We start from the raw sequence: 55,558 nt of genomic DNA, 5'->3' as shown, positions 1-55,558 counted from the left end.
GTGGAGGACGCGGCGACCATGACCACCGCGGTATCGGCAGTCATCGACTGGACCCCAGCAGCATTCACGGTCGCCTTCGTGGTCACCTTGGCATCCTGCGAGACCTTGACGAAGTCTTCGGCCGCGCCCTGGAACTCCTGACGGAACGGATCGACCGAGTTGTCGACGATGCGCTGCACGCTCTCCTGCGGGTTCTTGAAGTCGATCGACATCAGGGTCACCACCACCTGCCGAGCGGCCGCTGCGAACTCGGCTCGGGCACGGTCTTGGGCCCGCACATGCTGCTCGTGCTTGATCATGAACCCGCCCGCAGTCAGCAGGGCGATGGTGGCGATCAGTGCGAAGACGGCGGCCAACCGCGTCCAGCGTGGCTTGCGGCCCGGCGTAGCGTCCGGCGCGGCATCCCGTTCGGCGCTGAGGCGATCGGCCAGTGCCCTGGCTTCAACCGCCTTCTGCTCGGCCGCGGCCGCATTGGCCTCGGCCTCGTCGAACAGCTCCGCCAACGCTTCTGGTGAGAGCTCGGCGCCGCGGTCTGCCTCGGCACAATCCGCCTCGATATCAGGCGGCGCGTCAGTTCTCGACATACCGGCACGTTAGAACCAACACGATCCGCCGCGACCGCAACATCCCATCCAGTGGGCCCCGTCACACGAAGCGGCTGCTCACCAGTGCCGCAGCGAGCACAGCGCGCCCTTGGGACCGTTGCCGGTGGCGACCACGACACCGTCGACCGCCAGTTCACATCTGAATGCGGGTTCGCCGGGGATGCGGCCGCTGGTGGCCGACACCATCGCCCAGCGGTCCGGGTCGACCAGCGTGGTGTGCAGCACCCACTGCCGGTCCGGGCCCACCTCGACCTCGACCTTGGGGCTGAAGACATACGGATTGTGGCTGTAGGCGGCCCACGTCGGCGGATCCACGTCACGGAAGTAGATTTCGGCAGTCACCGGGGAAGTGGCGGTCACCGTGTAGGTGACCTGATGCACCGGCGGCTCGGCGTGCGCCGGGCCCGCCGTCATCATCGTGACAACTCCGCTGAGAATCGAGCACGCAAGGACCGGCAACACGTTTCTAGACACTGTCACCACGACCCCACAACGCAGCACCATCCCTGGACTGGCAGCTCATGAACAGCCCATCGGGGGCTTGCGCCACCCAGTTCTCATAACCTGTGCAGCTTGTACCGAACTCCTTGACACCGGCCATCGACGGCGACCGGAAGAATCTGGGTTCATAGCGGCGCGGCGAACCACAGAAAACCATGCGCCCCCACGACGTGGTACCGAAAACGTAGTAGGCGGTGTCCGAGCATGGCGCGCCCAGCACGACACCCGGCTTGATGCCCGGCGTGCAGTCCGGGCCGTCACAGAACGCCGGTTCGGCCTGCGCGGGAGCCGCCGTCAACAGCGCGGCGGCCAGCGAAGCCGCCGCCGTCATCGCACTCATCTTCATGCCGGGCACTCTGTCAGGCCGCCGCCGCGGCCGGTTGTTCTAGGTCCACTCAGTGGGCACGTTGCTGGAGACCGACAGACATGAGGTATTTACTGCACTCGCCGCTGATTTCCGTGCAGTCGGCCAGTCCGAGGAGCAGGCAATGCTGCGTGTACCCGCCGTCATCACCTTTACCGCCGTCAGCTGCGCTGCATTGTCGGCGCCGTTCGCGCACGCCGACAATGCCGATTGGGGTATCAACGGCACCTATATCGCCACCTCAAACGGCGAGTGGGCACGCAAGAACGAGGTGTTCCACGACCAGGCAAGTCTGCGAAGCACCTGGACGGTCAGCACCGAGTGCAGTTTTCCGGGCGAGTGCACGGGCACGGTGCACAGCGACTTCGGCTGGTCTGCGCCCATCTATCAGCGCAGCGGCGTCTGGTACGTGAAACACACCGTCGAGAACTGGATTCCGTGCCCGGACGGCAGCACGGCACCGGGGCTGCAGACCTTCCGGTTCAAGCCGATGACCCCTGAAGGCGCCAACGTCGATCCGTCCTCCAACACGCTTGTCGGCGAGGATGTCACAGTCGGCCCCAGTGGCGCGTGCGGGGTGAGCAAACCCGTGTACATCAACATGCCGTTCAAGCTCGTCAAGGTCGGCTGAGTTCTACTGTCCTCGGATTTCCTCGAAGGCTGCTCGCCATCTCCTGCCGCCCCCTGTGAGGCTGATCCGTGATAGGCCACGGGGCGCCACCGACACGGTCGGTAGCGCCCCGCGAGTTCACATCACTTCGGCAGAAGGTCTTCCCACGTCTGCGCCGGCGCGACCAGGTCCGTCTGGCTGTAGACATTTCCGTCGGGCGCCGCGTACTGACCGGTCTCCGGGTTGTAGGTGGCGAACGCCACCGACGGCGCTCCGGATGCGGACGCGTGCGCGCTCGGCGCGGCGGGTACGGCACCGCCACCACCGGGCGTCGGCGCTGCAGGTGCGGGTGCACCCGGCGATGGGGGCGCCGGAGCTGCCGGGGGCCCTGCCGGCGGCATCGGCGTACCCGCGAGCGGTCCGAAGATCTGATCCTGGAACGTGATCCGATCGTCCACCGGCACACCTTGAGCGATCAGGTTCGGGTCGATGGGGTACGGCCCGGTGACGTGCTGGCGCATCGCGAGCGGCTCGAACGGACGGTCGCTCTCACAGATCTCCACCGTGGGGGCCCGCTTGCCGGGCTGACCCATGCACGGGAAGTTACGCGCGCCGCGCACCCCAATCGGCGAATCCTGCGGCAGTTTGCAATACAACCCTTCCGGGGTATCAGTATCGCTCTCATCGGCCGGCGACCGCCACGATGACGGGGGCAGGAAGCCCACCGAGCAAGCAGGCGGATCGCCGAGGGTCAGACTGAACTCCGACAATGCCATACCCGTCGGGTTGTTCAACGACGAGCCATAGGACTGAGTGGCCGCCAGGTACGGCGGCAACAGGACCAATAGCTGTTCAAGCGATGCGTTGTAGGTGATGCCGATCTGCCCGACCGTCGAGAGGTTGGCCAGAAGAACCGGCAGGGTCGGCTTGACCGCAGTGAGCAGCCGCGACGCCTCGTCGGCCGTGCCCGAGCCGGTGCGCAGGATGGTGCGTACCTCCTGATCCCGCGTGGCGATGGTGTCGGTGATGCCGGCCAGGCTGGCGGCCCAGGACCGGATGGATTCGGCCTTTTCCGCCTGACCGTCCAACAGCGGGCGCCCGTCCTCGATCAGCGCCCGGGTGTTGTCGGCCGATTCGTCGAAGCCGGCGGCCAACCGAGCCGACGCGTCGAACAAGGCGCCCAGATCATCACCGGTTCCGTTGAGCGCCTTGAACGATTCGTCGAGTAGGCCGCTGAGCTTGCCGGTGGGGATGCTGTCGACCAGCGCACTCATCTGGTCGAGCATCGGGCCCACCGGTTGCGGCAGCGTCGCGTTGTCGGCGGTGATGATCGAGCCGTCCTCCAGGTAGGGCCCGTCGGCACTGCGCGGAACGAGATCGACGTACTGCTCACCGACCGCCGACACACTGCGCACATTGGCCTGCAGGTCGGCGGGGATCTGCGGCGATCGTTGCAGCGACATCGTCACCTCGGCGCCATCACGGGTCGGCCGGATCTCGGTGACCTTGCCGACCTCGATGCCGCGGTAGGTGACATTCGAGAATTGATAGAGACCGCCGGTGGACGGGACCTGCAGCGTGACCCCGATGCGTCCGATACCGAGCAGGACGGGCGCCTGCAGATAGACGAAGATCATCGAGCCGACGCCCACGATCGAGGCGATGGTGAAGATGATCAGCTGGGTGCGGACGAAGCGCGTCAACATCAGTTGCCCCCTGTGGCAGGCGCAGCAACGGGATCGGGTTGGCCGGTCGGCGTCACATCCGCGCCGGGAACCGGGCCCGCGTTGTCGACGAGGGGCGGAATGGGCGCGATCTCGGCGGGAACAGGTGTCACCGGTGCCAGCAACGGATCCCGGGTGTAGGTGTTGTACCAGGGGTCGCCCGGTGCGGGCACCATGGTGGCGTTCGGCTCACCCCAGCGGGTGCCCAGCAGGATTCCGCTCTTCAGACGCGGGATGGTGAAGTCGAAGACGATGAACTGGTTCATGTAGTCACCGCGGATACCGCGGTCGATGAACTCCTGCGTGTAGGGATACGTGGGCAGGAACGCCAACGCGGTGGCCAGGTCCGGGCCGACATCGGCCAGTGCCCGCACCGTGGGTTCCAGGTTCTGCAGGTCTCGCCCGATGTCGTCATGTGATTCGTTGATCAGTTGTGTTGCGGTGTCACTGAATCCGCCGAGCTTGGTCAGCGCGGTGGTGATGCGGGGCCGCTGCGCGTTGAGCACATCCAGGGCGGGTGGGATGCGCTCCAGCGCCCGACTGAGCACGGCACGTTGACCGGCGAACGTCCCGGCCAACCTATTCAACGCCTCGATGGACCCGATGATGTTGTCCTGCTGGGTGTCCAGCATCCCAATGACTTTGTTCATCCGGGTCAGCAGGTCGCGGATCTGGCCCTGGCGACCGTCGAGGGCCGCATTGAAGTTGTGCACGATATCGCCGATGTGGGTCAGACCGCCGCCGTTGACCACCACCGACAGCGAGGAGAGCGTCTGTTCGGTGGAGGGGTAGGTCGAGGACTTGGCCAGCGGGATGGTCGCACCCGGTGTGAGTCGGCCCGCTGGGGTCTCCCCCAGCGGCGGGTCGAGAGCCAGGTGCATCGATCCGAGCAGACTGGTCTGACCGACGGTGGCCACCGCGTTCGCGGGCACCACCGCGTCGGGGATCACGGACACCTCGACCTTGGCGGTCCAGTCGTCCACCGTCATGCGACGTACGGCCCCGACCACCACATCACCGATCATGACGGGCGAATTCGATTCCAGGGTTCCCACATTGGCGAGCTGGACGGTGTAGGTGGTGGCGTCCCGGTCGGTCCCGACGGTGCCGGGCAGCGGTAGGGAGTTGATGCCGTCAAACGAACATCCGGCGGTCACCAGCACGGTGCAGCAGGCCGCCGCAGCCCAGCCACGGACAGACAGCGGTTTCATCACGGGGTACCTCCCTGAACGGGCACAGCGGGTGCGGCCGGAGGTGAGACCTCGGCAGGCAGCAACAGATCGTGCAGATTCGTCGCCGCCGGAGCCGGGGCGGGCAGGCCCGGCGGGATCGGGGCACCCGGGTACAGCGCCGGGGTGCGGGCGGCCGGCAATCCCGTCGGCGCGTAGGCACCCGGCCGATGCGGCGGATTGGTCCACCCTGGCGGAGGTGGCACATCGCCCGCCCCGGTGTACGCCGATACGGCGGGTGGGATCTCGGCGGGGTCGGGCGTACCGCCGCCGCCGGGCGCCAACGCCGGATCGGAGTAGATGACGTTCTTCGGCGCGGGCCCGAGATAGGCGTTGAACGGGATGGGCAGGTGGTTGAAGTTCATCAACCGCAGCGCCGGCCCGAGGTACTGGGCGCAGGCTCGGCCGGACTCCTCGGCGGTGACGTTTTCCACCGCCGAGATCGCCGAGCAGATGGTCGCGACGGGGTTGGAGAAGTTGTTCATCGCGAACGATCCGCGTGGACCACCGGTGTCGGGGTTGTAGATGTTGTAGCCGTTGACCAACGCGTTCGGTGCAGCGTGCAGCACGTTTTTGACCACCATGCTGTTGTCGGCGAGTACCTGGGTGACGTTGGCCAGCCGCTCGACCTGCTCGGCGGTCTGGTCCCGCGACCCGGCGATGAAGCTCTGCACCTTGCCGACTGCGGCTGACAGCTCGGTGATGGCCGAGTCGAGGTCGTTGCGGCTGCCGTCGACGACGCCGGTCACATCGGCGAGGCGGTCCTGGAACTGCACGATCTGGGTGTTGCTGTCCCGCAGCGCGGCCACGAACACCTGGAGGTTCTTGATCACCTCGACGATGTCGCCGCTGCCTTCGCCCAGGACCCTGCCGACGTCGGAAAGCTGGGTGATGGTCTCGCGCAGGCGATCTCCGTTGCCCGCCATGGCGTCGGCGGTGCTGTTGATGAAGCGGCCCAGCGATGTCTCGGAGATGCCGCTGTCCGGGCCCAATTCGGTGGCCAGGCGGGTGAGCTGTTCTTTGATCTCGTCCCATTCGACAGGGATCGCGGTGCGATCCTCGCCGATCTCCGCGCCGTCGGCCATGGTGGCGCCACCGGCTTCCGGGGTCGCGCCGTAAGCGGGCGTCAGCTGCACATAACGCGCCGACACGAGGTTGGGCGCGACGATGATCGCCTTGGCATCCACCGGTACGGGCACATCACGGTTGATCCGTAGCGTCACCTTGGTGCGGGTGCCCTGCGGCTCGATCGCCCCGATGGTGCCGACCTGGACGCCGACCACCCGAACCTCGTCGCCCGGGTAGATGGCGGTGGCCGATGTGAAGTAGGCGACGATGGTCTTCGGACTCAAGAAGTACTGGTACACCAGGAACCCGGCGCCCGCCAGTACCGCCACCACCGCGGCGACGACGGTGAGCTTCCTGGCCCGGGGTCCGAACGCGGTCATCGGGAACCTCCGGGAATACCGTTGTATGGGAACGGGAATTCGGCGCGCGGGCCGGCGGTGTCCGGCGGCTGTCCGGCGTTCACACCGCGACGGAATCCGAGCGCGTAGTCGAGGAACGGCTGAATGGCAGGCCCCGGCAGGAGGTTCGACGCGAAACCGTAGTAATAGAACCCGTTGTTGACCGCTTCGCCCTGGGTGAGCTGGTACTTGGCCAACCCGGTCAGCGACTTCGTCAGGTTGTCGCGGTTGCGTTCCAGCATTTCCGAGACCCGGTTGAGCTGCTCGAGCGTCGGGGCGAGTTCGGCTTCGTTCTCGTCGACCAGGGTCGAGAGTTGTTGCGCCACGGCCGTGGTGTTGGCCAGCAGGGTGACGATCGCGTAGCGGCGATCCTGCAGGACAACGAGCAGGTCATTGGCGTTGAGCAGCAGGCTGTTCACCTGTTGGCTGCGCTCCGAGAGGATGCCGGTGACATCGGACGCGGCGGTTAGCAGGTGGCTCAGCGATTCGTTGCGACTGTTCAGCGATCTCGACAGGCGGCTGACGCCGTCGAAGGTGGGGCCCAGCTGCGGCGCCAGTCTTTCGATGGTTTCGGACAGCACGTCGAGGGAGTGGTTGATGGCCGCCGTGTCGGTTTCTGCTGTGTTGGATGTGAATTCGTTGAGCGCATCGGTCAACGAGTATGGCGAGGACGTCCGGGTCAACGGGATGACGTCGAGGGCGCGCATGCGGTCGCGGCCGCGCGGCTCGACCACCAGGACACGTTCCCCGAGCAGGGTGCCGATCCCGATCTGGGCGGTGGTGTCCGCGCCCAATCGCACCTTGCTGTTGACCGCGAAGGTCACCAATGCCTTGCCCTGGTCGAGTTCCACATCCGAGACGGTGCCGACGGTGACGCCGGAGACCTTGACGTTGTTGCCGGCGGACAGTCCGCCGGCCTCGGCGAAGATCGCCTGGTAGCGCACCGAGGTGGCCCATGCCACCAGCTGCTGGGGCTGCAACCCAACGGCGATGATCAGTGCCATCAGCACCAAGCCCATGAAACCCGAACGGACCAACTTTGATTGGCGGTATTTCTGCATCAGGGTTCACCGCACCTTCCGGTGTTCTGGATGACCCAGGGGAAATGAGCGGTACGCCCCTGCAGGTCGGATACGCGGATCGACACTCCGCAGATGTACAGATTGAGCCAGCTGCCGTAGGAACCCAAGCGCACCAGTTTTCGGTAGTTTTGCGGCGTCTTCTGCAACAGCAGGTCCAGTCGGGCCAGATCGGTCTCGTTCGACAGCAGCGGCGCCATCCGCGTCAGCTGATCCACGGTGCCCGACAGCGCCGGGCGGGCGTCGGTGAGCAGATCGGCCAGCGACGCGGTGCCGTTGTCCAGCGCGGTGATGGCGTCACCGATCGGGTCGCGCTCGGCGGCCAGCCCGGTCACCAGGCGTTCCAGGCCGTCGACCGCACCGGAGAACTTCTCCCCGTCGTTGGACAGCACGGCCAGTGTGTCGTTGAGATTGTCGATGAGGCTCTCGACGGTCTGCCCGTTGTCAGCGATTGCGGTGGTGAACGACGACGTTCGGGCGAACAGCGACTCCAGATCGCCGCCTTGGCCTTGCAGGATCTGGATCAGCGAGTTGGTCAGCGCGTTGACGTCATCGGAGTTCAGTCCCCTAATCACCGGCTTGAGCCCGCCCAGGAGCAGGTCGAGGTTGAGTGCGGGCTCGGTCTGCTCGATCCCGAAACGCGTTCCAGGCGGGCGGATCCTGGTCGATCCGGGCTGATCGATGAGCTCGAGATAGCGGTCGCCGACGAGGTTGAGGTAGCGCACGGCCACCGTGGTGTTCTCGGTCATCCGGATGTTGTCGTTGGCGTCGAATTCGACCAGCACGGTGTTGTCCGGCTGTAGTTCGACATCGCGGACTGTGCCCACCCGGATGCCGGAAACCCGCACCGAGTCCCCGGATTTGATGCTCGACGAGTCTTTGAAGACCGCCGAGTAACCGGCGGTGGAGCCGGATCGGTACTGGCTGAAGATCGCGAAGAGACCGGCGGTGAGGACGACCATCGTCAGTCCGAATGCGCCGAACTTCAACGCCGTCTTGCTGAAACTGCTCATCCGGGCTGGCCGATCTGTGCGGTATTCCGTGGCGGCCCGTCGATCGGACCGAACAACGCCTGCTTGAGGCCGTCGGAGTTCAAAAGGATTCCATCGTTGCCGTACTGAGCGGGATTGGCGTTGACATCGGTGATGACGAAGGGCGGGTGCTTCTGGAAGGGCACCTTGGGAAGGTCGGTGCACTGCGGGCCACCGGTGGCCGCCACCTTGGGGAGGTTCGCCGGGTAGCGGTACCGCTCCTGCCCGAGCACGATCGTCTGCAGCAGCAGGCCGCCGGGCAGCGGGGTGCCGGGTGCCTTGGCCAACTCCACCGCACCGCCGAGACCACAGGTCAAGGCCGCGTTGTACTCGTTGGTCAGGTCGGTGGTCGGGACCAGCAGTCGCATCGTGTCGGTGATGGCCTGTCGGTTGCTGCCGATGACCTCGGTACCGGTGTCGGCCAGTCCGATGACACTGATCAGCAACGAGTCCAGGTTGTGCTGCTCATCGACGAGGGTGTCACTCATGATCGTCGCCGAGTCGACGGTGGCCATCAGGTCCGGGGCGGTATCGGCGTAGGCGTTGAACACCTGTGGGGCGACGGTGATCTCGTGTTCCAGGGTCGGCAGGCTCGGATCGATCTCGGCCAGGAAGCTGTCGAAATCGGACAGCATCTGCCCGATCTGGTCGCCCCGGCCGTCCATGGCGGTGGACAGCGCCCCGAGCGTCTCGTTCAGTTTGGTGGGTTCGATCTTCTGCAGCACCGTCGACAGCTGTTCGAAGACGGTGTTGATCTCGACGGTGACGTGTCCGGCGTCGAGCTGCTGCCCGGCGGCCAGCGCCTGCGGCGACGGATCCTGCGGTGGGATCAGCTCGACGAACTTGGAGCCGAACACCGTGGACGACGCGATGTCGACGTTCACATTGGCGGGGATGATGTCCATATAGGTCGGGTCCATGGCGAGATGCAGTTTGGCCGAACCGTCGGGCAAGGACTCGATCGACTCGACCGAACCGACCAGGGCTCCGTGCAGTTTCACTTTGGCATCGGCGTTCATGACCAGACCCGCCCGCTGCGAGACCACGGTGACCGGAACGGTTTTGGTGAAACTCCCGCGGAACAACCCGATGGACACCGCGACGATTGCCAGCAACACCCCGACTGTCGCCAGCCCGATCAGGGGCCGCTTGAGGCTCGGACTCATCGCCATCTGCGCTCGCCTATCCCGACAGGTTGAAGTTGCCGTTGGAGCCGTAGATCGACAGGGACACCAGCAGCGTCACCGAGATCACGACGATGAGCGAGGTGCGCACGGCATTGCCGACCGCGACGCCGACGCCCGACGGTCCGCCGCTGGCGAAGTAGCCGAAGTAGGTGTGCACCAGCAGCACCGCGATGGCCATCAGGATGGCCTGCAGGAATGACCACAGCAGATCCACCGGGTTGAGGAACGTGGAGAAGTAATGGTTGTACAGCCCTGCAGACTGGCCGAAGAGTCCGACTGTGGTGAGCTTGCTCGCGGCGAACGACAGGATCACCGCAATCGAGTACAGCGGCGTGATGGCGATCATGCCCGCCACGATGCGGGTGCTCACCAGATACTCGACGGGCCGGATGGCCATGGCGTCCAGCGCGTCGATCTCCTCGTTGATGCGCATGGCCCCCAGTTGCGCGGTGACACCCGCACCAAAGGTGGCGGCCAACCCGATGCCGGCCACGACGGGAGCCGAGATCCGGACGTTGATGAAGGCGGCCAGGAAGCCGGTCAGTGCCTCGATGCCGATGTCACCGAGCGAGCTGTAGCCCTGCACGGCCAGTGTGCCGCCGGCGGCGAGGGTGAGGAAACCGACGATGACGACCGTCCCGCCGATCATCGCCAGAGTGCCTGCGCCCATGCTGATCTCGGCGATCAGCCGGATGATCTCGCGACGATAATGCACTACCGCATGCGGCACGCCGGCCAGCGCGCGGCCGTAGAACATGGTGTGATCGCCGATGCGGCCGAGCGACCTGACCGGCCTGTTGAGTTCGCGGGTCAGGTTTGGGCGAAGTGAACGTGTGGCAGTCATCTTCTAGTCCGCCGTCATCTGGATGCCGATGGCGGTGACCAGAACGTTCACCACGAACAACGCCATGAAGGCATAGACCACCGTTTCGTTGACCGCGTTACCCACGGCTTTCGCTCCGCCGCTGTTGATCATCAGGCCGCGGTAGCAGGCCACCAGTCCGGCAATCAGGCCGAACAAGCCGGCCTTGACGCAGGAGATGATCACCTCGGGTACGCCGGTGAGCAAGGTGATGCCGGCGGCGAAGGCGCCGGGATTGACGCCCTGGATGAAGATCGAGAAGACGTAGCCGCCGAGAATGCCGATGATGACCACCAGGCTGTTGAGTAAGAGCGCCACCAGCCCCGACGCCAACATGCGCGGCGTGACGAGGCGCTGCACCGGGTTGATCCCTAGTACCTCCATGGCGTCGATCTCTTCGCGCACGGTGCGGGAACCGAGGTCGGCGCACATTGCCGTCGCGCCGGCACCGGCCACGATCAACACAGTCACCATCGGGCCCACCTGGGTGACCGCGCCGAATGCGGCGCCCGCACCGGAGAGGTCCGCGGCACCCAGCTCGCGCAACAAGATATTCAACGTGAAGCTGACCAACACGGTGAAGGGCACCGCCACCAGGATCGTGGGCATCAGCGACACCCGCGCAACGAACCAGGACTGCTCGATGAATTCGCGTCCTTGGAAGGGCCGTTGGAAGATGAACTTGACCGCGTCGGCGGACATGGCCAGCAAACCGCCGATGGCACGCATTGGTCCCGGTCCACCGGCCCGGAAGATCGGAATCCCGGACGACCAGCGGTCCTGGGCCTTGTTCACCATGTACCGAAGAACCTCCATGACTGGTTCTGCCGAACCTCACAACCGGCCTACCGGCACGCTGACTACGAAACGGTGACAGCCCGGCATGACGTGCGACACACCACGTCCCATCCACCGGGAGCCATCACACGGAGGAGGCGGTCGGCGCGGGAACGTAACGTCTGTCGATAGGCCTGAGCGTTCACCACCATGACAGGAGCCGAGCTGTGTCCGTTCCCACCCCGTCGCCGTCGCCCCACCTCGAGCGCTACGTCGGACGTCGCGTACTGATCACCGGCGGGGGTTCGGGTATCGGCCAGGCGTGCGTGCTTCGGATCCTCTCCGAGGGCGGGCACGTCGTTGCCGCGGACATCAGTGCCGATGGTCTGCAGGACACCGTCGCCAAGTCCGGCGATGTGAACGGTCGACTCGCAACGTTGGTGATGAACATCGCCGACGAGGAGTCCGTCGAGGCCGGCATCGGCGAGGCCCTCGGAGTGCTCGGTGGATTGGACACGTTGGTCAACGCGGCGGGCATCCTGCGTTCGTCGCATCTGGCACAGACCACCCTGGCCGACTTCGAGCAGGTACTGCGGATCAATCTGGTCGGCACCTTCCTGGTCACCCGTGGCGCGATCGAGGCGCTGCACAAGGGCAACGGACCGTCGGTGGTGAACTTCAGTTCGACCTCGGCGCACTTCGCACACCCCTACATGGCTGCGTATGCCGCGTCCAAGGGCGGCGTGCTGTCCATGACGCATGCCTGGGCGTCGGAGTTCGCGAAGGCCGGCATCCGCTTCAATTCTGTTCAGCCGGGCTCGATCTCGTCCGGTATGACGGATGGGACCGGCAGCGCTCGACAGAGTGTCGGGCCCGGGTTGCCCGATGACGCCGATTACAGTCTGTTCGGCAAGGTGGCACCGATGCTGCCGCTGGCCGACGGGGCGATCTTTGCCCAACCCGATTCAGTCGCCGGCGTCGTGGCGATGTTGGGCAGCAACGATGCGTACTTCATCACCGGCACCGAGGTGCGGGTCGACGGCGGATCCCACATGTAGCGGGCCGCCCCCAACTCATGGTTGTCGACACCGAAGGGATCATTCATGAGGGTTCCGAACCTGGTACGCACCGTCGCGGCGCTGGCAGCGACGGGATTGGTCGGTGCGCCGGTGGCGCAGGCCGATCCGTTCTTCGCCAATTACCAGTTGGTGATTCCGGCCCGGTACGACTTTCACACGTGGGCGTGGTCGGTGTCGCACTGCATACCGGCCGCCGATGATTGCCGCAGCATCAGCGGGATCCCGATGCCCGTGGCCAAGGCCTTCGACTACGTCGGGAAAGCCCATCTGGCCGACGGTCGGTACACCATGACCGTCGACGTGCCCGACGGATTGCGCTGCGGCAACGTTTATTACGGGCCGATCGTGGCTACGCACGATGTCTACTCCTGGGACGCGGTGACGATGCAGGGCACCCTGACATCATCGTTCGCCGCTGGCTGTGACGGTGCCCCGGGGACCCTGACCTACCCGTTCTCATTGGTGCGCCTGTGAGCTGAACGTCATCGGGACAATGGATTTCGATTCATCCCTGCCGAATACGAATGCCGACGCAGATCCCCAGATCTGCGCCGGCATCGTCGTTCAGCGGTGTTACACCGCGACAGGGCTGGCCACATTGAGATTAATGGTGGTCACTGGGTCGCCGTTGTACTCCTTGAACAAGTTCCACACGTTGAACTTGCCGTCGGTGGCGACGACCTGGAAGGAATCGGCCCCGCCCAGTTCAGCGAACGCCGGGTCCGGTGTGTAGGTGAACTGGCCGGTGACCGCGTCGATCGAGACCATGCCGTGCTTGGGCTGCTTGACGACCTTGTAACGCACGTCCGGACGAACCACCTCGCCGGTGAGGACGCCGGTCGCGGCGCCGGTCGCGTCGAGTGTGCTCTCGCTGATCACGGTGCCCCGCACGCCCTTCAGGTCGCCGGTGCCCAGGTGCGGTTGCAGCTGCGCCACCGAACGTTCCTGCGTCGGCGAGAGCAGCACACCCTCGAAGACCAACGTCACGTCGCCAGTGCCGAGACCGTCGATACTGACCTCGCCAATCTCCTTTCCGGTGTATGTCACTCCATTCGAACCGATGTAGACGCATGTGATGTCAACAGCATCGGGCGCGTGCCAGTTGCTGCCAGGTTCGGTGCCCAGGTACGCATCGTTCATGAAAGGAAGACCCGCCACTCCGTCGATCACCGCGCATCCACAATCGGGCTCCGGGGTCCTCGGCTGTGCGGGGAAGGCGAACACGTTCGCGCGGATTTGGACCTTCTTGCCCATCTCATCGGGGTCGACAGCGTCGATGACCCCGGTGATGACACCACTCGGCAGCTGCTCACCGATCTTCACCGAGACGACCTCGGGCGCCTGATTGAAGAAGGTCCGACGTACGAAGGCCAGCAGCGCCCATGCGAGCGGATTCTGACCGGCCGGCGCCGTGGAGGCAAGCGCCTTGAACGGGCTGAGCATGGCAGAAACGAAACGGTTGACCGCACCGGCGATCATCGCGATCGGGCCCGGTGCCGCCGCCGGTACCGCCGACTCAATCCCGATCGTCTGCGGGGTCGCGGCGGGTACTGGCGCGGATCCCGTCGCCGAGGCCGCGGACCGCGCCGAGATCGCCGTGATCGACACGGACGGCCGAACGTTCTTGGTGACGGCCGGTTCGACAGGCGCAGAAATCGCCGGAACATCTTCCTTTGTTGTCGTTTTCGTACCGGCGGCAGAACCGCCCGACGATGAGTACCGCTCAGATTCGATGACGGGCTGCGCAGGCACCGGGTCGATATCGGTGTCAACGGTCACGGCAAGCTCAGGGTCGGCGGGGGCCGCTGGGACGGTCGGAAGCTCGGTCTCCGAGGGGGTCTCGGAAACCACAGGCGCCGGGGACTCGGCTTCGAGCTCAGACCCCGACGTTCCGGCAACCGGGTTGGGATCGACGTCGTCAGATTCTTCGGTATCGTTGGTCGATGCCGATCCGCTGTCGCCACTCTGCGAATCTGCCTGCTTCTTATCGGATTTCGACGACCGCAAACTGTCGTTGGCGTCACGGTCGTCATCGGTGGCAGAATCGCGCATCGACCGTGGCCCCACGTCGGCGCCACCCTGCCGCGAAGTAGACGAGCCCTCTGAGGTACCAGAGGAGGATTCACTCGACGATGAGGACGACGTGCCGGTGCCAGTTGACGAACTCGACGATTCATCGGCCGCAGCGACACCATGACCGGTCGCCACGGCCGTGATCAGCCACGCCGAAACTGCGAGGCTGCCATACCCCACGGTCCGAGTTGCAGCCCGTGCACTGCGATGTGGCGAACACTCCCGGCGTTCCGCTGCGCGATGCGCACCCCGCGATTCGCGCGCAGCAGGCGGGTCTGATGGGGAGACTTGGAACATGGTGAGGGTCCTCCAAACAGGAAAATGTGACCCTCCACACTTTGATGTGCTGTCGTGATCTGGAGCGGTTGCTATCCCAATCAGCGGGCAGGTTGCCGCGCACTCAGATATCACAGATCAAACTGACTCCTCCACCGCCATAGTTTCCGGCTGAGACTGGAAGCTACCTAACGTTCTGGTGATCAAAACGCAATTTTCGACGCAGGACGGAACACCACGAGTACCTAAAGCCGTTTGACTGGCTACGTTCTGAATCGAGCTGGTCTGACCACTTGACCTCTTACCTTCTGCAGTGCCATGCTCGACCCATGGCCCTGCAACCGGTGAACCGCCGCTCGGTCCCCGAAGACGTCTTCGAGCAGATCGTCGGCGAGGTCCTCAGTGGCGCGATGCAGCCCGGCGATCCGCTACCGAGTGAGCGCCGCCTCGCCGAGGTGCTCGGCGTGTCCCGGCCCGCCGTCCGCGAGGCGCTCAAACGGCTGAACTCGATCGGTCTGGTCGAGATCCGCCAGGGTGACACCACCACGGTGCGCGACTTCCGCCGCCACGCCGGACTCGACCTGCTCCCCCGCCTGCTGTTTCACGCAGGCGAGCTGGACACCGCCGTGGTGCGCTCGATCCTGGAGACCCGGCTGCACAACGGGCCGAAGGTCGCCGAACTCGCCGCGCAACGGCACGGTGCAGAACTCCCCGGGCTGCTGGATGCCACCATCGAGGCGTTGGCGACCGAGGCCGACCCGGTCCAGCAGCAGCGCCATGCGCTGACTTTCTGGGATCACCTTGTCGACCATGCCGATTCGATCGCCTTCCGGCTGATGTACAACACACTGCGCGCCACCTACGAACCCGCGCTGCCGGCGCTGGCGGTCATGATGGCCGCCGAGGTCGGCCGCCCGGACGCCTACCGCGCCATCGCCGATGCCGTCATCGCCGGCGATGCCATCGCCGCGCGCCAGAGCGCCCACGCCCTGCTTGAACCCGCCACCACCGCGCTGCTCACGGCGCTGGCCGAACTGGAGAAGAACGAGTGAACACCCGACGCGGTATGACCCTCGCCGACGCCGCACGAGAATTCCTGCGACACCCGACCCCGTGGATGCTGGTGGCCACCTTGGCGATAGCGGCGACCGCACGTGGCTACACCGGGGACTGGCAGCCCACCGACGCGCTGGTACCGATCATCATGCTGGCGGTGTTCCCATTCGCCGAATGGGTGATTCACGTCGTGATCCTGCATTGGCGGCCGCGCCGCGTCGTGGGCATCCGAGTCGACCCGCTGCTGTCGCGCAAACACCGCGAACACCACATCCAGCCGCGCGATCTGCCGCTGGTGTTCATCCCGTGGCAGTCACTGCTGTGGCTACTGCCGCTGGCGGTCGCAATCGCCCTCGTGGCGTTCCCGAGCCTGGGACGCGGCCTGACGTTTCTGACCTTCCTGGCCGCACTCGGCCTGGGCTATGAGTGGTGCCACTACCTGATCCACACCGACTACAAGCCGAAAAGCGCTGTGTACCGGGCAATCTGGCGCAACCACCGGCAACACCACTTCAAGAACGAGCACTACTGGTTCACGGTGACCAGCAGCGGCACCGCCGACCGGGTGCTGGGCACTTATCCGGACCCGACGACCGTCGAATCCTCACCGACGGCCCGCAACCTGCACGCCGACGCCTGAAACCGTCAGGCCTGCACCACGATCGGGTCGCCGATGCTGACGTTGTTGTAATACCAGTCGGCGTTGTCCGGGCTCAGGTTTATGCAACCGTGGCTGACATTGGCATAGCCCTGCGAACCCACCGACCACGGCGCACCATGCACGTACACCCCACCCCAGGTGACCCGGACCGCGTCGTACACGGTGAGCTTGTAGCCCTCGGGGTCGTCCAACGGGATACCGATGGTGCGCGAGTCCATGACCACCACACTCTGCTTCTCCAGCGCGGTGAACTCACCGACCGGCGTGGCGAACCCGGACTTACCCATCGACGCCGGCATCTCCCGGGCGACCACACCGTCGATGCTGACGGTGAAGGTGTGCGCGTCGATATCGGCGACACCGAGGACCACGGCACCGGTCTGGAAACTCGACTTCAGGCCCAGCGCCTGCACCTCGATGGTGGAGTGGGCCGGCCAGTAATCGGCCGGGGTGAAGCGCACCGTGGCGGCATCCAGCCACTCGAAGTCGCCGTCGGGCACCGTCGGCGCCGAGAAGGTGATGCCCTGCTCGGCGGCCGCCCGGTCGACGACCGGTTCGGCGAAAGACACGGTGACCGGGTAGGCGACGCCGACGACTTCGCCGGGTGCGGGCGAGACGACGGTTGCGGCCACCGGCCTGCTCACCGCGGCGACTCCCGCGGTGGTCGAGGCCGCCAGCGACACGGCGGCGACACCCATGATGACCAGCACATACCGAATTGCGTTGCGCACAGCGCCGAACCTCCCCTGAACTCCGGACATCCGGACCCGACGTGACCGATTACCTACTTCATCGTGCCGAGTGCGACAAATGTTAGCCAGCGCGTGGCGCCGGCGCGCAGCGAAACTCAGCCCTGCGGCGGCGACACGACGATCTGCCCCGGCGGCCCCTGCTCGGGCCCCCCGATCCGCAGCCGATCCCTGATCCGCTGCAACAGCGGCTTCTTGGGCGGCTCGAAAACCTGGGGCGGCGTCGCGACCGGCGGAACCGGGGGCGACACCACGGCCGGCGGCGCAACGGCCAGCGGGGGTGCCGGTGCCAGCGCGGGCTCGGGCAGCGGCGCCTGGGCCGGGGCAGGCTCGTACACCGTGTTGACCTCTTGGATCGGGGCCTGCGGCGCCGCCGGCTCGACGGGCGCCTGCGGCAGGGCGGGTTCGACCGGCGCCTGCGGCAGCGGTGCGAACTCGACCGGCGGTGCCAGCGCCTCGGCCAGCGGCGAACGCTCCGGAGCCGGGGCGGGGGCGGCCGGCCGCGGGGCCGGACGGACGGGCACGTCGGCGACGACCGCCGCCGGCTCGGGGGCCGCGGTCTCCTGGCGGGGGGACGTCTGCACGGCCACGGCCGCCGACACCGAAGCCACGAAGGTCACCACACCGGCGACCAGCAGCCCGGTCAGCACCCGTGGGGTGTCGAACCGGCGTTCCGCGGCGGCGTGGCGACCCGAACCGCCGGTCGGAGCGTCGAACGCGAAGGGCAGGCCCGCGCTCGGGAACGAAGCCAAGGCCGCCCCGCGCGCCAGCGCCAGCGGCGCCTCCGCGGGAGCGAACACGGGAACCGAGAGAGCCTCCTCGAGCTGCGGCAGCACGGCGTCGAATCCGCCGGCGGAGCCGACGACCACGAGCGCCTCGGGCTGCCAGTCCGCGCGGGTGAACACCGTGCTGAGCCAGCCGATCAGACTCTCGTCGCTGTCGATGCCGTGGTTGATGGCGGTCTGCACCGCACCGTCGGAGGTGTTGACGATCAGGGCAATGGCGGTGTCCGGCTCGATGACGCACACCGCGCTGGTCTGATATCCGATGACCTCGGCCATACCGCGCGCCAGCGCCTCGGTGGCCTCGGGCAGCCGGATCGGCACCACATTGTCGAATCCCGACCGGTTCAGCGAGGAGATCAACTCCGACGCCTCGGCGTCGGCATCCTCGCTCCAGGTCACGCCGATCGAGGTGAGCCGCTGGCCGCGGGCGGCGGCGATGGCCCCGACGGCGGCCGTGGCCCGCTCGGTTGCCGCGCGGGAGTCGGCTCCGTCGACGCGGACCTCGAAGGACTCTTGCCCGTTCGCACCGCCGGGCGCGCCGTCACCGTCGACGACGACCACACCCAGCGACGTCGGCGTCATCGACAAGCCGAGCACCGTGTCCACATGAACCCCTTCGGACCACCCGATGGCGGGCACGCAACCGGGTCGAGACGATTTGGACACCGCCTCGTTATCGCCGCTGACCTTACCTGGGCAGGGCCCGATCGACCCAGCCAGAACCCGCCCACGACACCGCCGCGATTTGCTGTCATGGACAAAACTCACGTCCTGCACGTCACTGCCGTTCGCTACCCACGCAAGCCCGTTCGATACGACTCGCGACTTTCCGACAATCGGCCGAGCCGGGCCGCCCGCGTGGCAGGGTGACGTCCATGACTGGGGCGGAAGAATCTCGGACCGGAACCGACGATGCGCGGGCGGCACGCACGCTGTTCGGGCATCCGATCGGACTGACGAACCTGTTCGGTGTCGAACTGTGGGAACGGTTCTCGTTCTACGGAATGCTGACCATCCTCGGCTACTACCTCTACTACTCGGTGACCGACGGCGGTCTGGAGATGGAGCAGGCCACCGCGACCGGAATCGTGGGCGCCTACGGCGGGCTGGTCTATCTGTCGACGGTTCTCGGCGGCTGGCTGGCCGACCGGGTGCTGGGCATGGAGCGCACCGTCTTCTACGGCGGTGTGGTGGTCATGTTGGGCCATATCGCGCTGGCCGTGCTGCCCGGGCTCACCGGCGTCGGTGTCGGTCTGGTCCTGGTGGCGCTGGGATCCGGCGCGCTGAAGGCCAACGCCTCGTCGCTGCTGGGCACGCTGTACGACAAGGGCGACCCGCGCGCCGACGGCGGGTTCACGCTGTTCTATCTGGGCATCAACCTTGGCGCCTTCATCGGACCGCTGCTGACCGGACTGCTGCAGACCCGCGTCGGGTTCCACTACGGCTTCGGAGCCGCCGCCATCGGTATGGCCATCGGACTGGCGCAGTACGTGATCTTCCGCCGCAATCTGGGTGACCACGGCCGTGCGGTTCCGAATCCCCTGCCGCGCAACGGGATCCTGCCCGCCGTCGGGGTGGGCGTCGGCGTCGTCGTGGTGGCCGTGGCGGCCTTCGCCACCGGACTGGTGACGCTGGCCAACCTGTCGCAGGTCACCACCGGCGTGATCGTGGTCGCCTCCATCGGCTATTTCGCGGTCCTGCTGCGCAGCCCGAAGGTCGACGGCCTGGAACGCACCCGGGTGCGGGCCTTCATCCCGTTGTTCATCGCCAACGCGGTGTTCTGGTCGCTGTTCCAGCAGATCTTCACGGTGCTCGCCGTGTACTCCGACGAACGGATGAACTGGTCGATCTTCGGTTGGACGGCGCCGTCGAGCTGGATCGGATCGATCGAACCGGTGTGGATCATCCTGCTCTCACCGCTTTTCGCGGTGATGTGGACCCGGCTGGGCACCCGCGCCCCGACGACGCCGCGTAAGTTCGCCTACGGCGTGATCGGCATGGGTCTGGCCTTCCTGCTGTTCCTGCCCACGGCCGGCACCACCGGCAAGGTGGTGCCCGCACTGCTGGTGGTCGGGATCATGGCGGTGTTCGCGATCTCGGAGCTGTTGCTGTCCCCGATCGGGCTGGCCGTCACGACCCAGCTGGCACCGGAGGCTTTCCGGGCGCAGATGATGGCGCTGTACTTCTTCTCGGTCGGTCTCGGCACGGCCATGTCCGGCGTGCTGTCCGGGTACTACGATCCCGCCCGCGAGTTCGCCTACTTCGGCATCCTCGGTCTGGTGGCCATTGCGGCGGGCCTGGTGGTGCTCGCGATCTCGGGCCGGATCAGCCGTCTCATGGAGGGCGTGCACTAGCGACGGGGTACCGCACCTGAAATTGACGCGCCAGCAAGACATTCAATCGCGTCGACGTGCGGCGATACGGTGTTTGGCAATCGTGGAGCACGGGTAACTACGTCTCGTCCGTTACAACGGCTTGTCGGGATCAGCGCCGACTCGTGACCCGCTGCTCCCGGCGAACGGCGCCGGGGGCGCGCAGACTTTGTCTACGCGGCACCGTACGTCTGCATGACACCGGGGTCAGGTCGACGAAGGAGACGCAGCAGATGAAAGTCCTACACCTGGAAGACCTTCTCGCCGAGTCGACCGGGCTGGGGGTGACCTGCGTCTACCACCGCGGTTTCGGCGACTCCACCGCCGGCTGCTCGTGCGGGTGGACCGGCCGGCGGCGACGCCTGAAGGCCGCCGCCGAACAGGACGCCTGGTCGCACTGCGCCCGTCGGGGCTGCGAGGTCTCAGTGCCGCTGGTGTTCCCCGACCGCGGTTGAGTCGGCCAGGATCTCGGTGAGCAGCCTCGGCTCGATGTTGCCGCCGGAGACCACGACCACCGTCGGGCCCGCCGGGGTCCGGTGCCGCCGGTAAGCGGCCAGACCCACCGCGCCGCTGGGTTCGGCGACCAGCCGTCCCTTGACCGCCAATTCGGCGACGGCGGAGCGGATCTCATCCTCGGATACGGTGAGGATATCGGTCAGCACATGCTGCAGGTGGGCGAAGGTCAGTTCGGACGGCTGCGAGCGCAGACCGTCGGCGATGGTGCGGTTGCGGTCCTCGATGGACATCTCGACACGGCCGCCGCGATGCAGTCCGGCGGCGGCATCGGCGGCCAGTTCCGGCTCCACTCCGAAGATCTGCGCATCGGGACACAGCGCACGGATCGCGGTGCCGATGCCCGATGCCAGGCCGCCGCCGCTGACCGGGATCAGCACGGTGGCGATCTCGGGGAGATCCTCGGCGATCTCCAGCCCGGCGGTGCCCTGGCCGGCGATCACATCGGGGTGGTCGAACGGCGGGATCAGCGCGGCACCGGTCTGTTCGACGAGTTCGGCCGCGACCGCTTCGCGCCGGCCGATACCGCACAGCACCACATTCGCGCCGTGCCCCCTGGTGCGTTCGATCTTGATCTGTGGGGTTTCTTCCGGCATCACGATGTGCGCGTCGATGCCGAACTGCGCCGCCGCATAAGCGACCGCCTGCGCGTGGTTGCCGCTGGAGTAGGCGACCACTCCGCGCCGGCGTACGGCGGCGTCGAGTCGGGAGATGGCGTTGAGCGCGCCGCGCACCTTGAACGCGCCGATCACCTGCAGGCTTTCGGGCTTCAGCCACAGCGGCCGGGCCGGATCGCCCCACCCGGCCGGCAGCAGCGGTGTGCGCAGCACCGAACCGTGCAACCGTTGAGCCGCGGACCGGATATCGGCGAGGGTCACGAGGGTGGGTGCCACCCGACGATCGTAACGATTCGTCGATGGGGCAGGGTGTCCGTGTGAGCCCCCGCGACGATGCGCCGTTCGCGCTCTCGGTGGTCCCCCGCTACGCCGAGGTCGACCAGCAGGCGGTCGTCTTCCACGGCCACTACCTGACATGGTTCGACGAGGCCTGGACCGCTTACCTGGACCACCGGTCGCTCAGCTATCCCGAATTGATCGCCGCCGGTATCGATTTCCAGGTGGTGCGCAGTGAGATCGATTACCGCGCCTCGGTGCGCTGGCGCGACACCGTCCGTGTCACCGCGGTGTGCGAGGCCGTCGGCACCACGAGCTTCACCGTCGCGTTCGCCGTGCTGCGCACCGGGGACGACGGTGTCGAGCAGGTCGCGGTGACCGGGCGCAACGTCTACGTGGTGGTGTCCACCGACGACTGGACCAAGCGCCCGGTGCCCGACGCCCTGCGTCGCATCTTCGCCACGGCGAACCGGTCCTGATTCCTCTTGTGCGCGCCGGAACAGGCGCGCACAGTGGATAAATGACCGAACAATGGATCCAGGGGCGCACCCTTCAGCGGATCATGTTCCGCGACGGTCTGGTGCTCAACCTCGACGACTACAACGAACTGGTGATCTCCGCCCCGATGGACCTCACCCTGCCCGCGTTGGCCGGTGAGCCGTCGGAGGTGGTCACGATCGATCCGACCGCGATCCGGGCCGAGTACCGGCCGCTGTTCGATTTCGCCGGCGCGACGTGCACCCATGCCGACTGGGACGCCGACGGCAGCCTGCACCTGCAGTTCTCCGGGGGCCAGCACATCGACGTGCCCAGCGACGCCACGCACACGTCCTGGGAGCTGTACGGCAAACACCACGGGTACGCCGCCTGCCTGCCGCGCGGTCACGTGCGAGTCGTACGCCACGATCGACCCGAATCCGAAGTCGGCTGAGTCGCGACGATTTCGGGTTCCGCCGGGGGCCGGCGACCTTAGGCTGAGATCATGCCGATCGCGACCCGCATCAACGGAACACCACCGCCGCCGGTGGACCGCGCAGACATCGATCTCGGGTCGTGGCGATTCTGGCGCGGAGACGACGAGTTCCGCGACGGCGCCTTCGCCACCTTGCGTCGCGAAGAACCCGTGTCGTTCCACCCCCCGGTCACCGCCGAGGGGGTGGATGCCGGTGCCGGACACTGGGCGCTGACCCGCTACGACGACATCCACCACGTGAGCCGGCACCCGGAGGTGTTCAGTTCCAGCCCCAACATCACCATGGGTGATCAGACCCCGGAACTCGCCGAGTACTTCGGGTCGATGATCGCCATGGACGATCCACGCCACGGCAGGCTGCGCAACATCGTGCGCAGCGCGTTCACGCCGCGGGTGCTGGCGCGGGTCGAGGAATCGGTGCGTGAACGCGCCCGCAACCTGGTCGAGACGATGATCGCCGACCATCCCGACGGACGCGCGGACCTGGTCACCGCGGTGGCGGGACCGCTTCCCCTGCAGGTGATCTGCGACATGATGGGAATCGAACAGGCCGACCACGACAAGATCTTCCACTGGACCAATGTCATCCTGGGCTTCGGTGATCCCGACCTCACCGCCGATTTCGACGAGTTCGCCCAGGTGGCGATCGATATCGGTTCGTATGCAACGGCATTGGCCGACGATCGGCGGGCGCAACCGCGCGATGACCTGACCACCGCGCTGGTGTCCGCCGAGCTCGACGGTGAGCGCCTGACCTCTGCGGAGGTGGCGTCGTTCTTCATCCTGTTGGTCGTGGCGGGCAACGAGACCACCCGCAACGCCATCAGCCACGGTGTCGTCGCGCTCAGCAGGCACCCCGAGGAACGCGACCTGTGGTGGGCGGATTTCGACGCGCTGGCGCCGACGGCGGTCGAGGAGATCGTCCGGTGGGCATCGCCGGTGGCCTATATGCGGCGCACGCTGACCCGCGACGCCGAACTCGGCGGCGTCGCGATGGCGGCGGGTGACAAGGTCACCATGTGGTACGGATCGGCCAACCGTGACGAGACCCGGTTTGCGGACCCGTGGCGCTTCGATCTGCGCCGCTCCCCCAACCCGCATCTCGGATACGGCGGTGGCGGTGCGCATTTCTGCCTGGGCGCCAATCTCGCCCGCCGCGAGATCACGGTGGCGTTCGAGGAGTTGCACCGCCAGGTGCCCGACCTGTGCGCCGATGCCGAGCCGGACCGGCTGCTGTCACCGTTCATCCACGGCATCAAACACCTGCCGGTGCGTTGGACGTCGCGCTCCGGTTAGGCGGCCGACGCGGCGCACAACGAACCCAGCTCGGCCCGCGTGGGTCCCGGGGCGAAGGGTGCGCGCCAGCCGCTCGCGTACACCGACCGGGCCAGCGGTTCGGCAGCGGCCAACGACTGCGGCAGGGCATCCATTCGCTCATACGGGGCCACCAGCCGAGCGAGTTCCGGATGTTGCCCGGCCGCGGCCGTGATCAGATCGGCCGGCAGGACGGCGTCGAAATCGATGCCGGCGCCGGCCCACCGACGCAGGCGGTGGGTATCGGCGTACACCTGATCGTCGAACCACGGTTTGATGAACGTGTCGCACCATGAACCGAATTGCGTAGCGATGTCGACGATCTCAGGACGCGACCGCGCGGCGGTACCGATGAGATCGACGAGCTCGCACGCCTGGCGCAGGGCCAGCGCCACCCCGCGACCGGCCAGCGGTGTCGTCGAGCACACCACATCGCCCACCGCGATCACGCCCGGCAGCGCCGGCTGACCGCGATAACTGTTGTAGAGCCGGCCGCCGGCCAGTACCGGGCTGATCGGTGCCGAGGTCGCCGCCGCGGTCCAGTCGCGCAACTGCGGGATGGATGCGACGGCGCACTCGAAGATGTGTTCGTCGCGCAGTCGGCGCAGCCGCCGGTCGGATCCGTCGTGGATGATCGTCACGGAGAAGGTTCGGTCCTCGTGCAGGAACGCGATGCCGACGTAACCGTCGAGATGTAGCGCCAGCCCGATCGGGCCGTTCACCGGTGGGTGCGCGCCTGCCCGCAGCCGGTACTGCCGCGTGACATAGACCGCACCGCAATCATGAAGGACGCCGGCGCCGCGCGGATCTTCGGCGATCCGGCCGCTGCGCCCGGACGCATCGAGCACCAGATCGGCATCGATCGGCGTGCCGCCGGCGCACACGGTGCCGTCGCGGCCGGTCAGCACGCCGACGTTGCCGGTGTGCAGGACGATCCCGCGAGTGCGTGCGGCCCGCTGCCGCAGGACGGCGTCGAAGGTCGCCCGCCGACACAGCAATGCGGCGACTCGCCCGTCACCCGCGTGCGCGATGCCCGCTCCCCGTGCGGCCAGATCATCGAGCACCTGCGGCATCTCGGCGTCCAGCGCGTCGACCACCGGCGCCCGGAAGGTGTGCGCATGGTGCAGTTGCATGACCCCGCGTCGCTGCCAGTGACCGCTCGCCGGCGGTCCGGCATCACGGTCCACGATCCGGATCTGATGGCCCCGGCGGGCCAGCGCGATGGCGCTGAACAGCCCCGTCGGGCCCGCGCCGATGATGAGGATTCGCATCGTCTTTCCCCAATTTAGGTTACTTATGGTGTAATGAATACTCACAGAGTGAGGTAAACGATGGATTCCGTCAAGCGTGGGTACCGCTCCGGGTTGCGGGCCGACCAGGCGGCCCGGACGCGCAGCACCGTCGTGTCCGCGGCGGCCGAGTTGTTCGTCGATCGCGGATACGCCGGGACGACGATCGATGCGGTGGCCTACCGCGCAGGTGTGAGCCGAAAGACCGTCTTCAGCGCGGTGGGCGGTAAGCCCGAACTACTCAAGCTGGCAGTGGACTGGGCGGTGGCCGGCGATGATCAGGCGGTCGCACTCGCCGACCGCGAGGAGTTCGTCGCGGCACTGGGCCACGATGATCCCGTCCGCCTGATCACCGACTGGGTGGACGCCCTGGTCGCCGTGGACGCGCGGGTGAGCGGGCTGTTCCGGGCACTGGAGGTGGCGGCCGAGTCCGACGAATCCGCCCGCACACTGCGCGCGCAGTACCACCGGCAGCGCCTGGCCGGCGCCCGGGTGGTCGTGGACCGACTGACCGATCTCGGCGCGCTGACCGGCGGCCTGACCCGCTCCGAGGCCGTCGACATCGCTTGGTTGGCCACCGATCCCGTGCTCTTCGACCGGATGGTCGGCAACCGCGGCTGGTCACAGCGCCGGTTCCGGACGTGGTTGGCCGCCCTGCTGTGCACCCAGCTGCTCACGGCGTGATCGCCGCGGGGCCTCTCAGAGCGTGACGGTGGACGGTCCGGCACTGTTACAGAACGTCACCGGTGGACTGCCGATATTGGCGCACACCCGGCCGGTCACCACATAGCCCGCGCCTGGCGTGTAGGGCGTCAGGCGCACCTCGGCGGTTCCCGGCCCCTCGGCCTGCACGCACAGCGGTGCGGTCTGACTGCCCACCTGTTGCAGGCAAGCGACCTGCAACTGCGGAACGGCACGGTTGCACGCCCCCGGCCGCACCGACGCGACGACCATCGGCATACCCGACATCTCGACCACCGCGGGCGCCGACAGGTTCACCGCGCAACCCTGATCCTCGGGAGCCGCACCCGCCGCAGGGGTGCCGACCAGTGTCGCCACACCGAGCATGGGCAGCACCATCATCGCGAGCCGTGTCATGCCCAGATGGTAGGACAGCCGCGATACGACTGCGCCGTTTCGGTGCGCGGCCCGGTCAGCGACGGCTGAGCACGTCCAGCATGCCCGCCGCCGCGCGCGGCCAGGTGAACTGCTCGGCACGCCGGCGCGCGCCACTGCGGCGGTGCGGTTCCGGCCGGCTGATCACCGAGGTCACCGCGTGGGCGATCGCACCCGCGTCATTGTCGGCGGTGGCCCCGCTGTCGGCGGTCAGGATCTCGGCCAGCGCCGAGGTCCGCGAAACCACGGCGGGGGTGCCGCAGGCCAGCGCCTCCAGCGCGGCCAGCCCGAAGGTTTCGTGCGGTCCCGGCGCCAGGGCCACATCGGCGGACGCGAGGATGGCGGCGACGGTGTCCCGGCTGCCGATATACCCCGTGAAGTCCACCGGCAGACCGGCGGCCTGGCGTTCCAGCCTGGTGCGCAGCGGTCCCTCGCCGACCACCACCAGGCGCGCGTCGACACCCGAATCACGCAGCGCCCCAACGGTATCGATACTGCGGTGCGCATGCTTCTCCACGCTCAGCCTGCCGCAGTGCACCAACAGGGTCTGTTCCGGATGCGCCCACCGGCTGCGCACCTGTGCGCTGCGATGGCGGGGATGGAACTGATCGAGGTCCACCCCCAGCGGAACGGTCACGACATTGCCGGCACCGATGCGCTCGAACTCCTCGCGCGCGAACGCCGTCGTGCAGACCACCGCGTCATAGTTGCGTGCGGTGCGGCGGTTGGCCATATCGGCGACGGTCCGCGCGGCACGTCGCGGCAGCACCTGGCCGACCAGCCGGTCCAGCCGTTCGTGCGAGATCATCACCGTCGCCACACCGTGGCGTCGCCCCCACGGCCCCAGCGACCGCAGCGTCAGCCGATCGGAGACCTCCAGGGCGTCGGGCTGCAGTTCCTCCAGTAGCGCGGTGACCGGGCCTGGCAGCACCGCGCGGTAGCCACCGGTGAACGGGATGAGCCGCGCGGGCAGCGACAACCGGGTGACGCCGGAGGCCAGCTGCTGACTTTCGACACTTGATCCCGGGACCACCAGCACGACGTCGTGGCCGGCCGCGGTGTACTCCGCGCCGAGCCGGTCGATCGCGGTGCGCAGCCCGCCCGACCGGGGACCATAGAAATTGGCGACCTGCACTACCCGCATGGACTATCAGTAACCGCAACCCGTGTGCGGGTGAACACCACCGGCCGACGGGTTCGTGAACTGACGGTGAATGCGCACCGATCGCCGCGACCCGATCAGCTGTCGGGCGCCGGCTCAACCGACGTGGGTGGACAGCCAGCCCAGCATCCGCTGCCAGGCGTCCGCGGCGGCGCGCGGGTCGTAGCGATCACGGGTGTCGTTGAAGAACGCGTGGTTCGCGCCCGGTTCGATGACCAGTTCGTGCACCATCCCGGCACGCTCGAGCGCCGCTCTGGCGTCGGGTTCGGTGGCGTTGACCCGCTGATCGAGTTCACCGTAGAAACCGAGCACCGCGACATCTCGGGAACCGGCGAAATCCGGGTTCTCGGGTGTCGGCCCGTAGAACGGGAAGGCTGCGGCCAATTCGGGTGTGCCGGCGTCCAGCAGGCGCCACACCAACCCGCCGCCCATGCAGAACCCGACGGCCGCCACCCGCTGACCGGGGGTGCGGGCGGCCACCTCGGCAATCCCCGATCGCAGGTCGGCAATCATGGCCTCGGGTGGACGCTTACCCAGGGCGGCGGTGGCCTCTTCCGGATCGCCGAATGTCGCGGTGCCACCGTCGGCCGACAGCAGATCGATGGCCAGGCTGGAGTAACCGGCCCCGGCGAGCCTGCCGGCCACCGACCGGACCCAGTCGGTGAGCCCCTTGTTCTCGTGGATGACCAGGATGGCCCCGCGCGGCCGGTCCGCCTGTGCCCAGGCGCCCTGCAACTCGCCCGCCGGGCCCGCCCAGGTGATCGGCGTGGTCGGCAGGGCCGCCGCCATGCCCGGCGGCGGCGTCGCGTCGGGCTGCGCCGCCTCGGTGCCGGTCCCGTCCTGCTGTCCGGTGGACTGTTTGGCCTGCCCGCAGGCGGCGATCAGCGCGGTGGCCGCAGCGGCGCCGACGCCGAGCAGCGCGAGGCGGCGCAGCGCCTCGCGACGGGACATCAGCCCGTCGACGTGGTCGGTGGCGATTTCTTCGGCGATGTAGCGCTGCAGCGGCGTCACGAGTCGAGTATGCGCTCCTCGGGTAGACAACTTTGTGAATCTGTACACGATTTTCGTTGACACCCGTCTGCGCCACTGTTCTCATGATCGGGTGACCTACGACACAATCATCCGCGGCGGCCGCTGGTTCGACGGCACCGGCGCACCTTCGGCGGTGCGCAACATCGGCATCCGGGGAGGTCATGTCGTCGCGGTGAGCGCCGATGAACTCGATGCGACGGGTTGCCCGCAGGTACTCGACGCCACCGGGAAATGGGTGCTGCCCGGCATGCTCGACATCCACACCCACTATGACGTCGAGGTGCTGGGCCGGCCGTCACTGTCGGAATCGCTGCGCCACGGTGTCACCACGGTCATGCTCGGGTCCTGCTCGCTGTCCACCGTGCACGTCGGCGGTACCGATGCCGGCGACCTCTTCGGCCGGGTCGAGGCGATACCGCGCAAATACGTCATCGACACCGTCGACCGGCACAAGACGTGGACGAGCGCCGAAGAGTATGTACAGGCACTGGAGTCGCTGCCACTCGGTCCGAATGTGGCCGCCTTCATCGGGCATTCGGACATGCGCACCGCGGTGATGGGTCTGGACCGTGCCACCCGCTCCGATCAGCGCCCCACCCGCGCCGAGCAGGCCACGATGGAACGCATGCTCGCCGAGGCCCTGGACGCCGGCTTCGTCGGGATGTCGTCCCAGCAACTGCTTTTCGACAAGATCGACGGTGACACCTGCCGCTCACGCACCTTGCCGTCCACCTACGCCAAGCCACGGGAGTTGCGCCGCCTGAAATCCCTGCTGCGCCGCACCGGCCGGGTGCTGCAGTCCGGCCCGGACATCCAGAACCCGCTGAATCTGGTGTCCCAGCTGGCCCAGTCGCTGGGATTGCTGCGCAATCCACTAAAGACCAGCCTGTTGTCGGCCGCCGATATCAAGGCCAACCCCTCCGCGATCAAGCTGATGGGCCCGTCCTCGAAGCTGATCAACGGACTCGGCGGCAACTTCCGCTGGCAGCACCTACCGGTGCCGTTCGAGGTCTACGCCGACGGTATCGATCTGGTGGTGTTCGAGGAGTTCGGATCCGGTGCGGCGGCGCTGCACCTGCGCGACGAGGTGGAACGCAACGGGCTGCTCGCCGACGAGATCTACCGGCGCCAGTTCCGTAAGGACTACGAGAGCAAGTACGGGCTGCGGGTGTGGCACCGCGACTTCTTCGACGCCGAGATCGTCGCCTGCCCCGACGCAACGGTCCTCGGGCGGTCCTTCGGACAGGTCGGACGCGACCGCGGGGTGCACCCGGTGGACGCCTTCCTTGATCTGGTGATCGAGTACGGTCGCGAACTGCGTTGGCGCACAACTATTTCCAATCACCGACCAGAGGTCCTGAAGAAGCTGGCCCGCGAACCCGGCATCCAACTCGGCTTCTCCGACGCCGGTGCACATTTGCGCAACATGGCGTTCTACAACATGGGACTGCGACTGTTGCGCCACGTACGCGATGCCGAGGCCGACGGAACGCCGTTCATGACCGTCGAGCATGCCGTGCACCGGCTGACCGGTGAGCTCGCCGACTGGTATCGGCTGGACGCCGGGCATCTGCGCATCGGCAACCGGGCCGACGTAGTCATCGTCGATCCTGCCCGGCTGGACGCAAGCCTGGACGCCTACGCCGAAGATCCGGTGGACTGCTACGGCGGACTGTCGCGCATGGTCAACCGCAACGACGACACCGTCGCCGCGGTCCTGATCGCAGGGCGCGCCGTGTACCTCGACGGGCAGCCGACCGCACTGCTCGGCGCGCACCGCACCGGACGCTTCCTGCGGGCGGCGCACCGGGCCCCCGCGCTGAGCGCCGAGCAGGGTGAACTGGCACATGTCGTCTGAAGAAACCGTCCTGGGCATGTGGCGTGCGCTGTCCCGGCGGGACTGGGACGCGGTGCAGACCTTCCTAGCCCCGGACTGCATCTATGCGGACATGCCGGTCGGCCCGGCGGCCGCGGCGCGCGGACCCGAGGACATCGTCAAACGCCTCAAGATCGGACTGGAACCGTTGGCGGACTACGAGAATCACGACGGCCTGCTGGTCGCAGACGGCTCACACGTGATGTACGAACACTCCGAGACCTGGACGTGGCCCACCGGTGAGCGCGCCGTGCTGCCCTTCGTCACCGTGCACGAGGTGGTCGGCGACCGAATAACCCTGTGGAAGGACTACTGGGACATGGGTGGGCTGACCAACCATGCGCCGCCCACCTGGCTGGACGATTTCGCCACCGCCGACATGTCGTGGGTGTATGACGCGACAGATCAGCTCTGAGCAGCCCCCGGCGGTCCTATTCTCGAAGACATGACGAATGCCGCGCTGCCGCCGGGCCCCTCGCTACCGCCCGGACTTCAGGCCGCGTTGCTGATGAAGTTCTGGCCGCGCCTGCTCAAGGGCTGCCGGCGCCGATACGGGGACATCTTCACGCTGCGGATCGCCTCCATGGGCACCGTGGTCTACCTGGCCGATCCCGCCGATATCAAAACGGTGTTCGCCGGGGACCCGTCGGTGTATCACGCCGGTGAGGCCAACGCGATGCTTGCCGGTCTGCTCGGTGCCAGTTCGGTGCTGGTGGTCGACGATGACGTGCACCGCGAACGCCGGCGGGTCATGCTGGCACCGTTTCGCCGCGAGGCGGTGGCGCGCCAGACCGAACTGATCGCGCAGATCGCCGCGGACAACGTGAATCGGTGGCCGGTGGGCCGCCGGTTCGCCGTCGCACCCCGGATGTCGGAGATCACGTTGGAGGTGATCCTGCGTACCGTCATCGGTGCCGGCGATCCCGATCGGCTCGCGGCGCTGCGGGCCGTCATGCCCGAACTGCTGAGGGTGGGCGCCTGGGAAACTCTGGCCATCAACGCGCCAGGGCTGCAGCGGTTCCTGCCGTGGCGTCCGTTCGCCGATCGGCTCCGCGATGCCGACCGGTTGCTGTACGCCGAGATCGCCGACCGCCGGGCCGATCCCGAAATCGTCTCGCGCACCGACGCATTGGCGATGCTCATCCGCGCCGGCGGGATGTCCGACGAGCAATTGCGCGACCAGCTGATGACCCTGCTGGTGGCCGGTCACGACACCAGCGCGACCGCGCTGTCCTGGGCGCTGGAACGGCTGACCCGCCATCCGGAGTTGCTGGACAGGGCCGTACACGCGGCGCGCACCGGTGATGACGACTATCTGGACGCGGTCTGCAAGGAGGTTCTGCGGATCCGACCCGTGGTCTTCGATGTCGGGCGCATCCTCACCGAGCCCGTGGACGTCGCCGGTTACCGGCTGCCCGCCGGGGTGATGGTCGCTCCCGGGATCGGACTGGTGCACGCCGACGGCGGGCAGTACACCGACCCGGACCGGTTCGATCCGGACCGGATGGTGGGCGCCGCGCTGAGCCCGACCACCTGGCTACCGTTCGGTGGCGGCAACCGTCGGTGCCTCGGGGCGAATTTCGCGCTCGTGGAGATGGCGGTCGTGCTGCGGGAGGTGCTGCGCCGCGTCGACCTGGACACGACATCGGCACCCGGCGAACGTCAACGCGTCAAGGGTGTCATCCTGGTCCCCCACCGTGGTGCCCGGATCCGGGCGCGGGCCCGCCGTGCCGTCGCGGCGCCGACATGCCCGCACGCCGGGTCCTCAGCCCAGTAGCACGATGCCGGCCACCAGCAGCGCGGCCACCTTCACCAGCTCGAGCCCGACATAGGCGTAGTGCACCCGCGACCGCGGCTGCTCGGCGGCCTCCGGACCCGCGGCCAGCACCGCATCGGACCGCTCGGTCAACCGCGGCCGGATGACCAGCAGTTGCACGGCCAGCATCATCGCCGCGACGCCGAAAGCGACCAGCGCCACCGACATTCCGTGAAGAGCCAGCGCCGCACCCACCAGCACCGCCAACACCACCTCGACGGTGTTGAGCGCGCGGAACACCAACCGGCCGATGCCGAGCCCGATCTGCAACGTCACCCCGGGTGCCCGGAACTTCAGCGGCGCCTCCAGAAACGAGATGGCCGCCACCATGCCCAGCCAGGTGAAGATCGCAGCCACCGCGACTGCGGCCGATGATGTCATGGGTTCACTCCAACCCGTACACGCGCCGGGCGTTCCCGTACGCCATCAGGTCGACCACCCGGATCGCGTCCCTGGCCGACCACTCTCCCCTGGCGACAAACTCTTTCAGCACCGCATGAATTCCCCTGCGCCACAGTACCGCCCCCAGGTAGTGCAACTCGGGCGGACCGTATCCGTCCGAGGAGTACAGAATCTTGCGAAATGGTGCCAGCTCCAGCAAGCGGGCGATCAGGTCGCGGGAGCGTGCGCCGAGATAATTGACGGCCAGCCCGCCGTCGAGGTACACGTGATTGAACGCCTGAGCCAGATAACCGGCCTCACGCTCGAACGGGTAGCAGTGCAGCAGCATGATCGGTGTCGCGCCGGAGATCCGCAGGAAGTCCAGCAGGTGCAGCGGATTGGCCGCATCGAGATCACAGTCGCGGTCCCCTAATCCGATGTGGAACTGCAGCGGTTTACCGATCCGCAATGCCCGGTGCAGCCCGAACCGCAACAGCACCCGGTCGGTCAACCGTCGCCCGCCCTCAGCGCGCCATCGCTCGGCCGCGTCCCGCACCTGCTGCGGCGCGGGATCGGACAGGTCACCGCGCAGACCGCCGCGGTAGGCCAGGATCGATTTGGTGGCCACCGCGCCGGAACAACGTTCGGCGAGCGTCGCCTCGAAGGCCTCCGCATAGTCCCCCGGTTGCGCCGCGGCGTCCTCAGCCACGGTTTCCAGCCGTACCACCTCACGCACCCGGCCGTCGACGGTGTGCGACATGGTGGCCAGATCACTTATCCCCGCACCCAAGCCCGTGTCCACCAGCCACTCGGTGACACCGGCCGCCGTCAGAAAACGCTGTGCCAGCTCGTCGTCGGGTATCTGTTGGCGCGCCGCCCAGTATGTGTCGTCATCGGCGTGCGCGGGCAGACCGAGCAGCGGCGCGCAGTGCGCGCGCACGGCGAACCCGAGCTGGCTGTCGAACCCGGAGTCAAACGGCGCCAATGGTTCGGTGTTGGCCTCGTTGAGCGCGTTCTCGAAGTCCCGCCGAGAACCGCTGCGCAGCCAGTAGCCGTGCACATGGTGGTCGACCAGTGGCACGGCACCGACGTGTTCGGCCAGCCCGTCGGCCATCACAGGCTCCAGGCCAGCCGGAACCTGTCGGTGAGTTCGGCTTCGGCGCATTGACCGTAGTGTTGCTGTTCGTATCGGCGGACCGCGACGGTGGCGGTGACGGGCGCATCCCCGAGGATCCGGCGCATCAAGGCCGAGCCGTCCAGCGCATCCAGCACGTCGGTCTGCGCGGTCGGCAGGGTCGTGACGCCGGCCTCGGCGCGCTGGGCATCGCCGAGCGTCGCCGGATCGACCGTGATCTCGGCGGGCAGCGTGAGCGTGCGGGTGATCCCGTCGAACGCGAGGCCGAGGATAGCCGCCGATGCCAGATAGGGATTCGCCGACGGGTCGATCACCTTGACCTCCACGTTGGCGCCCTGCGGGTTGCCCGGCCCGCCGACCACGAAGCGCACTGCGGCCTCGCGATTTTCGGTGCCCCAACACACATGCGCCCCCGACCAGTGGCCAGGTTGGGTACGCAGCCCTGACAGGATGGAACCGCACAGCAACGCCTGTGCCTCGGCAAGACCGGCCAGCAGACCGGCGACCGCGGATTCGCCCTCGCGGGTCATGCCGTGCGCACCCGTCCCGCCGGAGAACAACGGCATACCGTCGCGGCTGAGCGAAAAATGTTGGTGTGCGCCATTGCCGACGCTCTGCGCGAACGGAACCGGGGACAGGCTGACGCGTAGTCCGTACCGCCGGGCCACCCGGGACACGACGATGCGGGTCAGGATCAGTTGATCGGCAGCCGTCACCGGATCGGTGGGTGCCAGCGAGATCTCGAACTGGTTGCGCCCGTATTCGGGATGAAACTGCTCGACGGCAAGGCCCGATCGCGCCGCGGCGTCGATGACATCGCGGATGAAACCTTCGAATTCGAGCACGCCCGCCAGTCCGTACTGCGCCCACAGCGCCGAGGGCAGCGCGGCGCCGTCGGGACCGACCAGGACGAATTCAACCTCGTGCCCCACCGCGGCCTCGATACCCGCGGCGGACAGATCGTCGCAGACCCGGCGCAGGGTCCCGCGACTACAGTACGGATCCGGAGCACCGTCCTGCGCGAAGAAGACACCTGGAGCCCAGGCCAGCCCGTCGCCGATCACCCGCAGCGCGGCCAGGTCGATGCGGACTCGCTGGTCGCCGATCACGCCGGTGCGTTCACTGAAGACGATGCCGGTCTGGTCGATGGCGAAGACATGCCAGACCGGGCTGGCGCCCAGGCCCGGATCGGCGAAGATCGCCATCCGGCGCAACGGCACGGTCTTGGCCAGCGTCAGACCGGCCGGATTGACCACCGTCCCGATGAGCGTGGCGACCCCGTCGCTCTCCAGGGCGGCGATCGCCGCCGCGGCAAGAGGTTTGCCTGCCTGCTGACCGGTCACAGCGGTCATTGTCCTACGGGCCGAGCGCCTACAGGGTGATCTTGCAGGACTGGCCGATATCGAGGGTTCGCAGCATGCGGCCCATGCCCAGCCACATGGCACACGACAACGCCAGGTCGGTCAGCAGTTCCTCGCTGAACTGCGCACGGCAGCGCGCCCAGAACTCCTCGTCGTCGCGAAGTCCGGTGTGGTCGTTGGCGAAACGCTCGGCGAACTCGGCGGCGACCCGCTCCTGCTCGCTGTAGCCGGGCCAGGTCTGCCAGACCGCAGCGTGGTCGTACAGGTCCTCGTCCACGCCTGCTTCGACACCCGCCGAATCCCGGGTGTTCTGGCAGACCACGCACTCGTTGTTCAGGGCGATCACCATCCGCGCCAGCTCGCGGACCCGCATGGGCAACCGGTTCTTGTTGTAGACGGCGTGGGTGAATCCCGCCATCGCGACCCCGATATCGGGTGACTTGGTGATCCACGCGGCGGCGTCGTCGTCTGCGAAATCTCCGATACGACTCATGCTTGGCACAGTACGCCCGCGCGCCCGCGATTGGAACGTGTTCTAGTTTTTTGCCGGGCCCGCCGCGGTGAGTTCCGCGCGGTCCTCGACCCAGCGCGGTTGCAGCACCATCCGATGCGCGATGCGCTCCAGGGCGGCCTCGACCTGGATGCGATCCGGTCGCCCGTCATAGCCGGGCGAGGTGGCCAGGCGGTCGACCAGCTTGCTGACCAGTGCGTCGATCGCGACGCGCACCTGCTCGGCACCGGCCTGCGTCAGCCACAGCTGATCACCGGTGCGCAGCGCGTACCCGGTGTCGACCACGCGGTCGAAGGCGGGTTCGAGCACCTCGGGCGGCACCCGCCGCAGATCGGCGATCTGCCCGAGCGTCGCCGAACCATAGACCTGGTTGTGCCGGTAGATCTGCACCACCGCCCACAGGCCGGCGACGTCGAGAGCGCACCCGGGGTGATCGGTCAGCCTGCGTAGCCGGATGTCCGGGGAGTCGCGGAAGATGCGGGCGACCGCCAACTCCAGGATGTCGTCGGAGTTCTCCGGTGCGGGCATGCCGAAGCCCTCGCCGAGGTCGGTCGCCGAGACGGTCTCCATCTCGCGGAGCGGAATCTCCTTGAGAAACAACGACACCACGAAACCGAGCGCGGCGACCGGCGCCGCGCACAGGAAGACCAGGCCGAGCGAGTCGGCATAGGCGTCGATGATCGGGGCCGCCGTCTCGGCGGGCAGGGTGCGCAGGGCCTGCGGTGATTCGGCGGCCACCGCCGGTGCGCCGCTCGCCGCCAGCGCCTCGATGACGCGACCGTGCAGGAAGTTGGCGAACAGTGACCCGAAGATGGCGGCGCCGAAGGAACTTCCGATTGTGCGGAAGAACGTCACCCCCGAGGTCGCCACACCCAGATCGGCGAAATCCGAGGTGTTCTGCACCACCAGCACCAGCACCTGCATGCACAAACCGATGCCCGCGCCGAGGACGAACAGGTACAGCGACTGCATCGGCAGGCTGGTGTGGGCGTCCATCGTCGACAACAGCACGAACCCGACGAACATGATGGCCGTGCCCGTGACGGGGAAGATCTTGTAGCGCCCGGTGCGACCGACGATCGACCCGCTACCGATCGAGGTAATCAGCATGCCCGCCACCATGGGCAGCGTGCGCAGACCCGACATGGTGGCCGACACCCCATCGACGAACTGCATGAACGTCGGCAGGAACGTCATGGCACCCAACATCGCGAAGCCGACGATGAAGCCGAGCACGCAACAGACGGTGAACACCCGGCCGGCGAACAACCGGATCGGCAGAATCGGCTCGGGCGCACGCAATTCCACCCGGACGAAGAACGCCAGCGCGATCACCGATCCGACGAACAACCCGATGATCACCGGCGAGGTCCACGCGTACTCCGCGCCGCCCCAGCTCGTGGCGAGGGTGAGCCCGGACGCGCCGAGGCCCACCAGCGCGATGCCGGCGTAGTCGATGACGGGCCGGGACTTGCGCGCCAGCGTCGGGATGGCCACCGCGGCGACGATGAACACCACGATCGCGACCGGCACGTTGATCCAGAACGCCCAACGCCAGGACAGATGGTCGGTGAAGAACCCGCCGAGCAGTGGACCGATGACGGTGGTGACGCCGAAGACCGCACCGAGCGCACCCTGGTAACGGCCGCGATCGCGCAGCGGGATGACCTCGCCGATCACCGCCGTCGCGGTCACCATCAGCGCGCCGCCACCGATTCCCTGCAGCGCGCGGGCGCCGACGAGCATCGACATCGACCCGGCCAGCCCACACAACACCGACCCTATGAGGAAGAAGACGACGGCGATCTGGAAGACAGTCTTGCGTCCGAACAGATCGCCGAGCTTGCCGACGATGGCGGTCGCGATGGTGGAGGCCAATAGATAACTGGTGACCACCCACGACTGATGGCCGGCTCCCCCGAGGTCGGATACCACGGTGGGAAGAGCGGTCGCCACGATGGTCTGGTCGAGCGCAGCCAACAGCATGCCGAGCAGAACCGCAACGAAGATGATGTTGCGGCGCTGCCGGCTGATCGGTGCACCCGCCGCGCTCGTGTCAGCAGCGGTCACGATTCTCCCGGTCCTCCCCGACCCAGCAGAATATTAGCTTTGCTATCTAATATACGCGGGCGGCAGGCCGGACGACCGCGTGCCCCTAGGCGGTACCCACGCCCGGTGGGCGCGACACACATTGCGCCGAGTACAGCTCCTCGCCGAGCTTGTCCATCAGTTGCAGCTGGGTCTCCAGGTAGTCGATATGGCTTTCCTCGTCGGCCAGGATCGTCTCAAGGATGCTCGCCGAGGTGGCGTCACCCTTCTGGCGGCACATGATGACGCCGGGACGCAGGCGCTCGACGACCTCGTACTCGATCGCCAGGTCGGCCTCGAACTGCTCACGCAGGGTCTGACCGACCCGCAGGGAGAACAGTCGCTGATAGTTGGGCAGCCCGTCGAGCAGCAGAATGCGATCGGTGATGGTCTCGGCGTGACGCATCTCTTCGAAGGATTCTTCCCGCGTGTGACGGGCCAATTCGGTGAATCCCCAATTGTCCTGCATTTTCGAATGCAGGAAATACTGGTTGATCGCCGTGAGTTCACTTGTCAACTGCTCATTGAGCAGTTTCAGAACGTCCGGATCGCCTTGCATGTCGCTCCTATTGCACCTTGAGGGCTGGTCAGGTGTCGCTAAAGTCGTGCACCTTCGAATCTAGACCAGTCGGTGGTGCCCAGCGAGGGCGCAACGGGCGGTTCGGACGATATTTTTGCCCCGGCACGGCGTGCCGTAGGTGAGGCTAACCCTTGTCAGAGGCATAGTTATGGACTGGCTACCCTTAGTTAGGTTACACTGACCTAACCTGATGACGACGGCATCGCGCCGGCCTCCGGAGACCCCCGGACGTGGTTGAAGCAAAGGCGGGAATGGTGAGCGAAGACCGCAGCATTTCGCTTTTCGCGCCCGTTCCATCCATTTCTCGGGTGCCCGCATCCGAATTCGAATTCGGCGCGTTCGGCGCGAATTCCGTGACCGCATTATCGTCGCGCGCCACGACGCGGTCACGGCAATGCGAGAACACCGAATTCCGCAATTTTGTGCGCGCGACGAGAGTGGCGGTCTGACACGCATGTTCGTCTGCCTGTGCACCGGTGCCACCACCCAGGCGGTCCATGACGCCGTGGCCGCGGGTGCCACCACCTCCAGGCAGGTCGCCGACGCCTGCGGCGCGGGTTCGGACTGCGGTCGGTGCCGCCGGACGGTACGGGCCATCCTCGCGGCCGCCCGCACAACCGAGTGCCCGGTGCACGCGGCTAGTTAGCCGCGCCCCTCGTTGAACGACGCCAGCGCGTCGACGTTGGCAGCCTGGCCCAGCAGTTCGGCGAACAGGGCGTTCTCGCGTTCGGAGGCGGCGACGATGCCCGGGCGGAGCGCCTCCATCATCGTCTGCTTGACCGCCATCAAACTGTTGAGCGGACGTGACGCCAGCACCTCGGCATGTTGGCGAGCCTCGGCCAGCAGCGCATCGGGCTCACACACCTTGAACACCAATCCCATTCGCTGAGCCTCATCGGCGTCGACCCACTCCGAGGACAACAGCAACCAGGCGGCGTTCTGCCGGCCGATGAGTCGGGGCATCAGATAGGAAGACGCCGCCTCCGGCGGGACACCCAGGCTGGTGAACGGACATTTCAGCCGTGCGGTGCTGGCCATGAACGCCAGATCCGCGTAACCGAGGATGGTGGCGCCGATCCCGAGTCCGACACCGTTGACCGCGCAGATCAACGGTTTCGGGAACGCGGTGAGGGCCTCGATCAGCCCGCGGAAGCCGTATTTGCCGGGCGTGTAGTCCGGATCGGTGACCAGCTTCTGCATTTCGACGAGATCGTTGCCCGCACTGAAGGCGCGACCGGCGCCGGTCAGCAACACCACCGACACCTCGGGGTCCTCCGCGGCGGCCAGCAGGGCCTCGGTCGTGGCGTCGTACAGCGCTTCGCTGAAGGCGTTGAGCGCCTCGGGCCGGTTCAGGGTCAGGGTGCGGATCCGATTGTCATCGGAGATCAGAAGTGTCACGTCTGCACTGTATGTGTAGGGGTCCACAGCACGTACCGGCTGGTGGGCACCGTGTCGATGTTGTGGTCCGCACCGAAGCGCGCGACGCTGGCCGCCATCCGTCCCATCCGGTCCGCCAGGTCGGCATCGTCGGCGGCGCCGAAGAACGCATGCAGGTCCGATACCGCCGCGAGGGGAAACAGCTCCTCGACGATCGCGTCGATCACCGGGGCATCCGGGGTGAGCGCCCGCACCACGGTGTTCTGGGTATAGCCGAAGGTCGCCTGGGTCTCGATGGCGACCGGTGTGTGGTCGATATGCCAGCGCGCCAGCCAAGTGGCGATATCCAGATCATCGGGCCGTCTCAGCAGCGCGATGTTGGCCAGCCCCGGAGTCCGCGCGCTCGGTGCCACATCGGGGCCCGGCAGCGGTACCGACTCTGTCACCAGATAGGCCGCCAGCAGGTCGCATTCGGCGGCGAGCCGGCTCAGCGCGGCCATGACTGCCGGACCGTAGTACTGCTGGGTCCAGATGCTGACGACCGCCACCACGGGCGGGTCCAGCGTGGTCAGCGTCATCATCGACGCCCGCACCGCGTCATCACGCACGTTCACCGACAGACCCGCCAGGTCCAGCTCGGACAGCGCCGAGGCGACCCGCGTCCGCAGCCGTTGGCACCACTGTTCGTCGGCATCCGCCGAGCGCAACGTGACCATCACCTTTTCCATCAGCAGAACGTAGCAACCGCGACCCGGTGCACACCCCGGACACCGGCATGCCGTTCGCGTCGATCACCGGTGATACCAGTGCGACTGGGGTGACAATGGCGTGATGACCTCGAGCCGCCGGCTGCGTTTGACGCTGTACGACTCGAATGCGGTGCTCCGCAGCCTGATCGGTGTGTTGGCCATCGTGCTGCCGGCCATCCTTCTCGGCGCGCCCGCTCAGGTGTCCGCGGCGGTCAGTGCCGGGATGGCCGGCATCGTCGCGGGTGCCAGCGCTCTGCAGGACAGTCCGCGCGGCCGGTTTCCCATCGTGGTGGTCGTCTCGCTGGAGTTGGCCCTGGCGGTACTGCTCGGCGCGCTGACCGGTGGGCACGATATGGCCCTGCTGATCGCGCTGACCGCGTGGTGTGCGATCGCCGGCCTGCACTGGGCGCTCAGCGCCAACGCCGGCCTGGTGGCCGCGGCCGGTGCCGCCCTGGTGCTGACCGCCGAGCCACCCGCAACCACCGCGGCGGCGCTGAGCGCGGCCGGTCTCGCCTTGGCGGCCGGGCTGATCCAGGCCGGGCTGATCGTCGTCTGGCCGCAGCGTCGCTGGCGCACCCAGCGCAGTGCGCTCACCCGGGCCTATCTGTCACTGGCGGCCGACGCCGACCGGATGACCGACGCCCAGACCACGATCGCGACCGAACCGTTGATCCAGTTGCGCGAGGCGTTCACGGTCAGCGAGGCACTGGCCAAACGGCGCCCCCCGATCTACCGGGGTTGGTACGGACTGCCCGAGCGGATCGCCGAAACGCTGACCGCGCTGCAGGCCCATCGTGAGGACGAGGCCGTGACGCGCCTGTTGCACACCACCTCCGAACTCCTCGTCGTCATCGCCCACGCGCGCCGGCGGTCCCGCAGCGATATCGGCTATGCCACCGGTCAGCTCGACGGCGCGGTCGAGACCGTCACCGGCAGCGCCCGCGATATCGCCGTGCGGCTGGCCGGGCAACTGCGTGAGGCGGTCGAACTGCGGTTCGGGCAGTTCGAACCCGAACAGATCGCACACCTGCGCCGTCCCGGCGTCCCGCACGCCCTCACCGCGGTCGCGGGACTGATGCGCGAACAGACCAACCGCCACTCCCCCATCCTCCGGCACACCGTGCGATTGACCGCGGCCACCGTCATCGGTGTCGCAGTGTGGCGGTTCGCCGGTGTGCCGCACGGGGTCTGGATCGCGCTGACCGTGCTGATCGTGCTGCGCCCGGAGACCGCGCACACCTATACCCGGTGCGTCTGGCGCATCGCGGGCACCAGCGTCGGCGTAGCGGTCGGCGCCATCGTGATCGCCATCTTCGATCCGACGGCGGTGACCTCGGCGGTGCTGGCCGTGGTGCTGGTGGCCGTGGGATACGGCTGCGCGGAGTTCAGCTATCTGGCGGTCAACGCGGCGATCGCCGGAGCACTGGTGCTGCTGATCAACACCGGGGGCACCGCCGACGCCGAGGCCATCGGGGATCGGCTGCTCGCCGTGCTGATCGGGGGTGCGCTGGCGGTGACGGTGCATGTCGCCTTGCCCGACAACGCACTCGTGCGGCTGCGCCAGCGCGCCGGGGAACTGCTCAAGACCGAGATCGACTATGCCGCACTGGTCATCCGGGCGTTCGTACACGATCTCGACCATCCCAGGGAAGCCATGGAGTCGGCGTGGGCCCGGGCGGTCAGCGCCCGCACCGCATTCGAGGCCACCGCCGGTGCCACCGGAACGGACTGGCATCAGCTGCGCCGCTGGATGCGCGCCTACCGCGCCGCGCTCAACGCCGTGACGACGTCATGCGCCAGCCTGGAGGCGCACCTGCCGGCCCATCCGCCGTCGAACCTGAACCGTGAATTCGTGGCCGCGGTCGACGATTACGTCAAGGCGCTGTCCGGTGATCCCGCGACGCCGGCCGCGCCGTGGCGCGTGGACACCGATGCGCTGCTGGCCGCCAGCGCCGGCGTGCGCGAGGCGGCGACGCTGCTGACCGATGCCGACGCCGCCGAGCGGGTGCTCGTCGGCGAGATCGCCACCATCACCGCGGTGGTGACCGAGGTGGCCTCCAGCGATATCCAGATCGCAAGCTGACCGGTGGTCAGTCCCGGGCCCACTTGGGCCGGATGAACACGCCTTCGGCCTGCGCGGTCGGGCCCTCGGCATCGGAGATCGTGCCGACGGCAAAGGTTTTCACGCCTTCGGTGCGGACGATCTCGGCGTGGGTGCGCAGCGCGCCCAGCGGGGTGGGACGCAGGTAGCGGATGCTGATGGTCCCGGTGAGCCGCGGACTGGTGGCCGGGCTGGCCGCCTCACCGAGCACATGGTCGAGGATCATCGCCGCCACACCGCCGTGTACGTGACCGGGCGGGCCCTCATAGGCCGCGCCCAGGGTGAACTCCGCGGCGACCGACCCGTCGGGGTGGCGCTGGACCAGCAGCGGCGGGGCGATCGGATTGCGCAGTCCGATCACGGCGTTGCCCCACGGCATCCGGTCGCCCTGCGCGGTGAATCGCACACCGAACGGGCCGTCGAGTTGATCGCTGCGCAACGCCGCCGTCGCCGCGTCGATCTGCGCCTTGGCCGCGGCCACCGTCTCGGCATCGGTGGCGGTGCGGATGGTGGCGTCGATCAGTTCGCGCACCGATTCGGTCAGCGGCCGATAGATGGTGCGCAGTCTCTCGACATCCTCGGCGCTGAGGTCCTCGAGGGTGAAGTCCAGCATCCCTGAACTAGAACACGTTCTAGGCCGTGCTGTCGAGTGAACCCGCTGGCGAAACCCCCGTACCCGGGGTTGCGGAGGCCCGCACAACCCCGGGTACGCGAGTTTCGCACGCCTTGCGTCGGCCGTCACACCCCCGCCTGGCAGGTGTTATAGATAACCTAAGTTTTCGTGGTCAGTTGTCTACGAAAACCGATAGGCTCGTCGCATGGCTGCACGCACACACAGCGCCGACCCGCGCGCCGAACGGGTCCGCACACTTCTGCACGAGGCCGCCTTCGCGCTGGCCCACGAACACCCCGTCGACGAACTGACGGTGGCCACCATCGTCGGTCGCGCCGGGGTCAGCCGGCAGGTGTTCTACCAACACTTCCGCGACCGCGACGACGCGGTGGCCGCGGCCTTCGCCGTCGCGTTCGGTCAGGCAACGGCCGATATCGGCGACGACCCCCGGGTGCGCATCATGCGACTGTTCGACTTCGCCGGCGAGCACCGCGAGATGTACCGCAACGTCATCCCCAGCGCCGTCACCCAGCGGGTGGTCAACGCCTTCCGCGCCGAACTGGCCCCGGCGTGCGCCGATATCGCCACGCAGGGCATGTCCGTCATCGCGCCGATGTCCGGCCTGACGGCCGAGGCGGTGACGCGGTTCCTGGTCGGCGGCTTCATGGAGGTGTTGCGGTCCTGGATGGAGGAACCCGACGCCCGCGACGCCCGCGACCTGCGCGACCGGGTGGCCGCAGCGTTCGACACCGTCAACGCCCTGCTGACCCTGCCGGAGCGGATCTGATGGCCCGGCACCGCGACACCGCACCGGTGGTCACCGCGGCGCAGGTCCGCAATGTCCTACTGGCGATGGGCGTGTTCACCGCGCTGGTGCTCGCCATGATCGCCAGCTACGCCGGCGCCTTCGCCAAACCGACGCTGCGCCACCTCGACGTCGCCGTCGCCGGCCCACAGCAGCTGATCGACGGCCTGCAGGCGCGCTCCGAACTGGCGGTCACCCCGGCCGCCGACGACGCCGCCGCGCGTGCCCAGGTGCTGGAACGCAAGGCCGACACGGCATTTGTGGTCCAGCAGGGCAACCTGGACATCTACGTCGCCGGCGGGGGCGGCCGCAGTGTCGCCGCCGCCGCCGAGACCGTGGGACGCGCCGTCGCACACGACGCCGGGCTGGCCGCCGCGGTCACCGATATCGCCCCGACGTCGTCGGGCGATCCTTCCGGCACGGTCGAGTTCTATGCCGTCATCTTCGTTTCCATCGGCGCCTCGGTGGGTGCCGCGGCATTCGGCCGACTGGTCGGCGCCGTGCACCGGCCGGCCACGCTGGCCCTTCGCACCGCCACCCTGTGCGGGTACTCGGCACTGCTGGCCGGCGTCGTCACCGTCTATGTCGACAGCGGACTCGGCGCTCTCACCGGTCATCCCTGGCAGGTGTTCGGGGCGTTGTGGCTCTACGCCATGGCCGTCGGTGGCGCCGTCACCGGCGTGGCCGCCGCATTCGGCACCGTCGCCGCCATGGCGGTGACCGCCTTCCTGGTCGTGGTGGGCAACGCGGCCGCTGCCGGGCCGGTCGGCCGCCCGCTGCTGACCGGGTTCTACACCCTGTTCAACCAGATCGTCCCGCAGGGTTCGGGGGTATCCCTGCTGCGCAGCATCGAGTACTTCAGCGGTCACGGTGCCTCGACACCACTTGTCACACTGACGATCTGGGCCGCGACCGGCGTGGTATTGGCCACCCTCGCCACAGCCTGGCGCATGCCCGCCGCACGACGGATGCGGCAACGCGTCTCCGCATCCGGCTGAGCGCAACTATCGTTTGGCCATGAGTGAGTCCTACTACGACCTCGGGACATATCACCGGCCGACCGACACCGCCGCCCACGAGGCCCAGCAGTGGTTCGACCGCGGACTGATCTGGGCGTACGCCTTCAACCACGACGAGGCGGTGCGCTGCTTCGAGCGGGCACTGCACCATGATGCCGATCTGGCGATCGCGCGCTGGGGTATCGCCTACGCGATCGGGCCGAACTACAACAAGGCCTGGGACGCTTTCGATCCCGTGGAGCTGGCCGACGCGCTGGCCCGGGCCCGGACAGAGCTGCAGCTGGCCGCGGCGGGGCGCACGTCGGCGGCCGAACGCGCCCTCATCGACGCGTTGGCCGTCCGGTTCCCGACCGACGATCCGCTCGATGCCGAAGCCTTGCGGCGCGGTCACCATGAGTACGCCGACGCGATGGCGGCGGTCGCGCGGGTCCATCCCGATGACGTGGATGTGCAGGCGCTCGCCGCCGATGCCCTGCTCAACGTCACCGCATGGGCGCTGTGGGACGGCGTCACCGGCGAACCCGCCGCCGGATCACGGGTGGTCGAGGCAATGCAGATCCTCGATACCGCACTGACGAGCGCCGCCGGACGAACCCATCCGGGCATCCTGCACCTCTATATCCACGCGATGGAGATGTCGGCGCATCCCGAGCGGGCCCTGCCGGCGGCCGATCTGCTGCGCGGGCTGGTACCGGATGCCGGCCATCTGCAACACATGCCCAGTCACATCGACGTGCTGTGCGGTGACTACCGGGCCTCGGTGGTGGCCAATCAGGCCGCCGTGGTCGCCGACCGCAAGTTCGTCCGGCAGGCCGGACCTCTGAATTTCTATTCGCTCTACCGTGCCCACGATCTGCACTTCGTGGTCTATTCGGCGATGTTCGAGGGTCACTTCCAGACCGCCGACGACGCCGCGGTGGAACTCGCCGGCCAACTCACCCCCGACCTACTTTCCATTGCGTCGCCGCCGATGGCCGATTGGCTGGAGGCCTTCGTCCCGCTGCGGGTGCACGTGCTGGTGCGGTTCGGCCGGTGGGCCGATCTGATATCGCTGACGCTGCCCGAGGACACCGGGCTGTACTGCACCACCACCGCCACCGTCCACTACGGCCGCGGGATCGCCTACGCGGCCACCGGCCGACTGACCGAGGCCCACGCCGAGCGGGAGGCGCTGGGCGATGCCTACTCCCGCATCCCGGACACCCGGTATCTGTTCAACAACACCAGCCTGGACATCCTGGCCATCGCGATCGCCATGCTCGACGGTGAAATCGCATACCGAGAGGGCCGATTCGACGAGGCGTTTTCACACCTGCGGCACGCGATCGCGCTCGATGACGCGCTGCCCTACGACGAACCGTGGGGGTGGATGCAGCCGACACGCCATGCCTACGGCGCGCTGCTGCTCGAACAGGGCCGGGTCGAGGAGGCGGCCGGTGTGTACGCCGCCGATCTCGGCCTGGACGACACCCTGCGCCGGTCCTGCCAGCATCCCGGCAACGTGTGGAGCCTGCACGGTTACCACGAGTGCCTGCAACGACTGGGACGCGACGGCGAAGCGGCAATCATCGGCCGGCAACTCGACCTGGCCCGCGCCCGCGCCGATGTGCCCGTGCTGGCATCGTGCGCCTGCCGCCTGGACGTCACGCCGCGGACTGCGCAGTGTTGCGAATAGGTGAATTTACTTGGCAGTCAACGTGTCATGCATCGAACACGGCGCCGAGCGCCTATCGTGGTCGTCAGGAAATGGTGACAGGGGGATGCGCGATACGCCGCGCGCGACCACTCCACCCCGTGAAAGGACAACGATGTCCAACGAACGGCACATGACGACCCGACGACCGACGGACGAGCCCTTGTTCACCCTCGTCGGGATGATCCGCCACGCCGTCGCCGACCCGGTCCGGTCGGCCGGCGGCAGCAAATCCGATGTCGAGGCGATCGCCGTCGCGGCGGCCTATGCGGCATGGTGCTGGGGCTCCACTCCGGCGGCCGCGGCCGAGCCGCCGGGCCTGAACCGGATGCCCGCGTAAACTGCCGGTGTGGCGATCAGCGACGAGGACCTCGAACATCTGCGCCGCTGCGTCGAATTGGCACGCACCGCCCTGAAGTCCGGCGATGAACCGTTCGGCTCCGTTCTCGTCGACGATGCCGGTGTCACGCTGTTCGCCGATCACAATCACGTCGCAGGTGGTGACGCCACCCAGCATCCGGAATTCGCCATCGCCCGGTGGGCGGCCGCGCACCTGAGCCCCGCGCAGCGTTCGACCGCCACCGTCTACACCTCCGGCGAGCACTGCCCGATGTGCTCGGCAGCGCACGCCTGGGTGGGGCTCGGCCGCATCGTGTACGCCGCGTCGGCGGAACAGCTGAGTCGGTGGTGTGCCGAATGGGGTACTCCCCCGATGCCGGTGGCACCGTTGCCGATCGGCGCGGTCGCCCCCGGCGTGGTGGCCGATGGACCCGCCCCGCAATTGGAGGACGAGATGCGCGCGCTGTACGAACAGGGCTTTCGACCGTGAGCGATCCGGACTGGGTGCGTCACGTCATCTGGTGGCAGATCTACCCGCTGGGGTTCGTCGGCGCCTTCCCGGCCGAGCCCGCTCCGGGCCCCGACGAGCATCGGCTGCTGCGCATCGTGGACTGGCTGGATCATGCGGTGCAGCTGGGCGCATCCGGCCTGGCGCTCGGTCCGGTGTTCACATCGCGCACCCACGGCTATGACACCACAGACCATTTCCACATCGACCCGCGTCTGGGCGATGATGCCGATTTCGACCGGCTGATGCAGGAATGCCGCTCCCGCGACCTCCGGGTGTTGCTCGACGGCGTCTTCAATCACGTGGGCACCGACTTCCCGCGCTACCGCGGTGCGGTCGAGGGTGGACCGGCGGACTGGTTCCGCAAGGGCCGCAACGGTTTCGGAAATTTCGAAGGCCACGGCGAGCTGATCGCGCTGGACCACCGGAATCCCGAGGTGGCGGCCTACACCGTGGACGTCATGGATCATTGGCTGGCCCGCGGTGCGCACGGCTGGCGGCTGGACGCGGCATATGCGGTGGCGCCGCACTTCTGGCAGCAGGTGCTCCCGGAGGTGCGCCGACGTCATCCGGACGCATGGTTCCTCGGCGAGGTGATCCACGGTGATTATCCAGCCCAGGTCGAGTCCGCAGGCTACGACTCGGTGACCCAGTACGAACTGTGGAAGGCCATCTGGAGCGCGCTCAACGATCAGAACTTCCATGAACTCGACTGGGCCCTGCAGCGGCACAATGACTTTCTCACGTCCTTTGTGCCCCTGACGTTCATCGGCAATCACGATGTCACCCGGATCGCCAGCAAGCTCGACGATATCCGGCACCTCGAACACGCACTGGTGTTGCTGCTCACCACCGGTGGCACCCCGAGCGTCTACGCCGGCGACGAATGGGCCTGGCGGGGCGTCAAGGAGGACCGGGCCGGTGGCGACGACGCGGTTCGTCCCGAGTTCGGACAAATACCGGATCCCGATGACACGCTGGCGCTGCATCAGTACCTCATCGGGTTGCGCCGCCGAAACCCGTGGCTGCACACGGCGACCACGGAAGCGGTGTCATTGACCAACACCGGCTACCTGTATCGGGTGTCGGCGGACGGGCACGCGCTGGTGGTGGCGCTCAACGTCGATGATGCGCCGTTGCAGGCGCGGCTGCCCGCGCCGGGCACCGTCATCGCGGGATCGGGTGCACCGCCCACCGAGCGGGTCGAGGACCTCGTCGTCCCGCCGCACGGTTGGGTGATCGTGGACTACGGCTGACTGTCGTCGGACCAGGTGTAGAGCCGTTCGGGTATGCCGCGGTCGCCGAGCATGAAGGCGCGGTGATAGCGCTCGGCCCGACCGACGGCCGCCATCCACGTCATCACCGTGCTGATCCGGTTACGAACGCCGGTGAGGAAGGCGATGTGGATGAAACCCCAGGCCAGCCAACCCAGGAAGCCGGACAACCGGACCGGGCCGACCTGCAGCAGCGCGTTGCACCGGCTGATATAGGCCGCCGAGCCGAGATCGCGGTAGCGGTATGCCCGCCGCGGCGTGCCGTCCAGGTCGCGACGCACGCAGGCGGCCACGTGCAGCCCGCCCTGCATGGCGTTCTCCGCGACACCCGGAAAATCGCCGCCGACCAGGTCACCGATGACGAAAACCTCGGGGTGCGCCGGCAACGACAGATCCGGCGCCACGCTGATCCGGCCCGCCCGGTCGGTGTGGGCGCCGAGGACCTCGGCGGCGTGCCTGGCGAACGGAACGGCCTCCACACCGGCCGTCCACAGCACTGTTCTGGTCCCAAACTTTTCGGGCGGCCCGCCGGACTTCGGTGTCACCGTCACACCGTCGCGGTCCACATCGATCACGTGCACACCCATGTGCAGTTCGACGCCCAGCGCCTGCAGCGTGCGGGTGGCCTTGTCGGTCAGACCGGGTGCGAAACTCTTCAACACCCGGTCGCCACCGTCGAACAGCAACACTCGCGCGTCCTCGGGGTCGATGCTGTGGAACTCATGGGCCAGCGTGCGCGAGGCCACCTCCCGGATCTGACCGGCGATCTCCACCCCGGTCGGTCCGCCACCGGCCACCGCGAAGGTCAGCCAGCCGTCCCGTTCCGGGCCCGGTGGCAGAGTTTCGGCGATCTCGAAGGCGGTGAACAGCCGCTGCCGGATGCACAACGCGTCGTCGAGGGTCTTCATGCCGGGCGCCCACTGCGCGAAATGCTCCTTGCCGAAGTAGGACTGCTGCATTCCCGCGGCGATGACCAGCACGTCGTAGTCGACGGTGAAGGTGGTCTCATCCGGTCGCATGGCCGTCACCGTGCGCGCGTCGGGGTCCAGCCGGATGGCCTCACCGAGCAGCGTCGTGATGTTGGGATAACGCGAAAGCTCCTCGCGCAGTGAACGACTGATGTGTCCGATGCTCAGTGTGCCGGTGGCGCACTGGTAGAGCAGCGGCTGGAACAGGTGACCGGCGGCACGGTCGAGCAGCGTGACGTCCACGTTCGCTCTGCCGAGTCGGCGCGCGCAGAACAGGCCGCCGAAACCACCGCCGATGATGAGTACTCGCGTGCGGGCGTCACCCATCAGCCGACAATAGCGCCGCCGAGGCCGGCGGCCGAGTATTCAGCGGACTGCAGACCGGTGGCTGCGAAACGGTCTCAGCGCCGAGTCGCAATCGTTGCGTAACCGCGATACACCACGCCGCGCTGGTACGCCTGTGACTGATGAGGCGCATGTTGAACTACCAACCGAAGAAAGCAACGGCGATTGCTTGGACACGAAAGGTGGGTTGGTTGCCGTTATGAAGACCATCAGGAAAATCCGTGGCGGTTGGCTCCGCAGACTGGCGGTGGTTGCCGCGTCGATGCTGGCCCTGCCCGGGCTGATCGGTTTCGCCGGGGGTTCGGCGACTGCTGGTGCATTCTCGCGGCCGGGTCTGCCCGTCGAGTATCTGGACGTGTTCTCCCAGTCGATGAACCGCAACATCCGTGTGCAGTTCCAGGGCGGCGGACCGCACGCGGTGTACCTGCTCGACGGCCTGCGCGCGCAGGACGACTACAACGGCTGGGATATCAACACCCCCGCCTTCGAGTGGTATTACCAGTCCGGGTTGTCGACCGTGATGCCGGTCGGTGGCCAGTCCAGCTTCTACGCCGACTGGTACGCACCGTCGAAGGGCAACGGGCAGAACTACACCTACAAGTGGGAGACGTTCCTGACCCAGGAGCTGCCCGCCTACCTGGAGGCGACCAAGGGCGTGTCGCGCACCGGTAACGCGGTGGTCGGCCTGTCGATGGCCGGTAGCGCCTCGCTGAACTACGCGATCCACCATCCGCAGCAGTTCATCTACGCCGCTTCGCTTTCCGGCTTCCTGAACCCGTCCGAGGGTTGGTGGCCGATGCTGATCGGTCTGGCCATGAACGATGCCGGCGGGTACAACGCCGAGAGCATGTGGGGCCCGTCGTCGGACCCGGCGTGGAAGCGCAACGACCCGATGGTCAACATCAACCAGCTGGTGGCCAACAACACCCGCATCTGGATCTACTGCGGCACCGGCACCCCGTCGGACCTCGACGTCCAGGGCAACGTCGGCAACCTGATGGCCGCACAGTTCCTGGAGGGCTTCACCCTGCGGACCAACGTCAGCTTCCGCGACAAGTACGTCGCGGCCGGTGGCACCAACGGCGTTTTCAACTTCCCGACCCATGGCACCCACAGCTGGGGCTACTGGGGCCAGCAGTTGCAGATGATGAAGCCGGACATCCAGCGTGTGCTGGGAGCTCAGGGCATCGCCTAGCTCTGCACCACAGAACCCAGGGAGCCTGCCGTACCCCCCGAACGGCAGGCTCCCTGCTTTTGTCTGCCGGGCGGGCGGTTCCGGCGAACAATCGTCGCCTTCGCAACAAAGAGCTGCGCGGCGACGAGGTCGAGCCATCGGTGATCGAGCAGGTCCGACCCAATCTCGTTGTCTGGTCGTCGTTGTGGCCGATCCGACCCGATCTGCGCATCCGGTTCTATCTCACCGACTTGCCGGACCGCGGCGCCGATCTGCGCTGGACGCTGCTGGCCGAGGAGCCGGCACCGGACCCGGAGTTCGTGCGCCGGGTGCGGCACCGGATCGGCGAGCTCATCAACGCCAGTCTGCGCTACACCTACGGTCAGTGAAAATCGGTTGCGTCACCGCCCGGTAGGGGCGTTGAGTAGCACCATGGGCGGGCAACGACAACGCAGCGACTGCTGGGATAGTCTGCGCGCCACTGCCATCGGGTCGATGTGGGGACGGTCGATGCTCGGGGAACCGTTGCGGCGGTCAGCTTCCCGCCGCAACGATGCGCACCTCGCCGTCGCTCACCACGGCGCAGATGCGATGGGGCGTGCCACCGTTGGGCCGGGTCGCGAGTAGGTGCTCGGCCACCGGCGCCGCCAACTGCGTCCGAATGATTCTGCGAAGGCCCCGCGCTCCGTAGACCGGATCGAAGCCCTTGGCGTGCAGCAGGTCGAGGACATCGTCACCCGCGGTCAATTCGACCGATTCGCGGGCCAGTTGCCGGGCGAGGACCTGAAATTCACGCAGCGTCACCGCACGCGCGGTGTCCGGGGTGAACGCATCCATGACGACCACCTCGTCGATGCGGTTGAAGAACTCCGGATCGAAGAAGTTCTCCACGGCCTCGTGCACGACGGCGCGATGGTCGTGCTGCTCGTCGGTCGCGGTGGCCCTGCGTCGGAACCACGGGAGCCGCCGGTGATCGCGTTGGTGGCGGGCGACCTCCGCCGAACCGAGGTTCGACGTGATGAACACGTGGCAGTTGCGGAAGCTGATCCGTTCGCGCCCGTTTGCCAGACGTAATTCGCCACAGTCCAGGACGTGCAGCAGCGCCCGGATGACGGTGCGGTCGGCCTTTTCGATCTCGTCGAGCAGGACGATGCCGGCCGTGAACGGGTCACCCTCGATCCTGTCCCTGTCGAACAGGGTGAACGATTCCTTGCTACCGGCGTAGCCCGGCGGCGCACCGGAGAAGGACGCTGCGTAGTGCTCCTGGACCAGCGCGGCCATGTCTATCCGGCATAGATCGTCGGGGCCGGAACGTAATTCGCTCGCCACCTGTCGGACCAGTTCGGTCTTGCCGACCCCGGTCGGCCCCACGAGCAACACGCTCGACAAGGGTCGACCCGGGTCGGCAACCCCGGCATGTGCGATGGCCAGGGCACGCGCGACGGCGTCCAACGCCACGTCTTGGCCCAGAATTCGGGTACCGAGCCGGCGGCGAAACTCGACCGGGTCGAAAGCGGTCGGGCCGGGCGGAGCGGCACCATTGGTGCCGCCGCCGTCGAACGTGGCGTTCTGGTCGTGGTACATGTCGGTGATGAACGGCATGAAAGCTCGCTAAACCTCTGCGCTCTGCTCGACCGGCAGTGCTCCGACGCGGCAGTCAGCGACACCGACGGTGTCCCGGGTGATCGACTCCACGACCTCTTGAGCCTTCTGCGCATCGGTCACCCACAACTTGTAGAACTCAAAGGGGCAATCCGCGACGCCCTTGTCCCCATCGCCGGCGGCATGCACGCCGGAGTAACCGCGGTGCAGCAACTTGAACAGGTGGTTCTGCGACTGGTCGTTGTGCCGGGCATCGCGTATCGCCGACAGCGACAGTTGGGCGAACTGGATGCCGTACTCCTCTTCACCCGTCTCGCCGAGGGTGCGCCCGTCGAATCCGATCACCGCGGAATGCCCGAAGTAGGAGTACACGCCGTCGAATCCGGCGGCATTCGCCACGGCCACATAGCAGTTGTTGGCCCAAGCCATCGCCTTGGCCATCAGCACCTGCTGATCCTTGGCCGGGTACATATACCCCTGGCAACGCACGATCAGCTCGGCGCCCTTCATGGCGCAATCGCGCCAGATCTCCGGATAGTTGCCGTCGTCGCAGATGATCAACGAGATCTTCATACCCTTGGGGCCTTGACTGACGTACGTCGTGTCCCCCGGGTACCACCCCTCGATGGGGCACCACGGCAAGATCTTCCGATACTTCTGCACGATCTGGCCGGTGTCGTCGATGAGGACCAGGGTGTTGTAAGGCGGCTTGTTCGGGTGGTCTTCGTGCCGCTCACCGGTGATGGAGAAAACGCCCCACGTCTTGGCCTTGCGGCAGGCCGCGGCAAAGATGTCGGTCTCATCCCCCGGGATCGTCGCGGCCGTGGCGTACATCTCGTCGGGGTCGTACATGATGCCCTGAGTCGAGTATTCCGGGAAGACAACAAGATCCATGCCTGGCAGCCCCGACTTCATCCCGACCACCATGTCGGCGATCTTGCGTGCGTTATCGAGAACCTCCTGCTTGGTGTGCAGCCGCGGCATCTTGTAGTTGACCACCGCAACCCCGACGGTGTCCGGGCTCGATGAGATGTCACCGTGACGCATTTGATCTCCTCCTTGTTGGGTGAAACAGGTTGACGTGCTTCGGTTCGGAACGGATTCAGCCGTAGATCGGCTGTTTGGCGACCCCGGCCGGGGAACGACGTGGTGCCGAACTCGCCAGTTTGGCGACGACGAGAAGCAGCGACAGCCCCACCGCCCAGGCCACGGCGATGGCAGCCGATGTCCGGTATCCGCCGGTGAGCGCGAGGAAGGCCGGCACCGCGCAGGTGGGCAGGCTCAGCAAGGTGACCGCCCAACCGGTGAAGGACGTCAACTCCTCCCGGCCGAGGCCCAGCACGAGGAAGAACAGCGTCCACAACACCGCCCACGCCAGCCAGATCACCCCGAAGACGGGATCACCGGAGATGGTGAACGACAGCATCGAGTAGACCACCGCGGCCAGCGCAACGAACAGCGAAAACCAGCCCAGCCCTTCGGGTTCGAGACCGGCGAGGTTGACGACTCCGACGTAGAGGTAGGTGAACCCGAACAGGTAGAGTCCCGAGGCCGCCAGCGTGGCGGCCGCATCACCGGCGGCCTGGATGAGCATCACCGTCGGCACGACGCACTGCAGGGCACCGACGAACAGGTTGAGCACGGCGGCTGACCGCGCCGGGACCCTGCCCAGCAGCATCAGGCCGTTGACGAAGAGAACGGCCCCGACATACAGCAAGCCGACATTGTTCATGACCACTCCGACCGCTCACATTCAGATGGAATATCTCCAAATGAAAGTAAGTGATGGGCGACACAGTGTCAACACTGCCGGCCGCGGGCTCACCGGCCTCAGCGCCTGCCCAGCGTGGTCAGCACATCGAAGTCGAAGCCGTCGGCCATCGCCAGGTGAACCGGCTGCTCGGTGACATCTGGCCGGAACTGCACTGTGCCCCTTGGACTTTCGTAGGCCACACACTCGGAAGTGGACACATCGTGCAACCGACCGGCACGGTGGATCAGGCGAGCCAGCAGTTGCGGACCCTCGTAACAGGATTCGGAGATTCCGGTCAGCGGCGGCGCGGCCGGACCATGCATGTCCACGTACCGCTGCATCAGGTCCATCGAGTTCGCCCCCACCATGGACCGAAAGTACGAGGCAGCGGCGAAAAGCCCACGGGTGGCGCCCTCCCCGCTGGCCAGCAGCATGCTCTCATCCATCAACGGGCTGAATCGCAGAAACTCCTGATCTGCAGCCGATGCCGCACACGCGCGGTTGAACTCCACCGCGTCCTGACCGACCAACAGCATCAGCACCGCGTCACAACCGGAACGCACCGCGTCGGTCACCACCCCGGTCACCTCCCCCTTGCCGAGATCGACGAACCGGCGCCCGACAATCTGCAGGTTCAGTTCGTCGGCATAACGGCGCACCGCGGCCATCGACGATCGCGGCCACACGTAGTCATCCCCGACGATGAACCACC

At 67.2% G+C, this 55,558-nt stretch carries 58 protein-coding genes (2 of these 58 cut by a window edge); 25 read left to right on the top strand and 33 right to left on the bottom strand.

The annotated features are described in order from the left end of the window. The 3 genes from ACWDUN_RS17190 to ACWDUN_RS17180 form a co-directional block, all read right to left on the bottom strand. Window positions 1-584, bottom strand: partial view of a hypothetical protein gene (locus ACWDUN_RS17190; protein ID WP_449930646.1) — the 5' portion only. 112 nt of this gene lie to the left of the window's left edge; the window shows 584 of its 696 coding nt (coding positions 1-584); the start codon lies at window positions 582-584; the stop codon falls past the left edge of the window. A 78-nt stretch (window positions 585-662) separates the two neighbouring features. Next, complete coding sequence (locus tag ACWDUN_RS17185) at window positions 663-1,022, bottom strand: hypothetical protein (RefSeq protein ID WP_449930644.1); 360 nt, start codon at window positions 1,020-1,022, stop codon at window positions 663-665. A gap of 49 nt (window positions 1,023-1,071) precedes the next feature. Next, on the bottom strand, window positions 1,072-1,446 hold the full coding sequence (locus ACWDUN_RS17180; RefSeq protein ID WP_449930687.1) for a hypothetical protein: 375 nt from the start codon (window positions 1,444-1,446) through the stop codon (window positions 1,072-1,074). Window positions 1,447-1,594: 148 nt separating this feature from the next. Here ACWDUN_RS17180 and ACWDUN_RS17175 point away from each other — a divergent pair, with 148 nt between their 5' ends. Next, on the top strand, window positions 1,595-2,101 hold the full coding sequence (locus ACWDUN_RS17175; RefSeq protein WP_449930685.1) for an Rv2253/PknI dimerization domain-containing protein: 507 nt from the start codon (window positions 1,595-1,597) through the stop codon (window positions 2,099-2,101). Between the two features lie 122 nt (window positions 2,102-2,223). Here ACWDUN_RS17175 and ACWDUN_RS17170 read toward each other — a convergent pair whose 3' ends face one another. The 8 genes from ACWDUN_RS17170 to ACWDUN_RS17135 are packed head-to-tail and all read right to left on the bottom strand — an operon-like array spanning window position 2,224 to window position 11,456. Beyond that, complete coding sequence (locus tag ACWDUN_RS17170) at window positions 2,224-3,786, bottom strand: MCE family protein (protein WP_449930642.1); 1,563 nt, start codon at window positions 3,784-3,786, stop codon at window positions 2,224-2,226. Further along, window positions 3,786-5,015, bottom strand: a complete 1,230-nt coding sequence (locus ACWDUN_RS17165) for an MCE family protein (RefSeq protein ID WP_449930640.1) — start codon at window positions 5,013-5,015, stop codon at window positions 3,786-3,788. The genes ACWDUN_RS17170 and ACWDUN_RS17165 overlap by 1 nt, the downstream gene beginning before the upstream one ends. Then, window positions 5,015-6,481: an MCE family protein gene (locus ACWDUN_RS17160; protein ID WP_449930638.1), complete on the bottom strand. Its 1,467-nt coding sequence runs from the start codon at window positions 6,479-6,481 to the stop codon at window positions 5,015-5,017. Before ACWDUN_RS17160 ends, ACWDUN_RS17165 begins: the two co-directional genes overlap by 1 nt. Then, window positions 6,478-7,560, bottom strand: coding sequence for an MCE family protein (locus ACWDUN_RS17155; RefSeq protein ID WP_449930636.1), 1,083 nt, complete (start codon window positions 7,558-7,560; stop codon window positions 6,478-6,480). Before ACWDUN_RS17155 ends, ACWDUN_RS17160 begins: the two co-directional genes overlap by 4 nt. Beyond that, a complete protein-coding gene (locus ACWDUN_RS17150) occupies window positions 7,560-8,591 on the bottom strand; it encodes an MCE family protein (RefSeq protein WP_449930634.1) in 1,032 nt (343 codons plus the stop codon). Before ACWDUN_RS17150 ends, ACWDUN_RS17155 begins: the two co-directional genes overlap by 1 nt. Continuing rightward, a complete protein-coding gene (locus tag ACWDUN_RS17145; protein WP_449930632.1) occupies window positions 8,588-9,775 on the bottom strand; it encodes an MCE family protein in 1,188 nt (395 codons plus the stop codon). Before ACWDUN_RS17145 ends, ACWDUN_RS17150 begins: the two co-directional genes overlap by 4 nt. A 16-nt stretch (window positions 9,776-9,791) precedes the next feature. After that, window positions 9,792-10,640, bottom strand: a complete 849-nt coding sequence (locus ACWDUN_RS17140; protein ID WP_449930630.1) for an MlaE family ABC transporter permease — start codon at window positions 10,638-10,640, stop codon at window positions 9,792-9,794. A 3-nt stretch (window positions 10,641-10,643) separates the two neighbouring features. Next, the gene (locus tag ACWDUN_RS17135; RefSeq protein ID WP_449930683.1) at window positions 10,644-11,456 is read right to left on the bottom strand and encodes an MlaE family ABC transporter permease; all 813 of its coding nucleotides are present in this window, start codon (window positions 11,454-11,456) and stop codon (window positions 10,644-10,646) included. 206 nt (window positions 11,457-11,662) lie between these two features. Between ACWDUN_RS17135 and ACWDUN_RS17130 the strand changes: the two genes are divergently transcribed. Then, window positions 11,663-12,493, top strand: a complete 831-nt coding sequence (locus tag ACWDUN_RS17130; protein ID WP_449930628.1) for an SDR family NAD(P)-dependent oxidoreductase — start codon at window positions 11,663-11,665, stop codon at window positions 12,491-12,493. A gap of 45 nt (window positions 12,494-12,538) precedes the next feature. Then, complete coding sequence (locus tag ACWDUN_RS17125; RefSeq protein ID WP_449930626.1) at window positions 12,539-12,988, top strand: hypothetical protein; 450 nt, start codon at window positions 12,539-12,541, stop codon at window positions 12,986-12,988. Between the two features lie 99 nt (window positions 12,989-13,087). Here the strand turns inward: ACWDUN_RS17125 and ACWDUN_RS17120 are convergent, their stop codons facing one another. Then, a complete protein-coding gene (locus tag ACWDUN_RS17120) occupies window positions 13,088-14,767 on the bottom strand; it encodes a hypothetical protein (protein ID WP_449930624.1) in 1,680 nt (559 codons plus the stop codon). A gap of 425 nt (window positions 14,768-15,192) precedes the next feature. On the opposite strand from ACWDUN_RS17120, the gene ACWDUN_RS17115 reads away from it, so the two are divergent. Further along, window positions 15,193-15,915 (top strand): FadR/GntR family transcriptional regulator, encoded by a 723-nt coding sequence (locus ACWDUN_RS17115; RefSeq protein WP_449930622.1) that lies wholly within the window; start codon window positions 15,193-15,195, stop codon window positions 15,913-15,915. Between the two features lie 14 nt (window positions 15,916-15,929). Further along, window positions 15,930-16,559 carry a sterol desaturase family protein gene (locus tag ACWDUN_RS17110; protein WP_449930681.1) on the top strand — a complete coding sequence of 210 codons (630 nt, stop codon included), beginning with the start codon at window positions 15,930-15,932 and terminating at the stop codon, window positions 16,557-16,559. A 5-nt stretch (window positions 16,560-16,564) separates the two neighbouring features. On the opposite strand, the gene ACWDUN_RS17105 is transcribed toward ACWDUN_RS17110, so the two are convergent. Both ACWDUN_RS17105 and ACWDUN_RS17100 read right to left on the bottom strand, forming a co-directional pair. Continuing rightward, window positions 16,565-17,290 (bottom strand): L,D-transpeptidase, encoded by a 726-nt coding sequence (locus ACWDUN_RS17105; RefSeq protein WP_449930679.1) that lies wholly within the window; start codon window positions 17,288-17,290, stop codon window positions 16,565-16,567. A gap of 137 nt (window positions 17,291-17,427) precedes the next feature. Further along, entirely contained in the window at window positions 17,428-18,720 is a 1,293-nt protein-coding gene (locus ACWDUN_RS17100; RefSeq protein ID WP_449930620.1) for a DUF7159 family protein, read from the bottom strand. A gap of 269 nt (window positions 18,721-18,989) precedes the next feature. On the opposite strand from ACWDUN_RS17100, the gene ACWDUN_RS17095 reads away from it, so the two are divergent. Beyond that, window positions 18,990-20,468 carry a peptide MFS transporter gene (locus tag ACWDUN_RS17095; protein WP_449930618.1) on the top strand — a complete coding sequence of 493 codons (1,479 nt, stop codon included), beginning with the start codon at window positions 18,990-18,992 and terminating at the stop codon, window positions 20,466-20,468. Window positions 20,469-20,719: 251 nt separating this feature from the next. Further along, entirely contained in the window at window positions 20,720-20,941 is a 222-nt protein-coding gene (locus ACWDUN_RS17090; protein WP_449930616.1) for a hypothetical protein, read from the top strand. Here the strand turns inward: ACWDUN_RS17090 and ACWDUN_RS17085 are convergent. Beyond that, entirely contained in the window at window positions 20,909-21,892 is a 984-nt protein-coding gene (locus tag ACWDUN_RS17085; protein ID WP_449930614.1) for a threonine ammonia-lyase, read from the bottom strand. The genes ACWDUN_RS17090 and ACWDUN_RS17085 overlap by 33 nt on opposite strands. Window positions 21,893-21,933: 41 nt before the next feature. Here ACWDUN_RS17085 and ACWDUN_RS17080 point away from each other — a divergent pair, with 41 nt between their 5' ends. The 3 genes from ACWDUN_RS17080 to ACWDUN_RS17070 are packed head-to-tail and all read left to right on the top strand — an operon-like array spanning window position 21,934 to window position 24,161. Further along, entirely contained in the window at window positions 21,934-22,371 is a 438-nt protein-coding gene (locus tag ACWDUN_RS17080; RefSeq protein ID WP_449930612.1) for an acyl-CoA thioesterase, read from the top strand. Between the two features lie 41 nt (window positions 22,372-22,412). Further along, on the top strand, window positions 22,413-22,823 hold the full coding sequence (locus ACWDUN_RS17075) for a DUF6188 family protein (protein WP_449930610.1): 411 nt from the start codon (window positions 22,413-22,415) through the stop codon (window positions 22,821-22,823). 51 nt (window positions 22,824-22,874) lie between these two features. Next, complete coding sequence (locus ACWDUN_RS17070; RefSeq protein WP_449930608.1) at window positions 22,875-24,161, top strand: cytochrome P450; 1,287 nt, start codon at window positions 22,875-22,877, stop codon at window positions 24,159-24,161. Here the strand turns inward: ACWDUN_RS17070 and ACWDUN_RS17065 are convergent. After that, the gene (locus ACWDUN_RS17065) at window positions 24,158-25,450 is read right to left on the bottom strand and encodes an FAD-dependent oxidoreductase (RefSeq protein ID WP_449930606.1); all 1,293 of its coding nucleotides are present in this window, start codon (window positions 25,448-25,450) and stop codon (window positions 24,158-24,160) included. The two genes, ACWDUN_RS17070 and ACWDUN_RS17065, sit on opposite strands and share 4 nt — an antisense overlap. 60 nt (window positions 25,451-25,510) lie before the next feature. On the opposite strand from ACWDUN_RS17065, the gene ACWDUN_RS17060 reads away from it, so the two are divergent. Next, window positions 25,511-26,152: a TetR/AcrR family transcriptional regulator gene (locus ACWDUN_RS17060; protein WP_449930604.1), complete on the top strand. Its 642-nt coding sequence runs from the start codon at window positions 25,511-25,513 to the stop codon at window positions 26,150-26,152. A gap of 15 nt (window positions 26,153-26,167) precedes the next feature. On the opposite strand, the gene ACWDUN_RS17055 is transcribed toward ACWDUN_RS17060, so the two are convergent. The 3 genes from ACWDUN_RS17055 to ACWDUN_RS17045 all read right to left on the bottom strand — a co-directional run bounded on the left by ACWDUN_RS17055 (window position 26,168) and on the right by ACWDUN_RS17045 (window position 28,757). Beyond that, window positions 26,168-26,566 (bottom strand): hypothetical protein, encoded by a 399-nt coding sequence (locus ACWDUN_RS17055; protein ID WP_449930602.1) that lies wholly within the window; start codon window positions 26,564-26,566, stop codon window positions 26,168-26,170. Between the two features lie 55 nt (window positions 26,567-26,621). Further along, window positions 26,622-27,728, bottom strand: a complete 1,107-nt coding sequence (locus ACWDUN_RS17050; RefSeq protein WP_449930600.1) for a glycosyltransferase — start codon at window positions 27,726-27,728, stop codon at window positions 26,622-26,624. Between the two features lie 114 nt (window positions 27,729-27,842). After that, window positions 27,843-28,757: a dienelactone hydrolase family protein gene (locus ACWDUN_RS17045; protein ID WP_449930598.1), complete on the bottom strand. Its 915-nt coding sequence runs from the start codon at window positions 28,755-28,757 to the stop codon at window positions 27,843-27,845. 91 nt (window positions 28,758-28,848) lie between these two features. On the opposite strand from ACWDUN_RS17045, the gene ACWDUN_RS17040 reads away from it, so the two are divergent. The 3 genes from ACWDUN_RS17040 to ACWDUN_RS17030 are packed head-to-tail and all read left to right on the top strand — an operon-like array spanning window position 28,849 to window position 32,431. Next, the gene (locus ACWDUN_RS17040) at window positions 28,849-30,636 is read left to right on the top strand and encodes an N-acyl-D-amino-acid deacylase family protein (RefSeq protein WP_449930596.1); all 1,788 of its coding nucleotides are present in this window, start codon (window positions 28,849-28,851) and stop codon (window positions 30,634-30,636) included. After that, complete coding sequence (locus tag ACWDUN_RS17035; RefSeq protein WP_449930594.1) at window positions 30,626-31,069, top strand: nuclear transport factor 2 family protein; 444 nt, start codon at window positions 30,626-30,628, stop codon at window positions 31,067-31,069. Before ACWDUN_RS17040 ends, ACWDUN_RS17035 begins: the two co-directional genes overlap by 11 nt. A 30-nt stretch (window positions 31,070-31,099) precedes the next feature. Further along, window positions 31,100-32,431, top strand: coding sequence for a cytochrome P450 (locus tag ACWDUN_RS17030; RefSeq protein WP_449930593.1), 1,332 nt, complete (start codon window positions 31,100-31,102; stop codon window positions 32,429-32,431). Here ACWDUN_RS17030 and ACWDUN_RS17025 read toward each other — a convergent pair. The 6 genes from ACWDUN_RS17025 to bfr all read right to left on the bottom strand — a co-directional run bounded on the left by ACWDUN_RS17025 (window position 32,420) and on the right by bfr (window position 38,505). Next, the gene (locus ACWDUN_RS17025; RefSeq protein ID WP_449930591.1) at window positions 32,420-32,851 is read right to left on the bottom strand and encodes a hypothetical protein; all 432 of its coding nucleotides are present in this window, start codon (window positions 32,849-32,851) and stop codon (window positions 32,420-32,422) included. The genes ACWDUN_RS17030 and ACWDUN_RS17025 overlap by 12 nt on opposite strands. A gap of 4 nt (window positions 32,852-32,855) precedes the next feature. After that, entirely contained in the window at window positions 32,856-33,965 is a 1,110-nt protein-coding gene (locus ACWDUN_RS17020; RefSeq protein WP_449930589.1) for an amidohydrolase family protein, read from the bottom strand. Next, window positions 33,965-35,338: a glutamine synthetase family protein gene (locus ACWDUN_RS17015; RefSeq protein WP_449930587.1), complete on the bottom strand. Its 1,374-nt coding sequence runs from the start codon at window positions 35,336-35,338 to the stop codon at window positions 33,965-33,967. Before ACWDUN_RS17015 ends, ACWDUN_RS17020 begins: the two co-directional genes overlap by 1 nt. Before the next feature lie 19 nt (window positions 35,339-35,357). Next, window positions 35,358-35,840 carry a carboxymuconolactone decarboxylase family protein gene (locus ACWDUN_RS17010; RefSeq protein ID WP_449930586.1) on the bottom strand — a complete coding sequence of 161 codons (483 nt, stop codon included), beginning with the start codon at window positions 35,838-35,840 and terminating at the stop codon, window positions 35,358-35,360. A 42-nt stretch (window positions 35,841-35,882) separates the two neighbouring features. After that, a complete protein-coding gene (locus ACWDUN_RS17005; protein ID WP_449930584.1) occupies window positions 35,883-37,928 on the bottom strand; it encodes an MDR family MFS transporter in 2,046 nt (681 codons plus the stop codon). Between the two features lie 85 nt (window positions 37,929-38,013). Continuing rightward, entirely contained in the window at window positions 38,014-38,505 is a 492-nt protein-coding gene (gene bfr / locus ACWDUN_RS17000; RefSeq protein WP_449930582.1) for a bacterioferritin, read from the bottom strand. 251 nt (window positions 38,506-38,756) lie between these two features. Here bfr and ACWDUN_RS16995 point away from each other — a divergent pair, with 251 nt between their 5' ends. Both ACWDUN_RS16995 and ACWDUN_RS16990 read left to right on the top strand, forming a co-directional pair. Next, window positions 38,757-38,975 (top strand): hypothetical protein, encoded by a 219-nt coding sequence (locus ACWDUN_RS16995; protein WP_449930580.1) that lies wholly within the window; start codon window positions 38,757-38,759, stop codon window positions 38,973-38,975. 5 nt (window positions 38,976-38,980) lie between these two features. Further along, entirely contained in the window at window positions 38,981-39,172 is a 192-nt protein-coding gene (locus tag ACWDUN_RS16990) for a (2Fe-2S)-binding protein (RefSeq protein WP_449930578.1), read from the top strand. On the opposite strand, the gene ACWDUN_RS16985 is transcribed toward ACWDUN_RS16990, so the two are convergent. Together ACWDUN_RS16985 and ACWDUN_RS16980 are read right to left on the bottom strand one after the other, a co-directional pair. Continuing rightward, window positions 39,169-39,924, bottom strand: a complete 756-nt coding sequence (locus ACWDUN_RS16985; RefSeq protein ID WP_449930576.1) for an enoyl-CoA hydratase/isomerase family protein — start codon at window positions 39,922-39,924, stop codon at window positions 39,169-39,171. The genes ACWDUN_RS16990 and ACWDUN_RS16985 overlap by 4 nt on opposite strands. Continuing rightward, window positions 39,921-40,631 carry an EthD domain-containing protein gene (locus tag ACWDUN_RS16980; protein ID WP_449930574.1) on the bottom strand — a complete coding sequence of 237 codons (711 nt, stop codon included), beginning with the start codon at window positions 40,629-40,631 and terminating at the stop codon, window positions 39,921-39,923. The genes ACWDUN_RS16985 and ACWDUN_RS16980 overlap by 4 nt, the downstream gene beginning before the upstream one ends. Before the next feature lie 103 nt (window positions 40,632-40,734). Between ACWDUN_RS16980 and ACWDUN_RS16975 the strand changes: the two genes are divergently transcribed. Beyond that, window positions 40,735-42,735 (top strand): FUSC family protein, encoded by a 2,001-nt coding sequence (locus tag ACWDUN_RS16975; RefSeq protein WP_449930572.1) that lies wholly within the window; start codon window positions 40,735-40,737, stop codon window positions 42,733-42,735. A 7-nt stretch (window positions 42,736-42,742) separates the two neighbouring features. On the opposite strand, the gene ACWDUN_RS16970 is transcribed toward ACWDUN_RS16975, so the two are convergent. Then, complete coding sequence (locus tag ACWDUN_RS16970) at window positions 42,743-43,366, bottom strand: PaaI family thioesterase (RefSeq protein WP_449930570.1); 624 nt, start codon at window positions 43,364-43,366, stop codon at window positions 42,743-42,745. Window positions 43,367-43,571: 205 nt separating this feature from the next. Between ACWDUN_RS16970 and ACWDUN_RS16965 the strand changes: the two genes are divergently transcribed. The 6 genes from ACWDUN_RS16965 (at window position 43,572) to ACWDUN_RS16940 (ending at window position 48,986) form a co-directional block, all read left to right on the top strand. Continuing rightward, the gene (locus tag ACWDUN_RS16965; protein ID WP_449930568.1) at window positions 43,572-44,153 is read left to right on the top strand and encodes a TetR/AcrR family transcriptional regulator; all 582 of its coding nucleotides are present in this window, start codon (window positions 43,572-43,574) and stop codon (window positions 44,151-44,153) included. Then, window positions 44,153-45,169, top strand: a complete 1,017-nt coding sequence (locus ACWDUN_RS16960; protein WP_449930566.1) for a hypothetical protein — start codon at window positions 44,153-44,155, stop codon at window positions 45,167-45,169. The genes ACWDUN_RS16965 and ACWDUN_RS16960 overlap by 1 nt, the downstream gene beginning before the upstream one ends. A gap of 19 nt (window positions 45,170-45,188) precedes the next feature. Continuing rightward, window positions 45,189-46,865 carry a hypothetical protein gene (locus ACWDUN_RS16955; protein ID WP_449930564.1) on the top strand — a complete coding sequence of 559 codons (1,677 nt, stop codon included), beginning with the start codon at window positions 45,189-45,191 and terminating at the stop codon, window positions 46,863-46,865. 151 nt (window positions 46,866-47,016) lie between these two features. After that, a complete protein-coding gene (locus ACWDUN_RS16950) occupies window positions 47,017-47,223 on the top strand; it encodes a hypothetical protein (protein ID WP_449930562.1) in 207 nt (68 codons plus the stop codon). A gap of 9 nt (window positions 47,224-47,232) precedes the next feature. After that, window positions 47,233-47,712 carry a nucleoside deaminase gene (locus tag ACWDUN_RS16945; RefSeq protein ID WP_449930561.1) on the top strand — a complete coding sequence of 160 codons (480 nt, stop codon included), beginning with the start codon at window positions 47,233-47,235 and terminating at the stop codon, window positions 47,710-47,712. Next, window positions 47,709-48,986, top strand: a complete 1,278-nt coding sequence (locus tag ACWDUN_RS16940) for an alpha-amylase family glycosyl hydrolase (RefSeq protein WP_449930559.1) — start codon at window positions 47,709-47,711, stop codon at window positions 48,984-48,986. Before ACWDUN_RS16945 ends, ACWDUN_RS16940 begins: the two co-directional genes overlap by 4 nt. Here ACWDUN_RS16940 and ACWDUN_RS16935 read toward each other — a convergent pair. Continuing rightward, window positions 48,977-50,299, bottom strand: a complete 1,323-nt coding sequence (locus ACWDUN_RS16935) for an NAD(P)/FAD-dependent oxidoreductase (protein ID WP_449930557.1) — start codon at window positions 50,297-50,299, stop codon at window positions 48,977-48,979. The genes ACWDUN_RS16940 and ACWDUN_RS16935 overlap by 10 nt on opposite strands. A gap of 217 nt (window positions 50,300-50,516) precedes the next feature. Between ACWDUN_RS16935 and ACWDUN_RS16930 the strand changes: the two genes are divergently transcribed. After that, window positions 50,517-51,512: an esterase family protein gene (locus ACWDUN_RS16930; protein WP_449930555.1), complete on the top strand. Its 996-nt coding sequence runs from the start codon at window positions 50,517-50,519 to the stop codon at window positions 51,510-51,512. Window positions 51,513-51,652: 140 nt separating this feature from the next. Continuing rightward, a complete protein-coding gene (locus ACWDUN_RS16925; RefSeq protein WP_449930553.1) occupies window positions 51,653-51,880 on the top strand; it encodes a hypothetical protein in 228 nt (75 codons plus the stop codon). A gap of 145 nt (window positions 51,881-52,025) precedes the next feature. On the opposite strand, the gene ACWDUN_RS16920 is transcribed toward ACWDUN_RS16925, so the two are convergent. The 4 genes from ACWDUN_RS16920 to ACWDUN_RS16905 form a co-directional block, all read right to left on the bottom strand. Then, on the bottom strand, window positions 52,026-53,093 hold the full coding sequence (locus ACWDUN_RS16920) for an AAA family ATPase (protein ID WP_449930551.1): 1,068 nt from the start codon (window positions 53,091-53,093) through the stop codon (window positions 52,026-52,028). A gap of 9 nt (window positions 53,094-53,102) precedes the next feature. Continuing rightward, window positions 53,103-54,140, bottom strand: coding sequence for an aliphatic amidase (locus ACWDUN_RS16915; protein WP_449930549.1), 1,038 nt, complete (start codon window positions 54,138-54,140; stop codon window positions 53,103-53,105). A gap of 55 nt (window positions 54,141-54,195) precedes the next feature. Then, window positions 54,196-54,825 carry an AmiS/UreI family transporter gene (locus ACWDUN_RS16910; protein ID WP_449930547.1) on the bottom strand — a complete coding sequence of 210 codons (630 nt, stop codon included), beginning with the start codon at window positions 54,823-54,825 and terminating at the stop codon, window positions 54,196-54,198. A gap of 98 nt (window positions 54,826-54,923) precedes the next feature. Further along, on the bottom strand, window positions 54,924-55,558 hold the 3' portion of the coding sequence (locus tag ACWDUN_RS16905; protein WP_449930677.1) for a substrate-binding domain-containing protein. It continues 391 nt past the right edge of the window; 635 of the gene's 1,026 nt are visible here — the last part of the coding sequence; the start codon falls outside the window, past its right edge; its stop codon occupies window positions 54,924-54,926.

Source organism: Mycobacterium sp. NPDC003323, assembly GCF_053589535.1.
The sequence above is the reverse complement of the archived record's forward strand: the minus strand, read 5'-3'. Positions and strand labels throughout refer to the sequence as shown.

Coding starts and splice junctions, on each gene's coding strand:
- ACWDUN_RS16960 (WP_449930566.1), top strand. CDS start 44,153: ATGGCCCGGCACCGCGACACCGCACCGGTGGTCACCGCGGCGCAGGTC.
- ACWDUN_RS17075 (WP_449930610.1), top strand. CDS start 22,413: ATGACCGAACAATGGATCCAGGGGCGCACCCTTCAGCGGATCATGTTC.
- ACWDUN_RS17135 (WP_449930683.1), bottom strand. CDS start 11,456: ATGGTGAACAAGGCCCAGGACCGCTGGTCGTCCGGGATTCCGATCTTC.
- ACWDUN_RS16930 (WP_449930555.1), top strand. CDS start 50,517: ATGAAGACCATCAGGAAAATCCGTGGCGGTTGGCTCCGCAGACTGGCG.
- ACWDUN_RS16910 (WP_449930547.1), bottom strand. CDS start 54,825: ATGAACAATGTCGGCTTGCTGTATGTCGGGGCCGTTCTCTTCGTCAAC.
- ACWDUN_RS17155 (WP_449930636.1), bottom strand. CDS start 7,560: ATGCAGAAATACCGCCAATCAAAGTTGGTCCGTTCGGGTTTCATGGGC.
- ACWDUN_RS17010 (WP_449930586.1), bottom strand. CDS start 35,840: ATGAGTCGTATCGGAGATTTCGCAGACGACGACGCCGCCGCGTGGATC.
- ACWDUN_RS17070 (WP_449930608.1), top strand. CDS start 22,875: ATGCCGATCGCGACCCGCATCAACGGAACACCACCGCCGCCGGTGGAC.
- ACWDUN_RS17025 (WP_449930591.1), bottom strand. CDS start 32,851: ATGACATCATCGGCCGCAGTCGCGGTGGCTGCGATCTTCACCTGGCTG.
- ACWDUN_RS17020 (WP_449930589.1), bottom strand. CDS start 33,965: ATGGCCGACGGGCTGGCCGAACACGTCGGTGCCGTGCCACTGGTCGAC.
- ACWDUN_RS16990 (WP_449930578.1), top strand. CDS start 38,981: ATGTTCGTCTGCCTGTGCACCGGTGCCACCACCCAGGCGGTCCATGAC.
- ACWDUN_RS17030 (WP_449930593.1), top strand. CDS start 31,100: ATGACGAATGCCGCGCTGCCGCCGGGCCCCTCGCTACCGCCCGGACTT.
- ACWDUN_RS16975 (WP_449930572.1), top strand. CDS start 40,735: ATGACCTCGAGCCGCCGGCTGCGTTTGACGCTGTACGACTCGAATGCG.
- ACWDUN_RS17170 (WP_449930642.1), bottom strand. CDS start 3,786: ATGTTGACGCGCTTCGTCCGCACCCAGCTGATCATCTTCACCATCGCC.
- ACWDUN_RS17125 (WP_449930626.1), top strand. CDS start 12,539: ATGAGGGTTCCGAACCTGGTACGCACCGTCGCGGCGCTGGCAGCGACG.
- ACWDUN_RS17145 (WP_449930632.1), bottom strand. CDS start 9,775: ATGAGTCCGAGCCTCAAGCGGCCCCTGATCGGGCTGGCGACAGTCGGG.
- ACWDUN_RS17055 (WP_449930602.1), bottom strand. CDS start 26,566: ATGACACGGCTCGCGATGATGGTGCTGCCCATGCTCGGTGTGGCGACA.
- ACWDUN_RS17095 (WP_449930618.1), top strand. CDS start 18,990: ATGACTGGGGCGGAAGAATCTCGGACCGGAACCGACGATGCGCGGGCG.
- ACWDUN_RS17015 (WP_449930587.1), bottom strand. CDS start 35,338: ATGACCGCTGTGACCGGTCAGCAGGCAGGCAAACCTCTTGCCGCGGCG.
- ACWDUN_RS16955 (WP_449930564.1), top strand. CDS start 45,189: ATGAGTGAGTCCTACTACGACCTCGGGACATATCACCGGCCGACCGAC.
- ACWDUN_RS16980 (WP_449930574.1), bottom strand. CDS start 40,631: ATGGAAAAGGTGATGGTCACGTTGCGCTCGGCGGATGCCGACGAACAG.
- ACWDUN_RS17180 (WP_449930687.1), bottom strand. CDS start 1,446: ATGAGTGCGATGACGGCGGCGGCTTCGCTGGCCGCCGCGCTGTTGACG.
- bfr (WP_449930582.1), bottom strand. CDS start 38,505: ATGCAAGGCGATCCGGACGTTCTGAAACTGCTCAATGAGCAGTTGACA.
- ACWDUN_RS16970 (WP_449930570.1), bottom strand. CDS start 43,366: ATGCTGGACTTCACCCTCGAGGACCTCAGCGCCGAGGATGTCGAGAGA.
- ACWDUN_RS17060 (WP_449930604.1), top strand. CDS start 25,511: ATGGATTCCGTCAAGCGTGGGTACCGCTCCGGGTTGCGGGCCGACCAG.
- ACWDUN_RS16915 (WP_449930549.1), bottom strand. CDS start 54,140: ATGCGTCACGGTGACATCTCATCGAGCCCGGACACCGTCGGGGTTGCG.
- ACWDUN_RS16935 (WP_449930557.1), bottom strand. CDS start 50,299: ATGGGTGACGCCCGCACGCGAGTACTCATCATCGGCGGTGGTTTCGGC.
- ACWDUN_RS16950 (WP_449930562.1), top strand. CDS start 47,017: ATGACGACCCGACGACCGACGGACGAGCCCTTGTTCACCCTCGTCGGG.
- ACWDUN_RS17185 (WP_449930644.1), bottom strand. CDS start 1,022: ATGATGACGGCGGGCCCGGCGCACGCCGAGCCGCCGGTGCATCAGGTC.
- ACWDUN_RS17090 (WP_449930616.1), top strand. CDS start 20,720: ATGAAAGTCCTACACCTGGAAGACCTTCTCGCCGAGTCGACCGGGCTG.
- ACWDUN_RS17115 (WP_449930622.1), top strand. CDS start 15,193: ATGGCCCTGCAACCGGTGAACCGCCGCTCGGTCCCCGAAGACGTCTTC.
- ACWDUN_RS17175 (WP_449930685.1), top strand. CDS start 1,595: ATGCTGCGTGTACCCGCCGTCATCACCTTTACCGCCGTCAGCTGCGCT.
- ACWDUN_RS17150 (WP_449930634.1), bottom strand. CDS start 8,591: ATGAGCAGTTTCAGCAAGACGGCGTTGAAGTTCGGCGCATTCGGACTG.
- ACWDUN_RS17140 (WP_449930630.1), bottom strand. CDS start 10,640: ATGACTGCCACACGTTCACTTCGCCCAAACCTGACCCGCGAACTCAAC.
- ACWDUN_RS17165 (WP_449930640.1), bottom strand. CDS start 5,015: ATGAAACCGCTGTCTGTCCGTGGCTGGGCTGCGGCGGCCTGCTGCACC.
- ACWDUN_RS17110 (WP_449930681.1), top strand. CDS start 15,930: ATGACCCTCGCCGACGCCGCACGAGAATTCCTGCGACACCCGACCCCG.
- ACWDUN_RS17065 (WP_449930606.1), bottom strand. CDS start 25,450: ATGCGAATCCTCATCATCGGCGCGGGCCCGACGGGGCTGTTCAGCGCC.
- ACWDUN_RS17160 (WP_449930638.1), bottom strand. CDS start 6,481: ATGACCGCGTTCGGACCCCGGGCCAGGAAGCTCACCGTCGTCGCCGCG.
- ACWDUN_RS17035 (WP_449930594.1), top strand. CDS start 30,626: ATGTCGTCTGAAGAAACCGTCCTGGGCATGTGGCGTGCGCTGTCCCGG.
- ACWDUN_RS16965 (WP_449930568.1), top strand. CDS start 43,572: ATGGCTGCACGCACACACAGCGCCGACCCGCGCGCCGAACGGGTCCGC.
- ACWDUN_RS16920 (WP_449930551.1), bottom strand. CDS start 53,093: ATGCCGTTCATCACCGACATGTACCACGACCAGAACGCCACGTTCGAC.
- ACWDUN_RS17050 (WP_449930600.1), bottom strand. CDS start 27,728: ATGCGGGTAGTGCAGGTCGCCAATTTCTATGGTCCCCGGTCGGGCGGG.